Genomic DNA, 57,671 nt, shown 5'->3' with positions numbered 1-57,671 from the left:
CCCGCCCCGGGGAAGGAGGCGGCCGGTCTCGGCCGGGAGTCGGCTCCGTTCGCGGCCCGGTCGGCCGTCCGGTTCCCGCCCCCGCCGTCGTATCCGCAGCCGGCCAGCAGCACGCCCCCGGCCGCGAGCGCGGCGATCAGCCGGGCGCGGGGTCTTCTGCGGGCCGGACGGGACGTTCGGGCCGTTCGGGACGTGCGGTCATCCTGATGGGGCGTCATGCCGTCTCCCTCGAAGCGTCGTCGGTGTTGAATCTGACGCGCTGGACGGGGAGTTGGAGCCTTCGAAGGGATTGCGAACGGGTATCGAAGCGACAACGGCAGGCGGAATGTCAAGGTCGGGTGTCGATCCCGACGACATCCGGTATCGCCCGGCATCGTCGGGGATCAGCCGCCCGCAGCCGCCGGTGCGGCGATGCCGCGGGGCGCCGCTCCGGCTCGGCGCGGACCCGATCGGCCCGCCCGGACAGGGCCTACGGCAGGCGCCAGTCGACGGGCTGGGCTCCCTGGCGGGCCAGGAGGTCGTTGGTCCGGCTGAACGGGCGCGAGCCGAAGAATCCGCGGTCCGCCGACATCGGCGACGGGTGGGCGGACTCGATCGCCGGGAAGTCCTGCAGGAACGGCCGCAGGTTGCGGGCGTCGCGCCCCCACAGCACGGACACCAGCGGCTTGCCGCGGGCGGCGAGCGCGCGGATGGCCTGCTCGGTCACTTCCTCCCAGCCCTTGCCCCGGTGGGCCCCGGGGTTGCGGGGCGCGGTGGTGAGCGCCCTGTTGAGCAGGAGCACGCCCTGCCGGGTCCACGGCGTCAGGTCGCCGTTGGAGGGCCGGGGCAGCCCGAGGTCCGTGTTCAGTTCCCGGAAGATGTTCTCCAGGCTCCCCGGGAGCCGCTGCACGTCGGGGGCGACGGCGAAGCTGTGGCCGATGGCCATGCCCGGGGTCGGGTAGGGGTCCTGCCCCACGATCAGGACGCGCACCTCGTCGAAGGGCTGCTGGAAGGCGCGCAGGACGTTCGCCCCGGCCGGCAGGTACGTACGGCCTGCGGCGATCTCGGCGCGCAGGAAGTCGCCCATGGCTGCGATGCGGCCGGCCACGGGGCTCAGCGCCTCGGCCCAGCCGGGCTCGACGAGTTGGTTCAACGGGAGAGCTGCCACAAAGGATCACTCTACTGGCGCAAGCGCCCCCTCCTCGAACCCGGCCGACGGGATAAAGTACGACCGCTCGGTTTTCGGCCTCGTCGGGCTGACCGTATCTCATATTCCGCGGATAAATACGGACAGATGCCGCCCGAGAAGGCCCTCCCGAACACCTGGTTCCGATAAGCCAGTAGCATGCGGCGCCATGAGCTCCCCCACTGGGCCCGCGAATGGCCTGCCCGTACGAATGCCGCGACCCCGCCAGACCGGACGGCACCGCCGGCCCGAGCCCGCGGCGGCGCCAGAGGGCGCGCCCGCGCTGGTGCTCGCCGTGCCGGGTACGCCGTCGGCCGCCTCGCGGGGGCTGGCGGAAGAGATCATCAGCATCGGCCGTTCCGAGCTGCCGGGCCTGGACGCCCGGATCGGTTTCCTGGACGGTGACGACGAGTCCGAGTTCCCCTCGCTGTCCGGCGTGCTGACCGCCGTCGCGACCGAGCGTGCCGAGCGCGCCGAGTTCGCCCGCGCCGCCGGCCACGAGGTGCCCGCGCCGACCGGCCCGGACGCCGTGGTCGTGCCGCTGCTGGCCGGTCCGGACGGCGGCCTGCTCCGCCGGGTCCGCCAGGCGCTGATGGACTCCTCGGCCGCCGCCGAGCTGGCCGACGTACTCGGCCCGCACCCGCTGCTCGCCGAGGGCCTGCACGTGCGGCTCTCCGAGGCCGGTCTGGCCCGCGCCGACCGCGCGCGGCTCTTCACCGTGACCACCGCCGCCGACGGCATCGTGCTGGCCACCACCGGTGGCGAGGAGGCCGTCCAGGCCGCCGGCATCACCGGCATGCTGCTCGCCGCCCGCCTCGCGGTGCCGGTGAAGGCCGCCGCGCTCGACGAGGAGGGCTCGGTGGCCGCGGTCGCCGAGCAGCTGCGCCGGGAGGGTTCCACCCAGCTCGCACTCGCCCCGTACCTGATCGGCCCGGAGGCGGCCGAGGGGCTGCTGGACACCGCCTGCAAGGAGGCCGACTGCGCCGCCGCCGAGGTGCTCGGTGCCTACGGCGCGCTCGGCAAACTGGCCGTCGCCCAGTACTCCGCGGCCCTCGGGATCACCCTGGGCGCCCCCGCGAACTGACGCGGAACCCGCACCGCGCACGGATGAGGCCCCGCCCCCGACCCGGGGAGCGGGGCTTCCGCACGACAGGCCCTAGCCGAACAGCACGCAGGTGGCGGCCGGGACCGGCAGCGAACCGGCGCGGCGGGGCCGGCCGGTCACCGGGTCCACGTCGAACCAGGTGACGTCCCCCGAGTGCTCGTTCGCCGCGTAGAGCCGGCGGTGCCGGGGATCGAGGGCCAGGTCACGGGGCCAGCGGCCGCCGCAGTCCACCGCGCCCGTGCGGCGGGGCTCCTCGGGGCCGGCGGCCAGGGAGAACGTGACGAGGGTGTCCGTGCCGCGTACGGCGACCCAGACGAAGCGGCCGTCCGGCGCGACCACGATCGCGGACGGGTAGGCCCTGACGTCGCCCGGGGCCGCCGCCGGGACGGGCCCCGAGTCGGGCTCCACGGCGATCGGAACCTCCGCGACCGGTTCCAGGGCCCCCGCCCCCGCGTCCCACCGGCAGACGGTCAGCAGCGGCCTCAGCTCGTTCACCACGTACGCGACCTCCCCGTCCGGGTGGAAGGCGAGGTGGCGCGGGCCGTTTCCGGCGGTCAGCACGGTCTCGGCGTGCGGCCGCAGCGTGCCGGTGCGCCCGTCCAGCGCGCTGACGCGTACGCAGTCGGTGCCCAGGTCCACGCTCAGCACCCAGCGGCCGCTCGGGTCGGCCCGTACGTGGTGGGCGTGCGGGCCCTCCTGGCGCTCGGGGTTCGGGCCGGATCCGTGGTGGTGCAGCACCCGCGGGGGCCCAGCCAGGGATCCGTCGCCGGTGATCGCCAGCGCTCCGAGGCCGCCCGAGGTGTAGTGGGCGGTGAGCAGCCACGGCCCGGCGACGTCGAGGTGGGTGGGGCCCGCGCCGCCCACCGGTACGGGGGCTCCGAGCGCGCGCAGCCCCCGGCCCTCCGCGATGAAGGCGCCGGCCGCCCCCTCGTCGCTCTCGCTCACCGCGTAGAGCACTCCCTCGCGTGCGCCTGCCACGAGGTACGAGGGGTCGGCCAGCGCGCCGGTCGTGGAGAGCTCCGTGAGGGCCCCGGTCGCCGGGTCGAGGGCCGCGGTGGTGATGCCGCGCCCGCCCGACGAGGTGAACGATCCGATGTGGACCAGGTGTTCCGCCCCGGCGGCCGTCCTGTCGCCCATGCCGTTCCCCTCCGTCGATAGGTTCGGAGCCGACCGTAACAGAAGGTCTAGACCAAGTCGCGCCCTTGTGCCCTTTCCTGTGCGCCGGGGTGGTGGACGTACGCGGTGCTGCTCGGGCGGTCCTCGTAGGTGCGGTGGAAGACCGGGGTCGCGGAGCCGGAGATCGGCGGCACGATCCAGGACCAGTCGGCGCCGACCTCGCGCCCCTTGCGCTCCTCACGTTCCATGTGGGACAGGAAGCGCCGGGACTCGGTGTGGTGGTCGGCGATCGTGACCCCGGCGCGGTCGAAGGAGTGCAGCACCGCCCGGTTGAGCTCGACGAGCGCGCGGTCCTTCCAGAGCGAGCGGTCGCTGCCGGTGTCCAGTCCGAGGCGGCGGGCGACGGCCGGCAGGAGGTTGTAGCGGTCGGTGTCGGCCAGGTTGCGGGCGCCGATCTCGGTGCCCATGTACCAGCCGTTGAACGGGGCCGCCGGGTAGTGGATGCCGCCGATCTCCAGGCACATGTTGGAGATGGCGGGTACGGCGTGCCACCGCAGCCCCCAGTCGGCCCAGCCGTCGCCCTCGGGGTGCTCGATCGGCACTTCCAGCACGGCGTCCGCGGGGAGGTCGAACCAGCGGGGTTTGTCGTCGACCCCCTGGACCACGAGCGGGAGCAGGTCGAAGGGGGTGCCGGCGCCGCCGCTCCAGCCGAGCCGCAGCAGGGATTCGGTGAGCGGCGCGTTGCGGGCGTCGCCGACGGTTATCGACGGATGGTCGCCGTAGCCCGCGTACCGGACGAGCTGTTCGCTCCAGATCAGCGGGCCGGGGCTCTGCGGGGTGTCCGGGGCGAAGACGGTGATGGTCGGCCGGACCCGGCCGCCGTTGGTCGCCTCGCGCAGGTGCTCGAAGCACTCGGCGGCGATGTCGTCGGCGTCGGTGAGCCCGCGCCGGTCGCGGACCCGCAGCGAGTTCCAGTAGAGCCGGCCTATGCAGCGGTTGCTGTTGCGCCAGGCGACCCGGGCCCCGTGGACCAGCTCCGCATGGGTGTGCCGGTAGGTGCCGGTGTCCGCGAGCTCGGCCCGCACCTCGGCGAGCCGGGTGCGCGGATCGCCCGCGTCGTGGCTCTCCCTGTGGAAGAGTCGGATGAACTCCTCGGCCGCTTCCCACACCTGAGCGGTGGTGGCGCGCTGTTGAAGGATTTCCATTCCGGGCGGTTACCCCCTGTCCGACCAGATCCACCCTGTACATGCCGGATGAATGTGCAATAAACAATCACCGTTTGTACATGCCGCAGGTCAGCGGAGTGTTCCGGGCGCGCCCGGAACACTCCTCCGTGTGGTCTTCGACGATGCGGCTGCGGGGCGCGGCTGACGGGGCGTAGGATTCGTCAACCGCAGGACCTGGCCATGAAAAGCGCCCGTTCGCCGGCCGAGGGCGTGCCCCCGTAGAGGGTGGTGTCGAGGCCGCACAGAACGAACCCCATGCGCCGATAGGCGTGTACCGCCGGGGCGTTGACGGAGCTCACCTCCAACCAGAGGTGTTCGGCGCCCCGTTCGCGGGCGAATTCCGCCGCACAGTCCATGAGCGCCCGCCCGATGCCGCGCCCCCGGTGGGCCGGCGCGACCTCGATGTCCTCGATGGTCAGGCGGCGGTTCCAGGCCGCGTAGCCGGCCGCGACGAAGCCGCACACCCGCTCGCCGTCGAGGGCCACGTACGTGCGTGCGTCCGCGTCCTCCCCCGAGCCGCGGCCGAGCCCCTGCTCGTCGTGCTCCTCGGGCGGGAACTCCTTGTACACCGGCGGGTCCGCGGGGACCTCGCGGAGCAGGAAGCCGAGCCCTCCGTCGGCGGGGCCGACCTCGAAGACCGTGGCGGTGGTGAAGGAGCCGTCCAGCGCTTCGATGGCACCCGCGTCCTCGGGACGGGCGGGGCGGCAGACGATGCCGTCGGCGGAGCCGTGTGCGATGGTCATGAGATCCACGGTACGCAAAAAATCCCCCGGCCGAATTCGCTGCCGAGGGAGAGGAGAGCGTATATTGACTGATTCACGCCTTGCCTGAAAACAAAAGCGTGAACAACCTTACGAGGACACTGTAGCGCGGTGGGAGTGCAATTGTCAACCGAGGAATTCCGGAAAGAGCAGCAATTCGTCACGGACCTCTATCGGCGCCTCGACGACCTGCGTGACCAGGCGGAACACGCCGTGGCAGGGGCATTGCGGGAGGTCGGGAACGGAGCCCAGGCCCGGCTGGAACGCGATGTCCTCGTCGCCGAGCAGTCCGGTCTGCTGTCCGCCCTGAATGCCGGCGAGAACGGTCTCTGTTTCGGCCGTCTGGAGTTCTCCGACGGCCGCGACCACCACATCGGACGGATCGGAATCCGGGCGGACGACGCGGAGCGCACACCGCTCGTCCTGGACTGGCGCGCCGACGTGGCCCGTCCCTTCTACCTCGCCACCGGCCACACCCCCATGGGGCTGCGCCGCCGTCGGCACATCAGCAGCCGGGGCCGGGTGGTCACCTCCCTGCACGACGAGATCCTGGACCTGACCGACACCGAGCGCACCGGCCACGAGGGCGCCGACGCGGACGCCGTGCTGCTCGCGGCGCTCGACGCCGCGCGGACCGGCCGGATGCACGACATCGTGCGCACCATCCAGGCCGAGCAGGACCGCATCATCCGCTCCACGCACCACGGGGTGCTGGTCGTCGAGGGCGGCCCGGGCACCGGGAAGACGGCGGTCGCGCTGCACCGCGCCGCGTACCTGCTCTACGCCCACCGGGAGTTGCTGGCCAAGCGCGGCGTGCTGATCGTCGGCCCGGGCCCGGCCTTCCTCGGGTACATCGGCGGGGTGCTGCCCGCGCTCGGCGAGACGGGCGTCCTGCTCGCCACTCCCGGCGAGCTGTTCCCCGGGGTGCACGCCACGGGGACCGACCGTCCCGGAGCCGCCGCGGTGAAGGGCCGGGCCGGGATGGCCGAGGTGCTGGCCCGGGTGGTCGCCGACCGGCAGTGCCTGCCGGAGACCGTGCCGGCCGACACCGGCGAGGAGTACGACGCGGTGCCCGAGCCCGCCCTGGAGATCGACCACGACGACTACGGCACCCTGCTGCTGGACCGGACCATGGCCCACGAGGCCCGGGACCGGGCCCGGGCCACCGGGCTGCCGCACAACCAGGCGCGTGCCGCCTTCGCCTTCCCGGTCATCGACGCGCTCACGGCGCAGCTCGCCGACCGGCTGGGCGCCGATCCGTACGGCGGCCCGAACCTGCTCGGCCCGGACGACGTCGCCCAGCTCGGCAAGGAGATCGCGATGAGTCCGGCCGTGCATGCGGCGATCGACTCGCTGTGGCCCTCCCTCACCCCGCACCAGCTGGTCGCCGACTTCCTGGCGGAGCCCACGCACCTGCCCCCGCACGAGGCCGAGCTGATCCGGCGCGCGCCCTCGGCGAGCCCGGACTGGACCCCGGCCGACGTTCCGCTGCTGGACGAGGCGGCCGAGCTGCTCGGCGAGGACGACAGCGCGCGGCGGGCCGAGGAGGAGCGGGCGCGGGCGCGCCGCATCGCGTACGCGCAGGGGGTGCTGGACCTGTCGCAGGGCTCGGAGTCGTACGAGTTCGAGGACCAGGAGAGCGAGTACCTCGCGGCGCACGACATCATCGACGCCGAACGGATGGCGGAGCGGTACGAGGAGGCCGACCACCGCAGTACGGCCGAACGGGCGGCGGCCGACCGCACCTGGGCCTTCGGGCACGTCATCGTGGACGAGGCGCAGGAGCTGTCCGAGATGGCGTGGCGGGTACTGATGCGGCGCTGCCCGACCCGGTCGATGACCCTGGTCGGCGATCCCGCGCAGACCGCGGAGGAGGCGGGCTGCGGTTCGTGGGAGCGGATCCTCTCCCCGTACGTGGGCGAGCGCTGGGAGTTGGTGCGGCTGGGGGTCAACTACCGTACGCCCGCCGAGATCATGGAGGTGGCGGCGGCCGTGCTCCGGGAGCGCGATCCCGGTTTCCGGCCGCCGAGTTCCGTACGGTCCACCGGGGTACGACCCTGGGCGCGGGCCGCGGCGGAGCTGTCCGGGGCGCTCGCCCGGGCCGTGGCGCAGGAGCGGCCCGCGGAGGGCCGGCTCGCGGTGATCGCCCCGCGGCCGCTGCACGCGGAGCTGGCGTCCGTACTGCCGGGGGTACGGGCGGGTGCGGAGCCGGACCTGACCCGGGAGGCGGTCCTGCTGGACCCGCGCCAGGCCAAGGGGCTGGAGTTCGACACGGTGATCGTGGTGGAACCGGACGGGCTCCTGCCGAGCGACCTGTACGTGGCCCTCACCAGGGCCACCCAGTCCCTCGGCGTGCTGCACTCCCCCGGCCGGCTCCCGGCGGGGCTGCGCGGGCTCGGTCCGGGGGACGCGGAGGGCTGATCCCCCGCCCCTCCCTCAGGAGGAGCGGGGGGCCGCTCCCGCCCGGTGCGCGCGGGCCGCGTGGACGTCGAGCACGGCCTGGAACTGCCCGCGCGCCTCGCGGACGCGCCCGGCCGCCGCGTAGGCGCGGCCGAGCCGGCTGCGGATGTCCATCTCCAGCCAGTCGTAGCCGGGTTCGGTGAGCGGCGACAGCGAACGGTGCTGGAGGAGGGCCTGGTGGTGCAGGGCGATGGCGGTGTCGGGGTCTCCCCGGCCCTGGCGGGCCGTGCCCAGCCGGGTCAGGCTGCGCGCGCAGAGGAAGACGTCCCCGCCCTGCGCGACCAGGTCGACCGCCTCGCGGAGCAGTTCCTCGGCTTCCGCGTGGCGGCCGAGGCGGAGGTGGATGTCCGCGGCGCAGCTCAGGACCCGGCCGGTCATGCGCGGCCGGCCGGCCGCCTCGGCGTGGGTGCGGGCCCCGGCGAAGGAGGCCAGCGCCTCCTGGTTCCGCCCCTCGAACTGGTGGGCCAGGCCCTGGATGACGAGTGCCATGGCGGCGACCCAGTCGTTCAGCGGCTGCTGCCGGGGCGCGCCGGTCACCGCGCCGACGTGGGAGAGCGCGGGGCCGGATTCGCCCAGGCTGATGTGGAGGGCCCCGAGCCCGGTCAGGGTCCGCGACTCCTCGTACGGGTCGGGCCGGAGCCGGCCGAGGTCCGCCGCCTCGGCGAACAGGGCCCGAGCCCGGGTGTAGCGGCGCTGGAACAGGGAGGTGTAGGCCAGGCAGTTGCGCAGGGCCACGGCCATGCGCGGGTCGGTGGCCCGGTCCGCGTGGGCGAGGGCGGTCTCGAGCGCGGTCTCGCTCTCGTGGTAGCGGCCCTGCCGCACGAAGTAGTCGCACAGCGCCTCGGCGATCCAGCAGGCGTGGTCGGCTTCGCCGAGGGCCGCGGCGTGGCCTACGACGTCGGCGAGCTCACCGCCGGCCGCGTCCAGCCAGGCCTCCGCCTCCCGCCAGTCCGTGAACGCGGGGCGGGTGGGTGCTGGGCCGGTGGGCTCGGGTCCCGTGGGCTCGGGGCCGGTCGGGAAGGCGCCGGAGCCCCAGTCACTGGCGGCCCGGGCGGCGTGGAGGTAGAGGCCGAGTGCGGCCGTCCGTGCGGTGGCGGCCTGCTCCGGCTCGGCCTGGGCGACGCGTCGCGCGTGGACGCGGACCAGGTCGTGCAGCCGGTAGCGGCCCGGCTGCGGCTGCTGGAGCAGGCTGGTGTCGACCAGACTCTCCAGGACCCGCTCGGCCTCGTGGGGCGGCCGTCCGAGCATGGCCGCCGGGGTCAGTGCGTCGAACTCGACCGTCGGCGCCAGGCCCAGCACGCGGAAGCCGCGCCGCTGGTCGGGCGTGAGCTGGTCGTACGACAGCCGGAAGGCCGCCTCGACGCTGCGGTCGCCGACGCTCAGCTCGCCGAGCAGGCGGTCGTCGTCGGCCATGCGGCCCACCAGGTACCCCACCGTCCAGGTGCCCCGGTTCTGGAGCCGTGACCCGGCGATGCGCAGCGCCAGCGGCAGCCCGTCGCACAGCCCGGCCAGCCGGTCCGTCGCCTCGGGCTCCCTGCTCGCGCGCTCCGCGCCGATGAGGTGCGCGAGCAGGGAAACGGCGTCCCCGCTCGCCAGCGGCTCCAGGGTGACGCGCCGGTCGGCGTCCAGGTCGCCGAGCCTGTGCCGGCCCGCCACCAGCACCCTGCTGTCCGCCCCCGCCGGCAGCAGCGGCCGGACCTGGTCCGCGTCCAGGGCGTCGTCCAGTACGAGGAGCAGCCGCAGCGGGCTGGTCGCGGCGCGCCAGGCGGCGGTGAGGTCCTCGAGGTCGCTCGGCAGCTCGCCGTGGGCCGCACCGAGGGAGCGCAGCAGCCGCTGGAGCGCCCGCTCCGGCGACTGGCGCCGGCCGGTGCTGTGCGCGCGCAGGTCCACGAACAGGCAGCCGTCCGGGTAGTGGGCGCTCAGTTCGCGGGCGGCGCGGACGACGAGCGCCGTCTTGCCGACGCCGGCCGTGCCGTCCACCGTCAGGACCGACACGGATCCGGCGGCGGACGGGGCGGTCAGCCGCGCCAGTTCGGCGTCCCTCCCGATCAGGCGGCCGGCGTCCCCGGGCAGTTCGTTGACGGCGGGGCGGGGGCGGAGCGGATCCGGGGCGGGGGCGGGAGGCGCGGAGGCGGGAGGCGCGGGTGCGGCGGGCCGCACCGCCGCAGGGTGCAGGGCGCGTACGTCCTCGCGGCGGAGCACGGCCTGGTGCGTGCGCTGGAGTTCCGCACCGGGGTCGACGCCCAGTTCCTGCCTCAGGCGCCTGCGCAGCTCCTCGTACACGTGCAGTGCCTCGGCCCGGCGGTCGCAGCCGTGGAGGGCGCGCATGCGGAGCGCGGCGAGGGGTTCGTCGGTCGGATCGGCCGCGGACAGGGCGGCGAGTTCGTCCAGGGTCTCGGTGAAGCGGCCCAGCAGGACGAGGCATTCGAGCCGGTCCCGCCGGACGGCGCGCAGGCGTTCCAGGAGCCGCCGGCGCTCGGCGTCGGCGTACGGTCCGGGCAGCCCGGCGAGGGGTTCGCCGTCGCACAGGGCGAGCGCTGCGGACAGCCGGTCCACCGCGGTGGCCGGATCTCCGGACTCCTTCGCGCGGTGGGCGACGGCGGACAGCTCTGCGAGGTCCTCGACGTCGAGCCGGACCGCACCCGCGGCGAACCGGTATCCGCCCCGTTCCCCCCGGATCACCGAGGCGGTCGGGGCGGTGCCCTGCTCGTCGAGTCTCCTGCGCAGGGCGTAGACGTAGCTGGGCAGCACCTTCAGGCCGGAGCCGGGCGGTCTGTCGCCCCAGACACCGTCGAGCAGCTGTTCACCGCTGACCAGGAGCCCCGGCCTCAGCGCCAGTGCGGCGAGGACGGCCTGCTGCCGGACGGGCCCGAGGGCCAGCCCCGTGCCGTCGCGCCAGGCCCGCACGCTGCCGAGCACCGCGATCCGTAACCGCCGACGAGATCCCGCCCCCACTGCCGAATGCCTCCACCCCGCGCCGCAGATCATCAGAACTTCATCCGCATTGCAGCGCCTTCCGCGACGGTTTCGCAAGCGCGGCGGCCGCCACGAGGGGTGCGGCCGCCGCCACGACCGGGGAAGGAGCACGGACATGACCGTCATCGACGGGTCTCTCACGACGCTGCTGAAGACGCGGGGGCTCTTCCTCACACGGGAGCGGAGCGATGCCGCTGGCATCGTGTACGTCTGCGTGGACGACGGGCTCCCCGGCGGCTATCCGGTCGGCTACGTCGTCCCGTCCCGTGCCGGGACCTGGTTCGCGTACGCCCGGGCCCGCGCCGGCCGGGTCTTCGCCTGCGACCAGGTGGACGCCGGGCTGCCGGGGATCGACGCGGCCGTCCGGTCCGTCCTGGACCACGCGCGCTACGGGGACGTCCTGTACGCCCTGGCACGGGAGAGCGGGTCCGGGGAGACGTACACCGCCGAGCTGCACCGGGAGCACGCCGCCTGGCTCGCCTCGCTGAGCGCGCCGAAGGGGATCAGCCGGCTGGGCGACGGGAGGGTGCGCCTGACCGGCCCGGCCGTCGCGTACCTGCGGGGCCTTCCCGCACGCCTCGGGTGCCATGTGGACGCGGAGGACCGCATCTGGCTGGCGGGAGAGCCGTACCGGCTGGTCCGCGAGACCCGGTAGGGCCCCGGGAACGGCGGAGCGCCGGCCCACGGGGCGGTCCGCGGGCCGGCGCTCAGGCCGGGTGTCGGGCGTCGGGTGCCCGTCAGGCGTCGACGAGGGGGGAGGGCCGGGAGCTGCGCAGGGGGCCGGCGAGCTCGGTGAGCGCCTGCTCGAGGCCGTACAGGTGGGCCAGTGCGGGTTCGGTCTCGGCGGCCCGGGGTGCCGTGCCCGGCTCGGCGGTGTGCCGGTCGCGGTCCCTCTCGCCGGCGGCGGTCAGCGCCTCGACCGCCGCTTCGACCCGCCAGCAGGCCGCGGCGAGGCGGGCGTCGTGGCTCGCGTCCGGGTCGGCGGCGACCGCGGCGAGGCCGCGGACCTCGCGGGCGCAGTCGTCCAGCAGTGCGATGACCTGCCCCGCGCGCTCCTTGCGGCCCCGGAACGGGCTCAGGGGGTGCACGAGCGGTCCGAGCGCCATCCGCACGCGGGCCAGCAGGACCTCCAGTTCGGCCGCGTGCGGCGCGGGGTCTGCGGTGGGGGAACCGGCGAGGCGCGCGGTGGCCTCGGCGGTGGCGGCGTGGACGCAGCGCAGGGCCCGCCGGATCCAGGCGGAGTTCGTGGCGTGGGTGGTGACCGGCAGGATGAGGACCACGGCGAGGGCGGCGCCGAGCGCGCCGATCGCGGTCTCCTGGAACCGCAGGAGCAGCAGACCGGGGTGCAGGACGCCGAGGAGGCCGTAGAGCAGCCCGGCCATGACGGTCACGAAGAACATCATCCACGAGTACGAAGGGGCCGCGGTGTAGAAGATCCCGAAGACGCACGCGGCGACGAGCACGGCGGTCGGCAGGGGCGCTCCGTGCAGCGGTACGGCGATCAGCAGGCCGGCGGCGATGCCGATGACCGTGCCGAGGACCCGGCGGAAGCCCCGTACCAGGGTCTCGCCGCGGGAGGTGGTGTTGACGAAGATCCACCAGGCGGTGCCGACGGCCCAGTACCAGCGGTCCTCGGAGAGGTACTGGCCGATGACGAGCGCGAAGGCGCAGGCGGCGGTGGCCTGGAAGGCCTGCCGGGTGGTGGGCCGGGCGAGCCCGGTCCCGGGCAGCCCGGGCGGGGCGGGCGGCGGCGGGGTGCGCCGCTCGATGGGCCACAGGACGAAGCGCACGGCGCCCGAGGCCAGGAGTGCCAGCCCGACGGCGGCGAACAGCTCGGGCAGCTGTGCGGGCACGGCGTGCAGGAACTGGGTGACGAAGAACATCATGAAGCCGAAGATGCCGAGGGCGTGCCCGCGCGGCCCCCAGCGGCGGGCGTAGACGCCGGCGAGGACGACGGCGAGGAACGCGGCGTCCCGGGCGAGGGGCATGCCGTGCAGGCCGGTGGCCAGGGCCAGGACCGGGAATCCGGCGACGGGCAGCAGGGCGGTGGTGACGCGCTGGGCCGGCACGTTCGGGTCCAGGACGGTGAACAGGGCCAGCAGGGCCGCCAGTCCCCCGGTGATCGAAGCGGTGAGGGAGAGACCGCACAGCTCGGCGAGGGCCACGGCGGCGGCGACGCCGATCACCGCGCGGGCCGAGTTCCGCAGTCTCGTGAGCCCCGGGTCCGGAGCAACGAACATCCTCTTCACGGCGGTGTGCCGCCCCCCTTGCGATGGTGCGCGCCGGTTCCGCGGGCCTCCCGGGGGTGGTGGGAGGCCTGCGGACACGACGAAGGCACCGCGGTCCGGTCCGGCCTCGTTGCCGGTCCGGCGCTGCGCGGCGCCGTAGATACATGGATAGGACACAGATAAGCATGTAGAGGGCAATGGCTCAACCTGGGAGCGCACGAGTGGGCCAATGGCACAGTCCTGAGGGGCGATTCTCGGCCATGGGGAGACCAACGGACGGCAAACGTCTCGGCAGGTGTGTCCGCGCCCCTGTGATCGGCGGGTTTGCGCCGCTACATTGCCCACGGCCCCGCGGGTGCGCAGGCGGGCGGAGGGGTGAGGAGCGGGGGAAATGAGCTCTGGGGTCTTCGCGAAAACGGTCGGGACGATCAGCGGGAAGACCGCGGCCGCGGTCGCCGCGGGGGTCGTGGTGGTCGGCGGCGCCGCGGGGGCCGGCGTCTGGTGGACCACGCAGGGGAAGCCGCACGTGGTGGTCGTGCAGCGCAGTGCGTCGGTACAGGTGCCCTCGGGCGGCGAGCAGTCGGTCGTCGCGGCGTGCGCGAAGCACGAGACCGCGCTCGGCGGCGGATACGCGGTCGCCGGCGGCGGCTTCGCGACGACGAGCGAGTTCGTCGGCGCGGCATGGCTGTCGGCGGCGTACAACCCGGGGGACGCGCCCGTCACCCTCACCTCGTACGCGCTGTGCGTGAACGCCAAGCCGGAGTTCGAACCGCACCAGGAGTTCACCGGCCGGGCGGCGCACGCCTTCAAGGACCACTCGGCGAAGATCGCCAGGACCGACGAGGGCCCCCTGCACGACCTGTCGACCGACGGCCCGTACACCGAGGCCTTCCGCAAGGCGCTGGCGCGGCCCGCGTGCACGGGCGGCTTCACGATGGTCGGAGTCGAGTTCCGGGCGACGCGCTACCTCCAGGGACGGGCCGTGGCGCCCGTACCGATGGACATGCTCACCACGGACGAGGCGCTCGACGGGAAACCCGCGCCCGGACACTGGACGGTGTCGGTCAATCCGGGCACGGAACTGACCCCGGTCTCCTTCCGGATGTGGAACTCCGAAGGGGCGGAGCGCAAGACCCACGTCCTCGACCCGCAGCCCCCGCAGTCGAACTACGCGGTCGACCTGCGGCCGGTCTGCGTCAGGCTCAAGGACGTCTCGATCGCCACCGCCACGGTCGCGGTCGGGGCGGGCGGCACCGCGGACGCCACCGTGAAGTGCCCGAAGGGCCGGCTGGTGCTGGGCGGCGGCTTCCTGTTCCCGGCGGACAACGAGCGGGGGGCAGGCCCCCAGCGCTACTTGGGCGACGGCTGGCTGTACGCGTCGACGGACGCGCCCACGCCGGGGGCATCGGGCCGGCCGGTGAAGGACTGGCACGTCACGGGTCACAACCAGCAGCAGGCGGGCGCCGACTACCACGACACGGTCTGGATCGAGCATTCCGACGCCGAGACCCTGACGGGCAACGTCTACCTCGACAACCACGCCCACGGCGCCGGTGACGACCGGCTGCGCGTCTTCCCCGCCCCCGACAGCCAGCGGATGGTCGCGAGCGCCGTGTGCGGCACCATCGACGCCGAGCCCACCTCTCCGGACAAGGGGGCCGCGCCGCCCACCGTGAACCGGCCGGTGCTGCCGCCCGCCCTGGACCTGGCGCCCTCGAAGTCCGGGCCCGCGGCCTCGCCGAGCGCGCTGCCCGGCGGATCGCCCTCGCCGAGCCCCAGCGGCTCCCCGGGCGCCTCCCCCACGCCGCGTACGCCGACCACTCCCGGCCCCACGACGGGCGGCCCGGACCAGCCGCCGCCCGCCACCCAGCCCGGGCACTCGCCCTCCGCGCAGCCGCAGGCCCCTGCGGTGTCCATCCAGCAGCCGGGCGGTGGCGGCAGGCTCCGGCGCGGCTGCGAGGAGTCGTTCGCCGGTACGGCGCGCACGCGCCCCGGCGACCGGGCCGTCACCGATCCGCAGGCCACCACCTGGCAGATCATCGGCCCGAACGGGCCGGTGACGATCGGCGCCGGAGCGTCCGGCCGGTTCCCGGTACCGCTGCTGGCGGACGGGACCTATCCGCTCGTCTTCTCCGCGACCGACGTGGCCTCCGGGCTGACCGGGAGCGCGAGGATCTCGGTGCAGATCACGGGGTGCCTGCGCTGACCTGCCGGTCCCGGCGGAGACACCGCCGGGCACCTGGCAGCAAACTGCAGCCCCGGCGGCAGTTTGCTGGCGTCGCGGGCCATTGGAGCGGGCTTCGGCTGATGACAGATTTCTACCTGTCACCAGCACGACGACCCACTCGGAGGAAAGTCATGAACGCCCAGCTCACCACCCGTGCCAAGGCCGCCGCCGTCCTCATCGGCCTCTGTACGGCCCTCGCGCTGGGCGTCGTCACCACCGCCGAAGGGCCGGCCGCGCGGGCCGACAACGGCTGGCAGTCGACGCCCGCCACCGTCGTCCTCGCGGAGAACGGCTGGCAGGTCGCCCCGCTGGACAAGCCCGAGAACGGCTGGCAGTGACCGCCCGTCTGGAGCACCGCGCGCCGGTCCGCAGCCGGCAGATCGAGCTGGTGGCCCGCGCCGACTCCGCGGCCGTCGCCGAAGTCGCGCCGCTGAGCGTGGTCCGCTGGCTCGCGCTGCTGCCGTCCGCCTGGCAGGCGGAGTTCCACGGCCTGACGGACGACGGGCTCTCGATCGTCCTGCGGTTCTCGCGGGACGGGGACGTTCCGGTGTCGCGCGCCTGTGCCGAGGCGCGGCGCGCGCTGAGCGACCCCGCGATGGACGGCTGGGAGTTCCTGGCGTGCCGCGAGGTCGGATGAGCGGCGCGGTGCGCAGGTGCGGGGGTACGGAGCAGGGCCTGATCCACTGGGTGCAGTGGTCAGGCCCTTTTTGTCGTGCGCGCTGCCGGTCGGGCGCGCGCTGCCGTACGGAACGGGCGGCTACATCCAGCCGCGGTCCTTGGCGAGCATCGCCGCCTGGAAGCGGTTCGACGCTCCCAGCCGCAGGAGGAGGTCGGCCACGTGCCGCCGGAAGGTGCGGATGGAGATCCCCATCTCGCGGGCCGCGATCTCGTCCTTGTCGAACCGGGAGAGCAGGGTCAGCACCTCGCGGTCGGTCTCGGTGATGCCGTCGGAGTCCTCGCTCGCGTCCTTGCCGGGCAGGGGTTCCGCAGAGGCCCAGACCTTCTCGAAGAGGGCGACCATGTTGGACACGAGTCCGCTCTGGCGGACCAGGAGCGCCCCGCGGGCGCTGTCGGTCGGGTCGAGCGGCACGACGGCCGTGGCCCGGTCGTAGATCACCATCCGGTCCATGACCTTGTCGACCGTTCGGAATTCGGCCCCCATGTCGGCCATCTCGTAGAGGTAGCCGCGGGTGGCGGGGTCTTCCAGCGCTGTGCGCAGGACCACCGTTCTCATGGTGATCCCGCGCCTGATACATCGGAGGTCGAGGGGGCGGGCGGCCTCGATGAAGGCCGGTGTGAGGGGTCCGTCGGGCTGCAGCGCGAACATCTCCTCGCGGGCGAAGAAGGCGAGGTCGTCCAGCCGGGCCCGGATCTCGGCCAGCCCGTCGATCCGCTCGATCCCGCCTGCCGGGCTCTCCTGGCGGTCCGCCGCGCGCGCCGCCTCCACCAGTTCGGGGATGAGCTGTCGGGCCGAGGAGACCAGCCGCAGCTGTTCGTTGAGCTCCCCCAGCCGCTGCTCGATCAGACGCTCGATCCCGAGGGCGGGGTCGATCGCGACCCATCGTCCGCCACCGGCGTCCCGGACCAGTTTGTGCCGGCACAGGCTCCGCAGTGCGGAGTCCGCTTCGTCCCGGCTCATCCCTAGTTTTTCACCGGCCGCTTCGGGGCCGGAATCCGGTGTGCGAAGAAAGTGCCGGTACACGCTCTCCTCGCCCCGGCTCAGCCCCAGACTCGTCAGACTCACGACGCATTCCCCCCTGCAGGTCTGAGAATTCCACGGCGAACGCTACCGCAGGGGGGTTGAATTTGGAAATATTATTCCACATTGTGGAAGACTATGCAGCCTGCCGGCCGAGGGGATCAGGCCGTGAGCCTGAGCCGATGCAGCGGGGCCAGCGCCTCGTCCAGAAGCTCCACCACCCGCTCCCCGATGCGGAGTTGGGCCTCCCGGGTCAGCGCCCCGATGTGCGGGGTCAGCACCACGTTGTCCAGCGACGCCAGTTCGGTGGGCGCGCCCTCGCGGGCCAGTACGTCGGTCGCCGCTCCCGCGAGCGCCCCGGACCGCAGCGCCTCCAGCAGGGCCTCCTCGTCGACCGTCCCTCCGCGGGCCACGTTCACCAGGTACGAGCCCGGCTTCATCAGGGCCAGTTCGGCGCGGCCGATCAGCCCCCGGGTGTCCGCCGTCAGCGGCACGGACAGGCACACCACGTCCGCCGCGGGCAGCAGTTCGTCCAGGGCCACCAGCCGGATCCCGCGTCCGGCCAGCTGCCGTGCCCGGTCGGGCCCCGGGCGGGCGACCGCCACGGCCACCTCCATGCCGAACCCCTGGGCCAGCGATGCGATCCGCGACCCGATGCCGCCGAAGCCGATCAGCCCGAGGGTCTTGCCGCGGAGTTCGCTGCCCATCAGTCCCTGCTTGTGCCACACCGTGGACCGGGTGTGCCGGTCTCCCACCACGATCCGGCGGCACACCGCGAGCATCAGGCCGAGCGCCAGCTCGGCCACCGCGTCACTGGAGCCTCCGGGCACGTTGCGCACCTGCACGCCGGCCCGGGCGGCCGCCTCGAGGTCGATGTTGTCCAGCCCCACGCCGGCCCGGATCACCGTCCGCAGGCGGGGCGCTGCGGCGATCACCTCCTGCGTGACGCGCACGCCGGCCCGCAGGACCAGGGCGTCCGCGGTCCGGGCCAGCTCGATGAGCTGCCCCGGGGCGGGCTTGGGGTGCAGGGCCACCTGGTAGCGGCGGCGCAGGTCGTCCAGCGCGTCGGGGTGGATCGGGTCCACCATCAGTACCTGTGCCATCAGGCGGCCGTCACCAGGACGCGGCCCGGGGCCGGGGCGCCGACGTGCAGGGCGAAGTCGGCCAGCGTGTCGGTGTCGAACAGCTCGTGGACGGAGGGCCGGGTGCCGGTGACCCGCTCCACCCCGGCGCAGATCCGGGTGGCGAGCATCGACGTGCCGCCCAGCTCGAAGAAGTTGTCGTCCCGCCCGACCGGGCGGACCTGGAGCGCCTCTTCCCAGAGCCGGACCAGCGCGGCCTCGGTCTCGTTGGCGGCGGGCACGGCGGGAGCGTCGGTGAACAGTCGGCGGTCGTCCATGGGGTTCCTCCTGGGAAGTCGTACGGGCGAGCAGTGGGCGGGCAACGGTGAACGGGACGAACAGGGGGCGGCGGCCCGGGGTTCAGGCCTGTGCGGCCGGCCAGGCCAGGCTGCGTACGGCCGGGACCAGTGCCGTCGCCGCGCTGACCACCAGCGCGACCGCCGCGGCGGAGACCAGTACGGTCGCCGGGGCCCCGTACGTGAGCAGGTGCGGCACGGCCACCAGGGCGAGCGGGGAGACGCCCAGCGAGATCAGCCAGTCGACGCTGGAGACCCGGCCGATCAGCTCGCCGGGCACCCTGCTCTGCAGGGTGGCCGCCCAGGCGACGGTGGCGGCCGACAGGACGGCTCCCACCACGGTGGCGACGGCGACGGAGGCGATCAGCGAGGGGGACAGGCCGAGCACCACGAAGCCCCCGCAGACGACGGCCATTCCGCCGAAGATCAGCAGGCCCGGCGGGATCCGCCGCAGCCGGCCCACCAGCAGCCCGCCGAGCAGTGCACCGGCGGCCTGGCTGCCGACCAGCAGGCTGTAGGTGCTCGCGCCGCCGCCGAGCACGTCGGCGGAGGCGAGCGGCAGCAGGGCCTTGGCCGGGGCGACGACGAGCGCCACGCTCACACCGAAGCTGCCGATGGACACCCACAGCCAGGCGTTCGAGAAGACGTACCGGATCCCGCCGGTGGCCTCCTTGAACAGGCCGTCGCCCGAGGCGGGCCGGTCGGGCACCGGCCAGCGTCCCGCGAGCAGCACCAGGGCCAGGGCCAGGGCGAACCCGGCAGTGCCCAGTCCCAGCGAGACGGTGGCACCGGCCGCTGCCAGCAGTACCCCGCCGAGCGCCGCTCCCGCGATGCCCGCGGTGCGCAGGGCGATCGCCTGGAGCGAGTTGGCGGCCAGCAACTCGGCCTTCGGCAGCAGTTCGGTGAAGGCCAGGGTGAACGCGGGCTCGAACGCTCCGTCGCCCAGGCCCAGCAGCAGCCCGCACGCGGCGATCGCCCACACGCTCCGGCCGCCCGCCGCGACCTGGGCGGCCACCCCGGCGGTGGCCAGGACGCGCGCCAGGTCGGCCCAGAGCATCACCTTGCGCGCACCGAACCGGTCCGCGAGGGCCCCGCCGGCCAGCAGCATGAGCACGGTGCCGGTGGCCTGCCCGAACAGGGTGTAGGCCAGCAGCGCCGGGCTGCCCGTGGTGACGGCGTACCCGGCGAGCGACACCTGGAAGACGAAGTCGCCCGTGCGGGAGAGGCACTGCCCCGTGTACAGCAGCCGGAAGCGGCGCCGGCGCAGCGGTGCCCGCAGTCCGGTCCGCGCGCCGTCGGCACCGGCCTCGGGCTCCCGGGTGTCCACGGTGGTGCCGTCCCCGGCGGCGGCGCTCATCGGTGGGCCGCCAGTTCGGCGTCGATCAGGCCGCACAGCGTCTCCAGCGGTCCGCCGGCGTCCATCATCGTGAAGTGCGTGCCGGGCGTGTCCCGGACCGTGAGGCGGCCGCCGCACCGTGCGTCCCAGCCGAGGTCGTACGGCTCCTCGGTGACGTCCGCGCTGCGGTCCTCGGCGCGGAACAGGACCACGTCCGCGTCGAGCGGCTCGATGACGTGCCGCTCCAGGGCGCTGCCGTTGTGCCGGTAGGCCTCCAGCATCCGCCGCAGCCGGTCCTCGTCGTAGTCCGCCGGCAGCGAGCCCGCGGCGATGCCCTGGTCGAGCAGCAGCCGGATCCGCTCCTCCTCGGGCAGTCCGCCGAGTGCGGCCAGGTCGAGGTCGAGCTTGAGCGCCATGGTGACGAGGATCCGGGTGGCGTAGTCCTCGGTGGGGTCCAGGTCCATCCGGGGGTTGGTGTCCAGCAGGGCGACCAGTCCGATCTCCTCGCCGGCCGCCTTCAGCTGCCGGGCCGCCTCGAAGGCGATCACGCCGCCCATGGAGTACCCGCCCACGTGCCAGGGGCCTCCCGGGTGGGCCTTGCGCATCTGCTCGATGTAGACGCGGGCCATGTCCGCGATGGTGGAGCAGGCCTCCTCGCCGGGCTGGAGGCCCGGGGACTGCAGGCCGTAGACGGTCAGTCCCTCGCCGAGCGCGCGGGCGACCGGCGCGTAGCGCACCACCGTGCCCGCGAGCGGCGGGAAGAGGTACAGCGGCGCCGTCCCTTCGGCACCCGCCCGCAGCCGGACCAGCGGGCCGGCGGGCTCGGCCTCCGCACCGTCGCGCACCCGGCGCGCCAGGGCGGCGACGGTGGGCGCGCGGAACAGCTCGTTGAGCTCGAGCCCGGTTCCGAAGTGGGCGCGGACCGATCCCATCAGCCGGACCGCAGTGAGCGAGTCACCGCCCAGGTCGAAGAAGTCCTCGTCGATGCCGACGGAGGCCCGGCCCAGGGCCTTGGCCCACAGGTCGCACATCTCGAACTCGACGGCGTCGCGGGCCGCGGCCGCGCCGCCCCCGGGGGCCGTGCCGGGCAGCGGCCGGGCGGCGAGCGCCTTGCGGTCGACCTTGCCGCTGGGGGTCAGCGGGAAGCTGTCGACCGTCACGTAGGCGGACGGCAGCATGTAGTCCGGCAGGACTCCGCGCAGGGCGCGGCGCAGTCGCTGCGGGGCCAGTTCCGCGCCGGCGGCGGGCAGGCAGTGCGCGATGAGCCGCTTGCCCCGGGTGGGCGAGTCGTCGACGACGACCACCGCGTCGGCCACCCCCTCCTGGCGGCGGACCTGCGCCTCGATCTCCCCCAGCTCCATGCGGTAGCCGCGGACCTTGACCTGGCCGTCGCGGCGGCCCAGGCACTGGATCCGCCCGTCGGGCAGGGTCCGGCCGAAGTCGCCGGTGCGGTAGAGGCGGCGGCCGTCGCGGACCACGAACCGCTCCGCCGTCATCTCGGGCTTGCCCCGGTAGCCGTCCGCGAGCGCCGCTCCGGAGACGCAGATCTCGCCGGGCACGCCGGCCGGCAGCGGCTGCCGGCGGTCGTCGAGGATCTCCACCCGGGTGTGCTGCACGGCCAGGCCGATGGCGGGCAGGTCCGGCCAGGTGTCCGGCGTGCCCGTGAGCCGCTCCGCCGTCACGACGTGGGTCTCCGAGGGGCCGTACTGGTTCTCCAGGAAGGCGGGCACGCGGGTGAAGAAGGTGCGCAGCGCGTCGGTCACCTGGAGCTGCTCGCCGGCGGTGACGACCTCGCGGAGCGCCTGCGGGTAGGTACCGGTCTCGGCGGCCGCGTCGGCCAGCTGCTGGAGCGCGACGAAGGGGGCGAACACCCGGTGCACCTCCTGGGTTTCCAGATAGCCGAGGAGCCGGGCCGGGTCGCGGCGCACCTCCTCGTCGACCAGGATCAGCGTGCCGCCGCTCGCCCAGGTCGAGAAGTGTTCCTGGAAGGCCACGTCGAAGCTGAACGCCGCGAACTGCAGGGTGTTCCAGCCTTCTGCGGACGCGGAGCGGCCGAGCTGCCAGTCGATGAGGTTGGCGAGCGGCCCGTGCGGCATCTCGACGCCCTTGGGCAGTCCGGTGGAGCCGGAGGTGTAGATGACGTAGCCGAGGCCGTCCGCCGCCGGGGCGGCTCCCTCCTGCCGCGCGGGTGCGGTGTCCGGCGCCTCCGGTTCGTCGAGTCCTTCGAGTACGTCGTCCAGCAGCAGCACCCGTACGCCCTCGGGCACCGTGATGGTGCCGGCCACGTCGGAGTGCACGAGGAGGAGTTCGGCCTTGCTGTCCTCCAGCATGTAGTCCAGGCGCTCGCGCGGGTAGGCCGGGTCGAGCGGCACGTAGCCGGCGCCGCTCTTGAGCACCGCCAGCAGGGCGACGGCCAGTTCCGGGGAGCGGTGCGCGCACAGGGCCACGGCGCGGTTGGCCCCGAGGCGGCGCGCCAGCCGGTCCGCGGCGAGCCGCAGCCGGGCGTAGTCGAGCTCGCCGCCGTCCCAGCGCAGGGCCGGGGCTCCCGGGATGCGGTCCGCGGTCCGGTCGAACAGTTCGTGGGCGGCCGGCCGCGCCGGGCCGTGCCCGTCGGCCGGTTCGCCGTCCGTGAGGGCGTCCGCCGCCTGCGCGGTCAGCGGGAGGGTGCCCACCGGGGTGAGCGGGTCCGCCGCGGCTCCGCCGAGCAGGCTCAGCAGGGCACGGGTGAACTCCTGGGCGGCCGCGGGGGTGTAGACGTCGGTGGCGTACTCCAGGGTGCCCCGGTAGCCGTCCGCCGCATCGGGGACCAGGGTCAGGGTGAGGTCGAACTTCGCGGTCCCCGAGTGCAGCGGGACGGCGCGTCCGGTCGCCGCGCCCAGGCGCAGCTCCGCCTCGGGCGCGTCCTCCACGACCAGCATCACCTGGAAGAAGGGCGAACGGTCCGGGCTCCGCCCCGGAGCCAGCGCCTTGACCAGGGCCGGGAAGGGCAGGGCCGACCGCCCCAGGTCGGCGCGCAGTTCCTTGCCGGTACGGGCGACCAGGCCGGCGAAGGACTCCTCCGGTGAGATCCGGCGGCGCAGCACGACCGTGTTGGCCAGGTAGCCGATCAGCTGCTCGGCCGCGGCGTGCTCGCGCCGGGCCACCGGGGTGCCGATCGCGACGTCGATGGTGCCGTCGTGGGCGGCGGGCTCCTGCGAGACCCTGGCCAGCAGCAGCTGGACGGCGGCCGTGAACAGGGCGAAGGGGGTGGTGCGCTGCCTGCGGGCCAGGGCGCGCAGTCCGGCGGCGAGTTCACCGGGGATGTCGAAGCCCGCGGTCGCGCCCTGCTGGGTCGCCGCCTCGGGCCGCGACAGGTCGTGCGGCCAGGTGCTCTCGGCGGGGGCACCGGCGAGCCGCTCGGTCCAGTACGCCAGTTCCTCCTCGTGGCCCGCGGCCGCCTCGGCCAGCGCGATCCGGTGCTGTTCGGCGTAGGCCGGCAGTTCCCCTGCGGGCAGCGGGGTGCCGGCCAGGGCCGCCTCGTAGCCGGCGGCGAGCTCCCCGCGCAGTACCTCGATGGACCAGCTGTCGAAGCACCCGTGGTGGACGACCAGGACGAGCAGCGCCTGCAGGTCGCCGGTGCGGAGCAGCAGGGCGCGCAGCAGCGGCAGCGCGGACAGCGAGAGCGGCACCGCGGCGAACTCCCTTGCCGCGCTCTCTGCTTCGGCGGCCGGGCGGCCCCGCAGGTCCCGTACCTCCAGCGGCACCTCGCCGGGGGCGGCGGTGACCAGCGACGGCTGCCCGTCGGTCACGTGGACGCTGCTGCGCAGCGCCGGGTGGCGTGCCAGGAGCGAGGTCAGGGCCTGGGCCAGGGCATCGGTGTCGAGGGCGCCGCGGATCTCGTAGGCGACGGGGACGTTGTAGACGGCGGACTCGCCGCGCAGCGATTCGTCGAGCCACAGCGACTGCTGGCCGGAGGAGAGCGGGGCGGCGGCGGATGCGGGGTTCATCGGATCGTTCCTCGAAACGGGGTGGGGGCGCGGCCGGACCGCGCGGGAGAGGCTGGTGGGGATGCGGGCGTACGTTCTTCACGGACCGGCGGCGGCGGTCCGCGACGGCTCCCCGGGCGTCGCGGGGCGGGCGGGACCGGGACGGCAGGCCTAGGCGGCAGCCGCGTCGGCCCGCCCGCGCAGCCATGCGCGGGCCCGCTCGGTCACCCGGTGGGTCAGGCGGACGGATTCGCCCAGGTACTGCGCGGGGTCGAAGAGCACGTCCAGCTCCTGGGCGGTGAGCACGGCACCCAGCTCCTCGTCGGCCTCGATCAGTTCGCGCAGGGACCGCTGCTCGCTGATGCCCTGCTGGATCAGCTGGTAGATCCGCTCGTGGGCGCTCTGCTTGCCCACGTGGCCGGCGAAGGCGAGCATCAGGCTCTCGGTGGCGACCTGGTCCCGGACGGACAGCACGTTGGCGAGCGCGCGCTCGGACCGCACGGAGAGCCCCTTGAGGACCCGGGTCGTGATCTCGCAGGCCGTCAGGGTGTAGTGGGAGACGTCCGGGACGCACACCCACTCCATGCGCAGCGTCCGGCCGTCCCGTTCGTGGTCGCCGCCCATCGCGGTGAGCGCCGTGCCGACCTGGGCGGCGGCGAGGCGGGCCATGACCACGATCTGCTCGCAGCCCTCGGGGTTGCGCTTGTGCGGCATCGTGGAGCTGCCGACCTTGCCCAGGTACCAGGCCTCCTGCACCTCGCCGATCTCCGGCCGGCCGAGGGTGCGGATCTCGTCGGCGATCCGGCCCAGGGTGCCGGAGACCATCGCGAGGGTGGAGACGTACTCGACCATGCGGTCGCGGGCCGCGTGCCAGCCGGTGTCGGGCACGCTCAGGCCGAGGCGCTCGGCGAGCCGCTCCAGCAGCTCCGGGCCGCGGCCGTCGAACCCGGCCATGGAGCCGGCGCCGCCGAAGAGCTGGAGCACGAGGACGCGCGGCCGCATCGCCTCGACGCGCTCGGCGTGGCGGAGCAGTTCGTCGATCCAGCCGGAGGCCTTCAGACCGAAGCCGATCGGCAGGGCGGGCTGGGCGTGGGTGCGGCCGAGCACGACGGTGGCGGCGTGCTCCTCGGAGATCTCGACGAGGCGTGCGACCAGTCCGGTGATCAGCTGCTGCAGGTTGTCCAGCACCCGCTTCATGGCCAGGACCTGGCCGGTGTCCTGGATGTCCTGGGTGGTGGTCCCGAAGTGGATGAACTCGCCCGCCTCGGGGCCGCACACCGTCTGGAAGGCCCGCAGGACCCCGACCAGCGAGTGTGCGGTGCGGCGGATCTCGGCCCGGACGCCGTCCAGGTCGAGGAGGTGGACCCGGGCGCTGTCCGCGATGCGGTCGGCGGCCCACTGGGGGATCATGCCGAGTTCGGCCTGCGCGAGGGCGAGCTGGGCCTCGACGTCCAGCCAGCTCTGGAAGCGGCAGACGTCGCAGAAGATCTCGCGGCTGGTCTCGGTGGCGTAGATGTGGCCGTAGAAGCGGGAGTCCGTGATGTGGCCCCGCTCGTGGGTACAGGACCCGGCGTCGGCTTCGGTGTGCATGGTGCCCGTCGTGTCCGGAGTGGGTGGGGTGGCGGTGGCCCGGGCTGCGGGCAGGGTGAGGGTGCTCAACGGTTCTCTCCGGAGGCGGCGCCGATGACGGTGCGGCGGGTACGGGCGGCCCGGCGCAGCGCGCTCTGGGAGTAGGGGCCGGTGCCGTAGGGGCGGTCGCCGCGCTTGTCGATCGCCACCGAGGCGAAGTCGAGGGCGGCCTGGCGGGGGGTGGTGCGCAGGTTGCGCGCCCGGCTGAGCAGGTCGTCCAGGAGGTCGTCCATCATCGCGGCGACGCTGTCGAGGACTTCCTGGGGCGTGGGGGTGGCGGCCGGGCCGAACAGCGCGTCGATCGAGGCGGAGCCGCCGATCCCGCCGATGAAGTCCGGTACCACCAGCACCCCGTGGTCGGCGAGCGTCTGCTCGACGGGGGCGCTGAGGCCGTGGTTGGAGCCGACGACGACCACCGGGCACGGCAGCACCCGGGCCTGCTCCTCGCCGATGGCGTTCTCGCCGGCAGCGAGGACGAGTACGTCCGCGGGCAGGTCCAGCAGGCTTTCGCGGGGCTGCCGCAGGGCGCCCGGGGCGAGGGAGTCGACGGCGCTGGTCTGGTCGCTGTCCAGCATGCGGGCGATGTCGAGCCCGCGCGGGTCCACGACGCAGGCGTGGGCGTCGGCGACGGCGGTGATGCGGACGCCGTGCTCGAGCAGCGAGTAGGCGGCGGCCCGGCCCATGTTGCCGAAGCCCTGGAGGGAGCAGGTCAGTTCGGAGGGCTCGCGTCCCTGGCGGCGAGCGGTCGCCAGGGCTGCGTGGGCCAGTGCGTGGCCGGCCCGGCGCTGTCCGAGGGTGAGTGCGCCGACCGGGGCGTCCAGGGCGCGCAGCCGGTCGAAGAAGTCCTGGTCGCCGATGCCCTGGGCCTTCTTCACCACGTACTTGATGGAGGGGATGCCCTCGAGGACGGCCAGCTCCTCCAGTTCGTGCCAGCGGGTGCCCATGTCGCAGCCCATGCTGAAGCGTTCCGAGAGCTCCTCGCGGAGGAAGCCGAGGAAGCGGCGGACCGCGGCGGCCTTGCCCGGGGAGGCCGGGTCGTAGTCGATGCCGGCCTTGGCGCCGTCGACCCCGAGACCGAGCACGCGCTGCTTGAGCGTCATCCGGGAGGCCAGGGACGCCACGAGTTCCTCGGTGACGCCGGGCTGGACGCGGAATCCGCCGGCGGCGATGTCCGCGGTGTGGCCGTCGTAGACGAGCCAGCCGCTGAAGCCTTCGACGGGGTCGGTGTACTGAATGGTGGTGGACACGGCTTCCCTCTTTCCTCCGCACCGGATGTGACTGCCGGCCGAGCCGACGGAAGAAATCTCGCACCGGGAATTCGACGGGACCAGATCCGGCCGGATCAGGAAGCTGCACCGGCCCCGGCAGTTTCCTGTCAGCCGACGCCCGGCCCTGCCTGCGGTGCGCTGGTAGAAAGAAACGGCCGGGCCTGTTCAGGCCGACTCCACTGGAAGAAAAAGCTCTTGAGGGGGATCTGTCGTGCAGACAGCCGTACGGATGCGGGAACCGGGGACACCGGAGCGGGCAGGTGGTGTCCGCACCGTGGTGAAGGTGGGTTCCTCCTCCCTGACGAGCGCGGCCGGGGGCCTGGACGCCGAACGGCTGGACGCTCTGGTCGACGCGCTGGCCGCTGCCCGGGGCCGGGGCGGGCAGCTGGTGCTGGTGTCCTCGGGGGCCATCGCCGCGGGCCTGGCTCCGCTGGGCCTCACCGCCCGGCCCGCCGACCTCGCCCACCAGCAGGCCGCCGCCAGCGTGGGGCAGGGCCTGCTGATCGCCCGTTACACCGCCTCCTTCGCCCGCTACGGGATCCGTGTCGGCCAGGTGCTTCTCACGAACGACGACGTCACCCGCGACGGGCAGTTCGGCAATGCCCGCCGCACGCTGGACGCCCTGCTGGCGATGGGGGTGCTGCCGGTGGTCAACGAGAACGACACCGTGGCCACGGACGAGATCCGCTTCGGGGACAACGACCGGCTCGCCGGCCTGGTCGCCGGGCTGGTCCGGGCCGACCGGCTGGTGCTGCTCTCCGACGTGGACGGGGTGTACGACGCCGATCCGCGGCTGCCCGGCAGCCGGCTCATCCCCGAGGTGCGCTCCGGCGCCGAACTCGACGGGCTGGACCTCTCCTCGCCCGGGTCGGGTCTCGGCACCGGGGGCATGGCGAGCAAGCTCGCCGCCGCCGAGAGCGCCACCGAGGCGGGGATCACGGTCCTGCTGACCTCCGCCTCGCGGGCGGCCGAGGCACTGGCCGGGCGTCCGTGCGGCACCCTCTTCCACGCGCGCGGGCCGGAGGGCTCCGACGTCCTCGACGGGCTCATGGACGTGGTCCGGGAGGTGACCGGGCGGCCGGAAATCACCCCCGACATGCAATTCCACGATATCGGCGGAACTTCGCTCCAGGCCATGCGCATCTGCGCCCGCCTGCGCACCCTGACGGGAATTCCCTTCGCCCCCCAGGACGCTTTCGAAAGCGCTTCCCTGAGGGAATTCCTCGCGCCCGGCACGGAGATACGCAATGCCGCGTGAAAACGCGGCCGCCTCGGGTCCCGGCAGCCGGCTCGTCCACGCCGCCGTCACCCGGCAGGCCCGTCTGCGTCCCGGGGCCACGGCCCTCGTCGAGGGCTCCGCCCGGATCCCGTACCGGACCCTCGACCACGCCGCCGACGCCTACGCCGCCGAGCTCCAGGAGCTCGGTGTCCGGCCCGGCCACCTGGTTCCCGTCGGCCTGCCCCGCGGGGCCCGGCTGATCGCGGTACTGCTCGCGGTCCTCAAGTGCGGTGCCGGGTACGCCGTCCTCGACCCCGCCCAGCCGTCCTTCCGGCGCCGCGAGACCGTCAGCCGGCTCGGGTCCCCCGTCATGGTCGCGTCCGGCCCGCAGTCCGACGAGGGGCCGGCCGCGGGCCGCCGCACGCGGGTCTGGACCCCGCCGGCCGGGACCCTGGAGGAAGCCGCCGCCCACCGGGGCCGGGCCGTCGGCCTCGAGGTCGACGACTCCTCCACCGCGGCGGTCTTCTTCACCTCCGGCACCAGCGGCCCGCCCAAGGCCGTGCTCTCCCCGCACGCCGCCACCACCCGGCTCTTCGCCGACCGGCCCCTCGCCGGGCTGGGCCCCGGCCGGACCATGGCTCAGGCGGCGCCCGGGTCCTGGGACGCCTTCTCCCTGGAGGTGTGGGGCCCCCTCACCACCGGGGGCACCTGCGCCCTCGCCGCCCCCGATCAGCTGCTCCCCGACGACCTGCGCCGACTGCGCGAGGAGAGCGGGGTGGACACCCTCTGGCTCACCTCGGCGGTCTTCAACCTGTTCGTGGACGAGGACATCGAGGCCTTCAGCGGACTGCGCACCGTCCTGACCGGCGGCGAGACGCTCTCCCCGCCGCACGTGCGGTCCTTCCTGGCCCGGCACCCCGGCATCACCCTGGTCAACGGCTACGGCCCGGTGGAGAGCTGTGTCTTCGCCACCACCCGCACCATCCGCCCCGGGGACTGCGACCTGCCGAACGGCATCCCGATCGGCACACCCGTGCCCGGCACGGACGTGCACCTGGTGAACGGCGAGATCTGGGTGACGGGCGAGGGCCTGGCCCACGGATACCTGGCCGACCCGGCCGCCACCCGGGCCGCGTTCACCACGCTCACCCTGGAGGGGCGGCCGCAGCGCGCCTACCGCACCGGCGACCGGGGCGAGTTCGACCGGCACGGCGTGCTCCACTTCCTCGGCCGCGCCGACCGCCAGGTCAAGATCGCCGGGCATCGTCTGGAGCCCGCCGGGATCGAGTCCGTGGCCCGGACCGTCCCCGGCATCCGGCACTGCCACGTGCTGCCGGTCCCCGCCCGGGAGACCGGCCCGGGCGCCGCCGGCGCGGCCCCCGACCACCTGGCGCTCTTCTACACCTCGTGGTCCAGCGATCTGACCGCCGCCGTCATCCGGCGCTCCCTCGCCGACCGGCTGCCCCGCTACAGCGTCCCCGCCGCCGTCTACCGGGTCCCCTACCTGCCCGTCACCGCCAACGGCAAGGTCGATCCCGCAGCCCTGCTGTCCACCCTCACCGCCGCACGGAGCCCGTCATGACCACCGCCTCCTCGTCCGCCTCGTACCCCATGACGTACGAGCAGGAGTCGATCTGGCTCAACGACCAGCTCCACGACGGGGCCTCGCGCTACGTCGAATCCTGGAACCACCGGCTCCGCGGCCCCCTCGACGAGCGGGCCGTCGAGGCCGCACTCACGGGGATCGTGGAGCGGCACGCCACCCTCCGCTCGCGTCTCGCCCTCGAGGAGGGCCGGGCCGTGCAGTACGCCGAGGCGCCCCGCCCCGTGACCGTGGACGAGCGCACCGTGTTGCCCGGCGAGCTGGACCGGGCGCTGCGCGAGGCGGTCGGCGGATCCCTCGACCTGACCCGGCCGCCGCTGCTCAGGGCCACCCTGCTCCACATGGGCCCGCAGGACGCCGTCCTGGCCGTCGCCCTGCACCACGCCCTGGTCGACGGCTGGTGCTTCCGCCTGCTGGACCTGGAGTTCAGCGCCCGCTACCGGGCGGCGCTGGCGGGGCGGCCCGCCGAGCTGCCGCCGCTGGAGAAGACCTTCGCCGACTACGCGCGGGAGCAGCGCTCCCGGCCCGCCGCCCATCACGGGGAACTGCTCGCCCATTGGGGACGGGTCCTGGCCGGTGCGCCCGCGCAGTCCACCGTGCCCTCGGTGCGCACCCGCCCGGACGTGCCCGACCACCGCGGCGGGCAGGTCCGCTTCCGCATCGGGGCCGGCACCGGCCGCCGGATCCGGGAACTGGCCCGCCGCCACCGCACCAGCACCTTCTGCGTCCTGGCCGCCGCGCTCACCGCGCTGGTGGCCCGCTCCGCCGACCAGGACGACGTGGTCATCGGCACCCCGGTCTCCCGCCGTGACGAACCGGAGCTCGAACCGCTCCTCGCCTGCCTCACCGACGTCCTGCCGCTGCGTCAGACCGCGGACCCCGGCCGCACCTTCACCGAGCTCCTGAAGTCCACCGCGGACACCGTGTGGGACGCGGTCGCCCATCGCGACATCCCCTTCGGGCACCTCGTGAAGGCCCTGGACGGCGACCGCAGCCCGGCCCGGTTCCCGTTCTTCCAGGTGGTCCTGACCGTCGACGACGCCGCCGCGCCCGGCCTCGACCTCCCCGGGATCACGGCCCGGCAGGTCCGGGTCGACCACGGCACCGCCAAGTTCGACCTCTTCTTCCACCTGGTGCCGGAGGAAGGCGGCTACCTGGGCCTGCTGACCTACGCCGGCGCCCTGTACGACGCTCCGCACGCGCAGCGCGTCGCCGAGTGGTTCACCACCCTGCTCGACGGTGCGCTGGACCGGCCGGACACGGCGATCGGCGAGCTGCCGATGCTGTCCGGCGCCGAGTACGCCCGGGTCGCCGGGGAGTTCACCGAGGGGCCCACGACCTCGGCCGTACCGCCTCCGGCCCATGAGGCGTTCCGCCGCCAGGCGCGGCTCACCCCGGACCGGCCGGCCGTCGTCGACGGCTCCCTCGAGATCGGGTACGCGGCGCTGGACGCCGCCGCCGACCGGCTCGCCCGACGGCTCACCGCCCTCGGCGCGGGCCCCGGCCGGCGCGTCGCCGTCCGCCTGGACCGCGGCGCCGACGTCCCGGCGGCGGTACTCGCGGTGCTCAAGAGCGGTGCCTGCTGCGTTCCGCTCGACCCCGCGCTGCCGGCCGGGCGCACCGCCCTGCTGCTCGCGGACAGCGGCGCCTCGATCCTGCTCACCCGCACGGACACGACGGGGCCGCATCCGGCCGCCGCGGATCTGCGGGTGCTCCACCTGGACGAACCGGAGCCCGCCCCCGGGCCGGCCGCGGCGTCCCCGGCCCCGGCCGGCCCGGACGATCCGGCCTACGCCGTCTACACCTCCGGGTCCACCGGTGCCCCCAAGGGCGTCGCCATGCCGCACCGGAGCCTCGCCAATCTGACGGACTGGCAGCGCCGCCGTTCCGCTCCGGCGCCCCGCACCCTCCAGTTCGCCCCCATGGGCTTCGACGTCTTCTTCCAGGAGCTCTTCGCCACCTGGGCCGCCGGCGGCACCCTGGTGCTGGCCGGGGACGACGTGCGCAGGGACCCGGCCAGGCTCCTCGCCCTCGCCGCCGGACAGCGCGTCGACCGGCTCTTCCTGCCGTTCGTGGCCCTCCAGCAGCTCGCCGACCACGCGGCGGCGGCCGGCCTGGGCTGTCCCGTCGCCGAGGTGATCACCTCCGGCGAGCAGCTCCACGTCACCCCCGCCGTCCGCGCCTTCTTCGCCGGAACGGGGGCGTCGCTGGACAACCAGTACGGCCCCTCGGAGACCCATGTGGTCACCGCGCACCGGCTGACCGGCGACCCCGCGGACTGGCCCGCCCGGCCGCCCGTCGGCCGCCCCGTGCAGAACGCCCGCGTCGAGATCCTGGACCGGGCCGGGCGGCCCGTGCCGCAGGGTGCGCCGGGCGAGATCTGGGTCGGCGGCACCCCGGTGGCACTCGGCTATCCGGGGAACCCGGAGCAGACCGGGCTCCGCTTCCGCCCGGACCCCCGCGTGCGGGGCGGGCTGCGGTACCGGACCGGCGACCTGGGCCGGTTCGGCCGGGACGGCCTCATCGAGTTCCTCGGGCGCGACGACGACCAGGTCAAGATCCGCGGCCACCGGGTGGAGCCCGGCGAGGTGGAATCCGCGCTGCGCGCGCTGCCCGGTATCGCACAGGCCGCGGTCACCGTGGTCCCCGGGCCCGCCGGGCCCCGGCTCCACGCCCACTTCGTACCCGGCCCCGGCGCGTCCGGCCCCGGTCCGCGCGAGGTCCGTACCGCGCTGGCCGAAGTGCTGCCCGGGTACTGCGTGCCCTCGCGGGTCCTGGCCCACACCGCGTTCCCGCGTACCGCGACCGGCAAGCTCGACCGGCTGGCGCTGGACCGCACCCTGCCGCCCGCTGCGCCGGCCGCCCCCGCCGCGCCCCCGGCCTCCGCCGCCGGGCGCATCGTCGCCCGCGCCTGGCAGGAGGTGCTCGGCCGGCCGCCCGCGGGGCCGGACGAGAACTTCTTCGAGACCGGCGGCGACTCCCTGCTGGCCGTCCGCCTCGTCCTCGCGCTGCGTGCCGCGACCGGCGAGGCCCTCCCCGCCCACACCGTCTTCGGCTCGCCCACGCCGGGGGCCCTCGCGGCCCGGCTGGACGGAGCGGGCGCGCCCGACGGGGAGGCCCCCGGCCTGTCCGCCGATGCGGTACTGCCCGCCGACATCCGGCCCGCCGGCACCGTCGAGGCCTGGACCGCCGACCCCCGGCTGCTGCTGCTCACCGGAGCCACCGGGTTCCTCGGCTCCCACCTCCTGTACGAACTCCTCACCCGGACCGCGGCCCGGGTGCACTGCCTGGTCCGCGCCGCCGACCCGGAATCGGCCCGCGCCCGGGTCCTCGGCTCGCTGACCGCCCACCGGCTGTGGCGGCCCGCCTTCGCCGGCCGCGTGCACGCGGTCCCGGCCGATCTGGCCGCACCGGGCCTGGGCCTGGAACCGGAGCTCTTCGACGAGCTGGCCCGTACCGCCGACGCGGTCTACCACTGCGGCGCCTCCGTCAACCTCGCCCATTCCTACGCCCGGTTGAAGGCCGCGAACGTCGACGGCACCGCCGAGCTGCTCCGTCTCGCCGCACGGCACCGGACGGTTCCCCTGCACCACATCTCCACCGTCGGCGTCCTGGCCCCGGAGCCCGGTTCGGGTCCGGTCGTCCACCCGGACGACCCGCTGCCCGGCCCCGGGCTGCTCCGGCACGGCTACGCGCAGAGCAAGTGGGCGGCCGAGAAACTGGTGGCGCAGGCCGCCGGTCGCGGCCTGCCGGTCACCGTCCACCGCCCGACCCGGATCGCGGCGGACACGGCGACCGGCATCTGCCAGCCCGCCGACTACTTCTGGCTGCTGCTCAAGGCCTGTGCCGAGGCGGGCCTCGCCCCCACCGAGGGCCCCGGCGGGGAGCTCGCCTTCGACCTGGTCCCGGTCGACCACGTCCGGGCCGTCGTGGTCGCCCTCACCCGCCGCCCGGACACCGTCGGCCGCACCTTCCACATCGCCGCCGACCACCGGCTGCGGCTGGACACGGCCGTGGGCTGGCTGCGCGGGCTGGGCCACGACATCACCGGCACCACCGCCGCCGCCTGGGCCGCACGCATCGAGGACCGCGGGCTCCCCACGGGGCTGGCCCTGCTCGCCACCGTCCGCGACGGCGCCGGCGAGACCGCCCTGCGCTACGAGGTCTCCCCGACCCGGGCCCTGCTGCCCGGCCATGTGCCGGCCCCGCCGAGCGCCGAGGGGTTCGCCGCGACGGTGGCCCGCTTCACGGAGTCGGGCTTCTTCCCGCCCCCGGCCCGGGGAACCGTTCGCCAGTAGGGGGAAGCCGCGGACATGGCACCCGGGGGTAGGCGGCCCGGTTCGCGGCGCGCCGCCGGTCCGCGGGGAACCGGAGCCTGTAGGGGAAGGGGGTGCAGACGCGGCGGCGAGGCTCTCTGGAGGACGGATGACGTCGGTGGACCCGTCGACGGAAGCGGCACCGCCCGGCGGTCCCGACCGGGCCGAGGAGCTGCGGACCGAACGGCGGGCCGGCCAGGGGTCTGCCGTCCTGAGGTGGCTGTCGACCACCGATCACAAGGTGATCGGCAACCTCTACCTGGTGACGGCCTTCGGCTTCTTCCTCTTCGCCGGCCTGCTGGCCCTGGCCATGCGGGCCGAACTCGCCCGCCCCGGGCTGCAGCTGCTCTCGAACCAGCAGTACAACGAGGCGTTCACCATCCACGCCACGATCATGATGCTGCTGTTCGCGACGCCGACCTTCACCGGTTTCGCCAACGCGATCATGCCGTTGCAGATCGGGGCGCCCGACGTGGCCTTCCCCCGTCTGAACGCCTTCACGTACTGGGTGTACCTGTTCGGCGGCCTCCTCGTCGTGTCCGGATTCCTGACCGCCCACGGGGCAGCGGACTTCGGGTGGTTCGCGTACGCGCCCCTGAACGGCATGCCCTACTCCCCCGGGACGGGCGCCGATCTGTGGGCCATGGGGCTGGCGGTGTCCGGGCTGAGCACGATCCTGGGAGCGGTCAACTTCATCACCACGATCGTCTGCCTGCGCGCCCCGGGCATGACCTTGTTCCGCATGCCGATCTTCACGTGGAACGTGCTCTTCACCTCGGTCCTGGCGCTGCTGGCGTTTCCGGTGCTCACCGCCACCCTCCTGGTCCTGGAAGCGGACCGGAAGTTCGGCGCGCACGTCTTCGACCCGGCGAACGGGGGCGCGCTGCTGTGGCAGCACCTGTTCTGGTTCTTCGGGCACCCGGAGGTCTACATCGTGGCCCTGCCGTTCTTCGGCGTGGTGAGCGAGATCCTGCCGGTCTTCAGCCGCAAGCCCATGTTCGGCTACGTGTCCCTGATCGGGGCCACGATCGCGATCACCGGCCTGTCCGCGACGGTGTGGGCGCACCACATGTTCGCGACGGGGGCCGTGCTGCTGCCCTTCTTCTCACTGCTGTCGTTCCTGATCGCCGTGCCCACGGGCGTGAAGTTCTTCAACTGGATCGGGACGATGTGGAAGGGGTCGCTCTCCTTCGAGACGCCGATGCTGTGGTGCATCGGCTTCCTCGTCACCTTCCTCCTGGGAGGTCTGACGGGGGTGCTGGTGGCGTCACCGCCGCTCGACTTCCACCTGACGGACAGCTATTTCGTCGTGGCCCACCTCCACTACGTCCTCTTCGGCACCATCGTCTTCGCCACCTTCGGAGGCTTCTACTTCTGGTGGCCCAAGATCACCGGGCGGATGCTGGACGAGCGGCTCGGCAAGGTCCACTTCTGGACCCTCTTCGCGGGCTTCCAGACCACGTTCCTGGTGCAGCACTGGCTGGGTGAGGCCGGCATGCCGCGCCGGTACGCGAACTACCTGGCGGGCGACGGTTTCACGCTGCTCAACACCGTCTCCACCATCGGCTCGTTCCTCCTCGGCCTCTCGACGCTGCCCTTCCTCTACAACGTCTGGCGGACCTCCCGCCACGGGGCCCGGGTCACCGTGGACGACCCCTGGGGGTGGGGCCGCTCGCTGGAGTGGGCGACGAGCTGTCCGCCGCCCCGGCACAACTTCCGCTCCCTGCCGCGGATCCGCTCGGAGTCCCCGGCCTTCGACCTGCACCACCCGGAGGTGTCCCGTGAAGGGTGAGGCCTGGCTCTTCACCGGTACGGCCCTGTTCTTCGGGGTCACCGCCGTCGTCTACGGCTGGCTGTCCCGGGAGCCCGCGGGGACCGCGGCGCTCTGCGTCTCCTTCGTCATGGCGGGCCTGGTCTCCGCCTTCCTCTGGCGCCAGTACCGGCGGGGCGGGGAGCGGCCGGAGGACCGCGGGGAGGCCGAGGTGAGCGAGGCGGGCGGCCGCCGGCTCTACTTCCCCGCGCGCAGCTACTTCCCGGTCCTGGCGGCCGCGGGCAGCGCGCTGATCGGGCTGGGCGTGGTCCAGGGCCTGTGGCTGTGCCTGATCGGGTTCGGCGTGCTGCTGCCGGGGGTCGTGGGCTTCGCCTTCCAGAACCTCGGCCACCCGGAGCCCTCGTAGGTCAGCGGTCCTCGGAGCGGCGGTCCCGGTCCGGGCCCGCGATGGTCCCGGCGGCCCGGCGGCGCTGCTTCGCGGTCGCCGGGTAGCGGACCCGGTCCTGGTAGTACCAGGCGGCGAGGGCCGACCGGAGCCGGTCGCGCCGACGCGGACGGCCGCGGACGGCGGGCGCCGGCGGCAGGGGCCGCTCCCTTGCGAGCACGGCGTACCGCTCGGTGGGTGTGAGGGCGCGGTGCTGCGGCTCGAAGCCGCCTTCGGCGCTCTGGAGTACGAGGCCGGACTCCTCACCGTCCGTCAGCAGCCGCTGCTCTCGCCACTGGAGGGCCAGGCACAGCCGCCTGGTCAGCCAGAAGACGGCCACCGGTACGAGGAAGAGGGCGATGCGCAGCGCCCGGGTCAGACCGGGCAGCGGTACGTCGAAGACGAACGCCAGGATGTCCTGGGCCCCGGCGAGCAGCAGGACGGCGTAGCAGGAGACGGCCGCCGCGCCGAGGCCCGTGCGCACGGGCCGGTCGCGCGGACGGTCGCAGAGGTGCCGCTCGCCCGTCGGGCCGGTGATCCAGCGCTCGACGTACGGGTAGGCGTACAGGACGGTGAAGAGCAGGCCGGGCAGCAGGATGGCCGTCACCAGCGGGTTCCACGCGATCGTGTGACCCCACAGCCGGGTTTCCAGGCCGGGCATCAGCCGTAGGGCCCCTTCCAGGAATCCGACGTACCAGTCGGGCTGGGAGCCGATGGAGACCACGTCCGCCCGGTAGGGGCCGTAGGTCCAGATGGGGTTGATCTGCGCGACGGCGCCGAGGGCCGCGAGCACCCCGGAGAGCGCGAAGAACAGCCCTGCGGACTTGGCCGTGTACTGGGGGAAGAAGGGCAGGCCGACGACGTTGCGGCCGGTCCTGCCCGGGCCCGGCCAGTGGGTGTGCTTCAGCGTGACGACGAGCAGGAGGTGCACGGTGATCAGGCCCGTGAGCAGGCCGGGGACCAGCAGGATGTGCACGGGGTAGAGGCGGGGCACGATGTCCTCGCCGGGGTACTGGCCGCCGAAGGCGAAGAAGCTCAGGTACGTCCCGACGACCGGGACCGACAGCATGATCCCCTGGGCGATCCGCAGCCCGGTGCCCGACAGCAGGTCGTCGGGGAGCGAGTAGCCGGCGAACCCTTCCAGCAGCGCCAGCAGGAACAGCGTCACGCCGATCGTCCAGTTGAGCTCGCGCGGGCGCCGGAACGCCCCGGTGAGGAACACCCGGAGCATGTGCACCCCGATCGCGGCCACGAAGAGCAGGGCGGCCCAGTGGTGGATCTGACGGATCAGCAGTCCGCCCCGGACCTCGAAGCTGATCCGCAGGGTGGACAGGTAGGCCTGCGACATGGGCACGCCCTGCAGCGGACGGTAGGGGCCCCGGTAGACCGACTCCTGCATCGACGGGTCGAAGAAGAAGGTGAGGAACACGCCGGTCAGCAGCAGGACCACGAAGCTGTACAGGGCCAGTTCGCCGAGCAGGAACGACCAGTGGTCGGGGAACACCTTGCGCACCCCGGTCCGGGCCAGTTCCGAGAGCGGCAGCCGCGCGTCCAGCCCCTCGACCCCGCGCGCCGCCGCGCGCCGCGCCTTCCGCGTCGAACCGAGCACCGGCACGCACCTCCCGCCCGGGCTCCCGCTGCTGGGTCAGTCGGGTCGCCCGGAATGCATGCAAAACTACCGAAACCCGCTCTCTGTCATCAATTCAGACACGGGGCGGCCGCCCGGCGTCCCGCCGGGGCTCAGTTCTCGGTGGGCACGCACAGCACCGGCACCGGGGACAGGTGCAGGAGCTTGTGCGGGGTGGAGCCGAGGAGCGCGCCACGGATCGGGCTGTCGCCCCAGGTGCCGACGATGATGACGCGCGCCGCGTGGCGCTCGGCGGCGTCGAGCAGGGCCTGGGCCGGCTTTTCGTCGACCACCTCGACGGACGAGGGGACCCCGGCCTCGTCGGCGGCCTCGACGGCGTGCGCGAGAGCGCTGCGGCCCGCCTGGCGCAGGGCCTCCAGATGGGCCCGGTACTCCTCGCCCGCAGCGCCGGGGGCGGCCGCCCCGTAGACGAGGACGAGGGGCTCTCCGAAGGCGGCGGCCACCTCGAGCGCCACGCGCAGGGCGCGCTCCGCGCCGGGCGACTCGTCGTACCCCAGGACGACGGACATGGGGGCCTCCTCCTCAGTTCTTCCGGCCGCGGACGAGGGCCGGGTCCACCACGCCCCGGCGCTCCTGCCAGAACCTGCCGTCGTGGATCCGCCACCAGCACATGACGAGGACGCCGACGACGGCGATGCCGATCCCGATGACCAGGGGCGGCCCGAGGCCGAACCAGGAGGCCCCGCTGGCGGAGTTCTCGGGGTTCGACATGTCGCCCACCGACTCCACGAGCAGCCAGAACAGCAGTCCGGCGCCGATCAGCGGGCCCGCGCCGATGAGCAGGAAGTTGCCCGGTGACTCCAGGAGGTGGCGGCGGTAGTAGACGGCGCACGCGACTCCGGTGAGCGCGTAGTAGAAGGCGATGAGCAGGGAGAGCGCGGTCAGCGAGTCCAGGAGGGCGTTCTCGCTGATCTGGTTGACCACCAGGTACCAGCCGATGGCGATGGCGGCCACCCACCAGGTGCTGACGCTCGGGGTCCGGAACCGCGGGTGGATGTGCGCGAGATGGTGCGGCAGCGCGTGCCGGCGGGCCATGGACAGCGCGGTGCGGGAGGCCGGGATGATCGTGGTCTGGGTGGAGGCGAGCGCGGAGGTGCAGACGGCGGCGAGCACCATCCAGTCCCAGCCGCCCATGACCTCGTGGGCGAGCACGGCGAACACGGCCTCCTCCTCGCCCGCGTTCTCGGCGAGGAACTCGGTGCCGGCGTAGGCGACGACGGCGAAGCCCACGGACAGGTAGGTCACCAGCAGGATGACGGTCGACCAGATGCCGGCCCGGCCGGGCGCGGTGGCGGAGTTCTCGACCTCCTCGGTGAGGTTGACCGCGGACTCCCACCCCCAGTAGATGAACACGCCCAGCAGCAGCCCGGCGGTGAGGGCTGCGCCGCCCGCGCCGAAGGGGTTGAGCCATTCGATGGACGGATCGATCGCGTGGAGGGTGCTGGTGTCCGCGTAGACCCGGTAGACGGCGACGACGGCGAAGACCAGGAGGAAGAAGACCTGGGCGAGGATGAGGATGTCCTGCAGGTGGGCGGAGAGCTCGGTGCCGATGACGCAGATGAGGGTCATCACCAGGATCACGGCGACGGCCAGCCCCTGCCGGACGGCCTCGTTGGAGGCCCAGCTGTCCAGGCCGACGGTGAGCAGACCGAACCGGACGGCCACGTCGGCCAGCGACCCGATGACGAGCACGCCGGTCATCGCGATGGCCCAGCCGCCGAACCAGCCCGCCCAGGGGCCCATGGCCCGGGTGACCCACGAGAAGGTCGTGCCGCAGTCCTGGTCGACCCTGTTGAGGTAGTAGAAGGCGGCGGCGATGAGCAGCATCGGCACGAAGGACGCCAGCATCACGCCCGGCGCGTAGATGCCGACCAGGGCGACGATCGGCCCGAGGACCGCCGCCAGGGAGTAGGCGGGCGAGGTCGAGTTCAGGCCGATGACGAGGGCGTCGAGGAAACCGATCGCGTTCGCCTTGAGCCCCGGTTCGAGGTCTCCGTCCCCCGCACCGCCACCGTTCTCCACGTCTTGGGCCATGTACGCATCGTCACGCACGCGGCGGCGCCCCGCGAGGCGGGTTCCGCCGGTCAGGGCCGGGTGTTCCAGCCCGCGACCACCGGGAGGCCGTGTTCCGTGGAGAGCATGCTGACGGTGCCGGTGCGCAGCAGGAACAGCCGTCCGTCGGCGGGGTCCAGGCGCAGGTAGCGGGCGGTCAGCACGCGCAGGAAGTGCCCGTGGGCGACGACCACCACGTTGCCCTCGTCCGCGGCCAGCACGGGGGCGACACGGGCCAGCGCGCGGTCCGCGCGGGCGCCCACCTGGGTGGCGTTCTCCCCCGGGTGCGCGGCGTCGCCGGGCGGGACGCCGTGGGTCCACAGGGACCAGTCCGGGGTGGTCCGCCGGATCTCCGCCGTGGTGACGCCCTCGTAGCCGCCGTAGTCCCACTCGTGCAGGTCGGGGTCGGGGATGCCGCCGGTGAGGCCTGCGAGCTCGGCCGTGGCGACGGCCCGGCGCAGCGGGCTGGTCAGCACCAGGGCCGGGTGGCGGTCCCGGAAGAAGGGGGCCAGCGAGATGGCCTCCTCCACGCCGCGCGCGGTCAGCGGAACGTCGGTGAGTCCGGTGTGCCGCCCGTCGGCGCTCCAGGCCGTCTCTCCGTGCCTCACCAGCAACAGGTCGCTCATTCTCGGGACCCTATGTCCTCCGGCATGTCGGCACGGCGGGGCGGGGCGGGCGTGTCACTGTCGGGCCTCATGAACGAGGGGCGGCGGCTGCCCGCGCTGATGATCGTGCTGACGCTGGCGACCGGGATGGTGGAGGCGGTGAGCCTGCTCGCGCTCGGGCCGGTGTTCACCGCGATGCAGACGGGCAACGTGCTGTTCCTTGCCTTCGGAGCCGTCCGGGCGGGCGATCTGCCGGCGCTGCCTGCTGCGGTCTCGCTGGCGGCCTTCGTCCTCGGTGTGATCTGCGGCGCGCGGCTGGAATCGGCGACCGAGGCGCGGGGGCGGCGCTGGTTCATCATCGGGCTCACCGTCGAGGCGGCGCTCGTCCTGGTTGCCGCGGGCCTCGGCTGGGGGCTGGAGCCGCGCTACGGCGCGCCGAGCACGCGGCACCTGGTCGTCACGGCCGTCCTGGCGTTCGCGCTGGGCGTCCGCAACCTGACGATCATGCGGGCGCACCTGGCGGGGGTGCCGACGACGCTGATCACCCGGTCCATGACCGCCTTCTTCGCGGGGCCGGCCATGGGCCAGGAAGGCGCCCTCGCGTACTGGACCCCCGCCTGGCGGCTGCGCGGGCTGTCGGTCCTGGCGATGTTCGCGGGCGGCCTGGCCGGGGCGCTGCTGGTCCGGGCCGGATGGACGGTGGGTCTGCTGCTGCTCCCGGTCGCGGCGCTCGTGCTGGCGTCGGCGGCGGCCGAGCTCGGACAGCCCCGGCTGCTCTCCGGACAGTTCCCCGGCCGCGGGCGGTCCGGCTGAACCGGGCCGATGGTGTGCCATTGGTACAGTCACGGCATGGCGGTGGACGAGCTCGACACGAGGATCCTGCGCCTGCTGATCGAGCAGCCGCGCACCAGTGTCCGTGAATACGCCCGGATCCTCGGTGTCGCGCGCGGCACCCTCCAGGCCCGCCTGGACCGGCTGGAACGCACCGGGGTGATCACCGGGACGGGTCCGGTGCTGTCCCCCGCCGCATTGGGCCACCCGGTACTGGCCTTCGTGCACATCGAGGTCACGCAGGGGCACCTGGACGACGTCGGTGACGCGCTCGCGGCCGTTCCGGAGATCATCGAGGCTTTTTCGATCACGGGCGGCGGGGACCTGCTGACCCGGGTCACGGCCCGGGACAACGAGCATCTGGAGGACGTGATCCAGCGGCTGATCCGGCTCCCGGGCGTGGTCCGCACCCGGACCGAGGTGGCGCTGCGCGAGCGGGTGCCGCACCGGCTGCTGCCGCTGGTCGAATCGATGGGACGGACTTCCCGCAAGACCTGACAGAATGGTCTAGACAGGACATGACCGGCAGGACGGGCGCAGCGGATGATTTCCGTCATATTCGATCTCGACGGCACCCTCGTGGACAGCGAGCCGAACTACTACGAGTCCGGGCGCCGCACCCTGGAGCGGCACGGGGTCCCCGACTTCACGTGGGAGGAGCACTCCCGCTTCATCGGGATCGGCACCCTGGAGACGCTGGAGATCCTGAAGGCGCGCCACGGGATCCAGGCGCCGGTCGCGCAGCTGCTGGCCGAACAGAACGCCGCCTACCTGGAACTGGCCCGCACCCGCACCGAGACCTTCCCGGAGATGCGCGCGTTCGTGGAGCGGCTGCACTCCGAGGGCGTGCCGATGGCGGTGGCCTCCGGTTCCTCGCGCGAGGCGATCGACGCCGTGCTGGCGGGAACCGGCCTGGACGCGGTGCTGCGCCTCGCGGTCTCCGCCGAGGAGGTCGCCGAGGGCAAGCCCGCCCCGGACGTGTTCCTGGAGGCGGCCCGGCGACTGGGTGCGCAGCCGGCCGACTGCGTGGTCGTCGAGGACGCGGCGCCCGGTGCGCGGGCCGCGCACGCGGCCGGGATGCACTGCGTGGCGGTTCCGTACGTGGCGCAGACCGCGGACGACCCTGCCTTCGCGGCCACCGGCCTCCTCTTCCCGGGCGGGCAGGGCGAGTTCAGCGCGGACGCGGCACACGACTGGCTGACGGCACTGCGGGCCGCCCGGTCCGGAGCCTGACCGTCGGGCCGGTCCCCCACCGGCTCCCCGGCCCGGGCCGCCCGGCCGCGCGCGCCCCGGGCCCGCCCGGCCGCTCACCCGGCCTCTACCCGGCCGCCCGCCCCGGTCACCCGCACGGTCGGCACTCTGGCGCTCTGCCGGAGCTGCTGTCACCATGCCCGCGTGACCTCGACCCAGTCCCCGGACACCCAGCACCCCGGCGCCCGGAGCGACGGCATGCGGAGCGGCGGCGGGCCGCGCGGCTGGCCCCTGCTGGGGAACCTCCCGGCCTTCGCCCGCGATCCGCTGGCCTTCTTCGAGTCCCTGCGCGACGAGCACGGGGACTGGGTCCCCTGGTCCCTCGGCCCGCAGCGCAACGTGCTGGTCTCCCGTCCGGAGCACGCCGGTGAGCTGCTCGGCGCCGTGGAGTCCACCTTCGAGCCGACGGAACTCGGCTGGGCCTTCCGCCAGTTGCTGGGCAACGGGGTGGTCGTCGCCCGGGGGGACGACTGGCGGCGCAAGCGGGCCCTGGTACAGCCCGCCGTGCGCCCGCGCCAAGTGCGCTCGTACGCCGCCACGATGGTGGAGTGCGCGGACGCGCTGGCCGGGAGCTGGCAGGAGGGCGACGTCGTCGACGTGCACCGGGAGATGGCCGGGCTCACCCAGCGGATCGCGGTGCGCACCCTGTTCGGGAGCGACTCCGCCGGCCGGGAGGCTCCGATCAGCGCGGCGATGGCCACGGCGCAGCGCGAGCTGGGCGCCGAGTTCCGGGGGCTGACGCTGTTCCTGCCGCCCTGGGTCCGCACGCCCGGCAGGCAGCGGATGCGGCGGGCGGTGGCGGTCCTCGACCGGGAGATCGAGCACGTCATCCGGGAGCACGAGGCGGCCTCGCGGGAGGGCGCGGAGCGGGACGACCTGCTGAGCCGGCTGCTGGCCGCCCGTGACGAGCAGGGCGGCCCCCTGTCCCGCAAGGAGCTGCGGGACGAGTCGATCACCCTGTACATCGGCGGCCACGAGACCACCTCGACGACGCTGACCTGGGCCTGGCAGCTGCTGTCGGGGGCGCCCGGGGCGCGGGCCCGGCTGACGGAGGAGCTGGACCGGGTGCTCGGCGGGCGCCTGCCCGGCTACGACGACTACGCGCGGCTGCCGTGGACGCAGCAGGTGGTCAAGGAGGCGCTGCGGATCTATCCGCCGATCTGGCTGATCTCGGCCCTGGCCAGGGAGGGCGCGAGCATCGGCGGCCGGCCGGTGCCCGCGGGGACCGCCGTGTGGACCAGCCCCTGGTCGGTCCACCGGGATCCGCGCTGGTTCCCGGACCCGGAGGCCTTCCGCCCCGAGCGGTGGGACGCGGACGCCCCGCATCCGGTCCCGGAGCACGCCTGGTTCCCCTTCGGCGGCGGCCCCCGGGCCTGTCTGGGGGCCCGGTTCGCACTGGTGGAGGCGGCCCTCGTACTGGCCGTACTGGCGCAGCGGTTCCACCTGGACAGCGGCACCGGGCGGGCCGCCGTGTTCCCGGGGCTCACGCTCCAGCCGAAGACACCGGTGACGGCGACGCTGGTGGCGCCCTGACCCGACCGGCAGCCGCGGGAAGATCCCGCGGACCCCGCGAGTTGGTAGAACCGTGAACGAAATCTCGCGGGACGTGGACGTGGTGGTCATCGGTGCCGGGCAGGCGGGCCTCTCCAGTGCCTACCACCTGGCCCGGACGGGGATCGGGCACGTGGTCCTTGACCACGCTCCCCGGCCCGGCGGGGCCTGGCAGTTCCGCTGGCCCTCGCTCACCTACGGCAAGGTCCACGGGATGCACGCCCTGCCCGGCATGGAGCTGACGGGCGCGGACGCGCTGCGGCCGTCGTCGGAGGTGATCGGGGAGTACTTCGCCGCCTACGAGGACCGCTTCGACCTGCACGTACGGCGTCCCGTGGACGTCTCGGCCGTACGCGAGGGCGAGGGCGGGCGGCTGCGGGTGGAGTCCTCGGACGGCATCTGGTCGGCCCGGGCCCTGATCAACGCCACCGGGACCTGGGACCGGCCGTTCTGGCCGCGCTACCCGGGCCAGGAGGACTTCCGCGGCCGGCAGCTGCACACGGCGCACTACCCGGGCCCGCAGGAGTTCGCGGGGGCGCGGGTGATCGTCGTGGGCGGCGGCACCTCCGCGGTGCAGCACCTGCTGGAGGTCTCGGAGGTGGCGGCGGAGACCACCTGGGTGACGCGGCGGCCCCCGGTCTTCCGCGACGGGGGCTTCGGCGAGTCCGAGGGCCGGGCGGCGGTGGCACTGGTGGACGAGCGGGTACGCCAGGGCCTGCCGCCGCAGAGCGTGGTGAGCGTGACGGGACTCCCGCTGAACGAGGCCGTCCGGGCCGGGCTGGCGTCGGGGGTGCTGGAGCGGCGCCCGATGTTCGAGCGCCTCACCGCCACGGGCGCCGTCTGGGCGGACGGGAGCCGGGTGGACGCGGACGTCGTCCTGTGGGCCACGGGGTTCCGTGCGGCCGTCGACCACCTGGCGCCGCTGCGCCTGCGCGAGCCGGGCGGCGGCATCCGCGTCGAGGGGACGCGTGCCGTCCGCGACGAGCGGGTCCACCTGGTCGGCTACGGCCCCTCGGCGTCCACCATCGGCGCCAACCGCGCGGGCGGGGCCGCCGTCCGCGAGATCCGCCGCCTGCTGGCCCGCGAGCGGGCCGGCGAGCCGGTCGCCGCACCCGTGGGCTGAGCCGGCCGCCGCGCGCTCAGCCGGCTTCCGGTTCGTCGAGGGGCTCGTCTAGCGGCTCGCCGAGGAGTTCGTCGAGGAGTTCGTCGAGGAGTTCGTCGAGGGGAAAGACCCGGTCCGGGGTGGCGCCGGCCGCGCGGTCCTCACGGGTCGGGTACACCCGGCCCATGCCGTCGTCCACGTCCAGAACGGGATCGGTCCAGCTCTCTCCGGCCTCCGGAACGAGGATGCGCGTGGTGCCCCGTACCGCGTCGTGGATCAGGAGCGAGACGATGTTGTGGAGCTGGTGGCCCATCGGCGCGAGTCCCTGCTCGGGGTGGTCCTCCGGGCCCCCGATCCGGATGGTGAAGTAGCGGTCGTCCTCCCAGAACCCGCCGTTGTCCAGCCAGTGGCCCTCCCCCACGCGCACGCCGTCCACCCAGAGCAGGGCCTTGCCCGGATGGTCGCGGAAGAAGAGCACCGACCGGTGCTCGTCGCCGTCGGCGAAGGTCACGTCGATCTGGTGCTTCGTATGGCAGTCGATGAAGCTGCTGCACGCGCCGGGGACCTCCCCGTGCCGGTAGCTCGCGCGCTTCTCGCCCGGCGCGGGATCCTGGCTGCAGACCCCGGCGAATCGGCAGGCCCGGTCGACGCGCCGGGTGCAGCCGAGCCCCATCGCCGCGACGTCGCGCGCCTCGGCCCGCGACAGCAGCTCCCCCAGCCGTTCCAGGTACCGCTCCTCGCCGACCAGGGCGGTCAGTTCGGCCTCGTCGGACCACCAGTGGAGCAGGTCCACCCCGACCGGGGAACGGGACAGCCAGCCCTGCCAGTCGACCACGCGTTCGCCCCACCGCTCGACCATCCGCTGGTGTCCCGCCCGTTCGGCGGCCGCGGCGGCCTTGGCCTCCGCCTCGATGCGCTCCTCGATGAGCTTCCCGATCGAGTCCGCGTCGGATGCGAGCCCGTCTGCTTCAGCCCTCGTCTTCGCTCTCCATGGCCATTTCACGGTTCGCCCCCTCGGTCCACGTACTCGGCAGGCCGCCGATCGTAGAGCCGCGGCGAGCCCGCCGCCCCTCATTTCCCGGCGGCCGGACCCGCCTTCGCGCGCAGGCGGTTGAACTCCGCCACGTGCTTCTTGTGTTCGTCGTACGTCGCGGAGAAGCGGGTGTCCCCCGGCTTCACGGTGACGAAGAACAGCCAGTCGCCGGGTGTCGGGGCGACCGCGGCCGCCATGGCCGCGAGGCCCGGGCTGTCGATCGGGGTGGGCGGCAGCCCCTGGCGTTCGTACGTGTTGAACGGGCTGTTGATGCGGGTCTCGCTCAGCTTGGTGTCGACGGTGCTGCGGTTCAGCGCGTAGTTGATGGTGGAGTCCATCTGGAGCGGCATCGACTTCGCCAGCCGGTTGTGCACCACGCGGGCGACCTTGCCCATGTCGGCGCGGCCGTCGGCCTCGGCCTCGATGATGCTGGCCATGGTGGCCGTCTGGTACGGGGTCATGCCATGGGCCTTGGCGCCGTCCGCGACGGCCCGGGTGGCGAGCTTCTCGTTCGCCGTCCGCACCATGTGCGCGAGGAGCGTGGCCGGGGTCGTCTTAGAGGTCACCGGATAGGTCGCCGGGAAGAGGTACCCCTCCGGGTTCCCCTTGGCCTCCGCAGGCAGGGGCAGGGCGGCCGTGGCCACCGCGGCCTTGGCCGAGCCCGCGGGAAGGCGCAGCTCGCGGTCGACCGCCGCGTACACCTGGGGGGCCCGCCAACCCTCGGGGATCACCAGCCGCCGCGGGGCTTCCGGCGCCGGTCCGCCCCGGAAGACCGGGATCAGGACCACCGCGCCGATCGTGACGAGTGCGGTGAGGAAGAGCGCCAGCCGACCCCGGCGGGTGAGCCGGGAACCGGGCTGAGGCGGCAGATGCTCATGACGCATACGGGAACGCTAACGGGCGAAGCGTGACATTCCCGGCACCCCACCGGTGCGCCGGTCATACGATCACACGTTGACCGGGGCCAAATGGGTGGCGTCCCGGTCCCGGCGGACCAGGGCCGCGTACCGGCCGTCCGCCTTGAGCAGCTCCTCGTGCGTGCCCCGCTCCGCGATCCGGCCCTTGTCGAGGACCACGATCTGGTCGGCGTCGCGCACGGTGGACAGCCGGTGGGCGATGGTGATGGTGGTGCGGCCCGCGGACAGGTTGTCGATGGCCTGCTGGACGGCGTGCTCGGTGCGGGTGTCCAGGGCGCTGGTCGCCTCGTCGAGGATCAGGACCGGCGGGTCCCGCAGGATGGTGCGGGCGATGGCGAGGCGCTGCTTCTCGCCGCCGGAGAACCGGTAGCCGCGCTCGCCGACCAGGGTCTCGTAGCCGTCGGGCAGGGACTCGATGTGGTCGTGGATCTGGGCCGCGCGGGCCGCCTCCTCGATCTCCTCGTCCGTGGCGTCCGGCTTGGCGAAGCGCAGGTTGTCCGCGACCGAGGCGTGGAAGAGGTAGGTCTCCTGCGAGACCACGCCGATGGAGCGGGCCAGCGAGTCGAAGTCGAGGTCCCGCACGTCCACCCCGTCGAGGGCGACCCGGCCGCCCGTGACGTCGTAGAGACGGGGCACCAGGTAGCTGAGCGTGCTCTTGCCGGAACCGGTCGGGCCGACCACGGCCAGGGAGCCGCCGGCCGGGACGGTGATGTCGATGCCGGAGAGGGTGGGGCCGCTCTTGGCGTCGTACTCGAAGTGCACGTCCTCCAGGGTGACCTCGCCCTTGGCCCGGTCGATGCGCACGGCCCCCTCGCGCTCGGTGATGTCCACCGGCAGGTCGAGGTACTCGAAGATGCGGGCGAAGAGGGCGAGCGAGGTCTGTATCTGCACGCCGGTCGACAGCAGGCTCACGGCGGGGCGGAAGAGGCCCTGCTGGAGGGTGACGAAGGCGACCAGGGTGCCGACGGAGAGCGAGGGGGCGCCCGTCTGGAGGGCGATGCCGGCGGCCCAGTAGATGAGTGCGGGCATCGCGGCCATGACGATGCCGATGGTGGACATCCGCCAGCGCCCGGCCATGCTGGAGCGCACCTCGAGGCCGACGAGCCGCTCGGACTCCTCGGCGAAGGCGGCCGTCAGGGATTCGGAGCGGCCCATGGTGCGGCCCAGCAGGATGCCGCTCACCGACAGGGACTCGGTGACGGTCGCCGCCATGGCGGCCATCTGCCGCTGCCGCTGCGTGGTGATCTTCTTGCGCTCGCGGCCGACGCGCCGGCTGATCCACACGAAGACGGGCAGCAGGAGCAGCGAGACGAGGGTGAGCCGCCAGTCGAGGGCGAGCATGGCGACCACGGTGGCTATGACGGCCGTCAGGTTCGAGACGAGCGAGGTCGCGGTGGAGGTGACGGTCGCCTGCATGCCGCCGATGTCGTTGGCGATGCGGGACTGCACCTCGCCGGTGCGCGTCCGGGTGAAGAAGGCCAGCGGCATCCGCTGGAGCTGCGCGTAGACGGCGGTGCGCAGGTCGTGCATGACCCGCTGGCCCACCGTGGTGGATATCAGGGTCTGGAGCACGCCGAAGACGCTCGTGACGACGGCGGTCAGGATCATGCCGAGGGCGAGCAGGCTGAGCAGCCCCGTCCGGCCCTGCGGGATCGCGACGTCGAGGATCGCCTTCAGCATGAACGGCGAGGCGACCCCGACCAGCGAGGAGGCGCCGACGAGCAGCCCCACGACGGCGAGCCGGCCGCGGTAGGGGCGGAAGAGCCCCACGATGCGGCGCAGCTCCCGCGGCTGTTCGGCCGGGGCGGGGCGGCTCGGGTCGAGGGGATCCTTCGACGGGATCCATTTGGGTTCGTCGTGCGGCATGGGCACCCTCCCGGGGGTCGGCTGTATTCATTGGAGCATAGGTCATTGTTACCTATGTTCACAATGAGCGGGGTCCTGATATTCTTCCCGGCATGAGCTCCGCCTCCGACACCGACCGCCTCCTCGCCGAGCAGCTCCTCCGCCTCACGCGAAGGCTCCACCGGATCCAGAAGCGCCACATGGAGCCGCTCGGGATCACTCCCGCCCAGAGTCGGCTGCTGCGCCTCGTCTCGCACTACGAGGGCGAGCAGCCGCCCCGGATGGCGGACCTCGCGGCGCGCCTGGAGGTGGTCCCCCGCGCGGTCACCACGCTCGTGGACGGCCTTGAGGCGGCCGAGTGCGTGCGCCGCGCGCCCGACCCCGCCAACCGGCGCGTCGTCCGGATCGAGCTCACCGACACCGGCCGCGCCACGCTGCGCCGTCTGCGCAACGCGCGGACCGACGCGGCGGAGGAGATCCTTGCTCCACTGACCGCCGATCAGCGCGAGGTCCTCGGCGGTCTGCTCAACGCGCTGTCGGACGCCCCGGCGGAGCGCCGCTGCTGAGCAAGGCGAGGGGTCGCACATGCCGCTGCTGGAACCGAAGCCGGGGGCCGTGCGCCCCCGCAGCCTCAGCGGCCCCTCCCCCGATCGGGTGCCCGATCACCGGGCGGGCGGCACCCCGGAGCCGCTGCGCTCCGAGCTGATCGGGCTGCTGGGCGCCGAGAAGGTGCTGTGGAAGGTCTCGGACCTGGTCCGCTACGCCTCCGACGCCTCCCCCTACCGGTTCGTCCCCCAGGTCGTGGTGATCGCCGAGGACCTCGACGACGTCTCCGCGGTCCTCTCGTACGCCCACGGCCGGCAGCGCGAGGTGGTCTTCCGCGCCGCCGGGACGTCCCTCAACGGGCAGGCCCAGGGCGAAGACATCCTGGTGGACGTACGCCGCCACTGGGCCGGGATCGAGGTGCTGGACGGGGGCCGCCTGGCCCGGATCCGGCCCGGCACGACCGTCATGCGGGCCAATGCCGCCCTCGCCCGGCACGGCCGGATCCTCGGCCCGGACCCGGCCAGCGCCATCGCATGCACCCTCGGCGGGGTCGTCGCGAACAACGCGTCCGGCATGACGGCGGGCACCACGCGGAACGCCTACCGCACGCTGTCCTCCCTGACCCTCGTGCTGCCCGGCGGCACCGTCGTGGACACGGCCGACCCGCTGGCCGACGAGGAGTTGGCGCGGGCGGAACCCGCCCTGTGCCGCGGCCTGATGGAGATCAAGAAGGAGATCGAGGCCGACCCCGCGCTCGTCGCCCGGATCCGGGCCAAGTACGAGATCAAGAACACCACCGGCTACCGGCTCGACGCGTACCTCGACGGCAACACCCCCGTGGAGATCCTGCGCGGTCTGACGGTCGGATCGGAGGGCACCCTGGGATTCATCTCCGAGGTGGTCTTCGACACCCTCCCGCTCGACCGCGAGCTCTGCTCCGCCCTGCTGTTCTTCCCCTCGCTGCCCGCGGCGGCCGCGGCCGTGCCGCTCTTCAACGAGGCGGGGGCCATCGCCGTCGAGCTGATGGACGGCAACGCCCTGCGCGCCTCGGTCAGCGTCGAGGGCGTGCCCGCCGACTGGGCCGCGCTGCCCAAGGACACCACCGCCCTGCTCGTGGAGTTCCGCGCACCGGACGAGGAGGGCCGCGCCGCGTACGAGCGGCGTGCGGCGGAGGTCGTGGCCGGACTCGGCCTGGTGGCACCGGTGGCTTCGGTCACCAACGCCTTCACCCGGGACCCGCACACGATCAACGGCTACTGGAAGGCCCGCAAGGCCTTCGTCTCCGCCGTCGGCGGGGCCCGCCCCTCCGGCACCACCCTGATCACCGAGGACTTCGCGGTGCCGCCGTCCCGGCTCGCCGAGGCGTGCGAGGTGCTGCTGGAACTCCAGGCGGAGCACGGCTTCGACGCCGCCGTCGCCGGCCACGCCGCCCACGGCAACCTCCACTTCCTGCTCGCCTTCGACGCCTCCGATCCGGCGGACGTCGAGCGGTACGCGGCCTTCATGAACGCCTTCTGCCGGCTCACGGTGGAGCGGTTCGACGGCTCCCTGAAGGCCGAGCACTCCACCGGCCGCAACATGGCGCCCTTCCTGGAACTGGAATGGGGCCCCCGGGCCACCGAGCTGATGTGGCGCACCAAGCAGGTCGTCGACCCGGACGGGGTGCTCGCCCCCCGCATCCTCCTCGACCGCGACCCGGGCGCCCATCTGCGCGGCCTGAAGACCATCCCGCACGTGGAGGCGGTCGCCGACCCGTGCATCGAGTGCGGATTCTGCGAACCGGCCTGCCCCAGCGGGGACCTGACGACCACTCCCCGCCAGCGGATCGTGCTGCGCCGCGAGATGACGCGCCAGCAGCCCGGCTCCCGCGTACTGGACGGGCTGCTGGACTCCTACGGCTACGACGCCGTGGACACCTGTGCCGGGGACTCCACCTGCAGGCTCGCCTGCCCGGTCGGCATCGACACCGGCGCGCTGATGAAGGACTTCCGCCACCGCCGGCACGGCCCGCGCGAGGAGGCCGCGGCTGCGCTCGCGGCACGCCGGTTCAAGGCCGTCGAGGCTGCTGCCCGGCTGGCCGTGGCGGCCGCGGACAGGATCCCCGACCGGGTCGGGGACGGCCTCCTCTCGGCGGTGACCGGGGCCGCGCGCAAGGCCGTACGCCCGGACCTGGTACCGCAGTGGCTGCCGCAGATCCCGGGGGCCGCCGCCCGCAGGCTGCCCCCGACCCGGCGGGTGGGCGCCTGCGCCGTGTACTACCCGGCCTGCGTCAACCGGATCTTCGGCGGGCCGGAGGGCCGGCCCGGGCCCTCGCTGCCGGAGGCCGTGGTGGCGGTCTCGGAGCGGGCCGGGAAGCCGGTGTGGATCCCCGGCGACGTCCGCGGCACCTGCTGCGCGACCATCTGGCACTCCAAGGGCTACGCATCGGGCAACAGGGTGATGGCCAACCGGATCGTGGAGGCCGCCTGGGGGTGGACGGCCGGGGGCCGGCTGCCCCTGGTCGTCGACGCCTCCTCCTGCACCCTGGGCATCGCGCACGAGGTGGTCCCCTTCCTGACCGGGGACAACCGGGAGCTGCACGCCGCGCTGCGGATCGTCGACTCGGTGGTGTGGGCGGCGGAAGAGCTGCTGCCGCACCTGGAGATCCGGCGCACGGTGGGCTCGGCGGTACTGCACCCCACCTGCTCGATGCGGCACTTGGGTGACGAGGCGCAGCTGCGGGCGGTGGCCGGGGCGTGCGCGGACGAGGTGGTGGTCCCGCAGGACGCGGGCTGCTGCGCCTTCGCGGGCGACCGGGGCATGCTGCACCCCGAGCTGACGGCCTCGGCGACGGCGCGCGAGGCCGCGGAGGTGACGGCGCGGGACTTCGACGCGCACCTGTCGGCGAACCGGATGTGCGAGGTGGGCATGGACCGGGCCACGGGCCGCGGATACTACTCGGCCCTGCTCGAACTGGAGCGCGCGACCCGGCCGTGAGCGCCGGTGTGCGCGACCCGTATGACCAGGCGCTACGCGGCCACCCATGCCCGCAAACCTCTTCGCGGGAGGACGCGGTCCACGGAAAATCGATTGCCCGGCGCGGATCCGGAGGGCGAACCTTGCACGGCTTCGACCCTTCGACCAGCCATGGGGCGTCATGCAGATCAGCGATCTTCCGTATCCGGATCCCGGGGTACCCGACGCTCGCTCCGGCCCCCGTTTCCTGCTGTGGCTGGGCCGAGGTCAGCTCGGTGGCCAGTTCAAGAGCCTGGCCTGGGGCATGCTCCACTTCTCGGGCGTCGCCGGGCTGCCGTACGCGGTGGGCCTGGGCGTCGACGCGGTCGTGGAGCGCGACTCGGGGCGGCTCCTGCTCGTCGGCGGCCTCCTCGTCCTGATCGGCATCGCCATCGCACTGGGCGACGCCATGCTCCACCGCGCGGCCGTCACCAACTGGATCACCGCCGCCGCCCGCGTGCAGCAGCTGCTCGCGCGCAAGACCGCCGAGCTCGGCTCCGCCCTGACCCGGCGGGTCGCGGCGGGCGAGGTGGTCGCGGTCTCCACCGGTGACGTGGAGAAGATCGGCTGGTTCGTCGAGGCGGTGTCCCGTTTCCTGGCGGCCGTCTTCTCCATCGTCCTGGTCTGCGTCGGCCTGCTGTTCTACGCACCCGATCTGGGCGTGGTCGTCGCGATCGGCATTCCCCTGGTCGCCCTGGCCGCGCTCCCGCTGCTGCCGCGCGCCACCCAACGCGCCGACATCCAGCGGGAGAAGGCGGGCAAGGCCACCGAGCTGGCCTCCGACACGGTCGCGGGTCTGCGCGTGCTGCGCGGCATCGGCGGTGAGGAACTCTTCCTCGGCCGCTACCGCGAGGCCTCGCAGGAGGTCCGCAAGGCCGCCGTGCGCAGTGCCCGGATGTGGGCGCTGATCTCCGCGATCCAGGTGCTGCTGCCGGGGGCGCTGCTGATCACGGTGGTCTGGTACGGCTCCGCGCTCGTCCTGGAGGGACGCATCGCGGTCGGTGAACTCGTCGCGGCGTTCAGCGCGGTGGCGACGATGCTGTACCCGCTGCGGCACTTCGAGGAGATCGCCATGGCGTACTCCTTCTCGCGTCCCTCCGCCAAACGGGCCGCCCGGGTGCTCTCGCTGACCCGGCACGACGAAGCCGAGCGCCCCCCGGGCGCCGCGACGCCGCAGCCGCCGGCTCCGGGCGGGGCCTTGTACGACCCGCAGACGGGGCTGCTGGCCCCCGCGGGCTGCTTCACCGCCGTGGTGTGCGGGGACCCGGACCTGGCGGGCCGGCTCGCCGAACGCCTCGGCGGCCATGCGGCGGCCGAGGGGGCCGAGGCTGCCGCCGCGCCGTCGGTGCTGCTGGGCGGGGTCGCGCTGGACGAGCTCGCACTGGACGACGCGCGGCGGCTGGTCCTCGTCCAGGACAAGGATCCGGTGCTGCTGTCCGGGACGCTGCGGGAGCTGTTCGACGTACCGGCTTCCGGGACGGTGGACTCCGGCGAAGCGCTGGCGGCCGCCCAGTGCGCGGACGTCCTGGACGCGCTGCTGCAGTCCGCGCCGGACGGGGTCGACGACCCGATGGACGCGCGGATCACCGAGCGCGGCCGGTCGCTGTCCGGCGGCCAGCGCCAGCGCCTCGCGCTGGCCCGGTCCCTGGTGACCGACCCGGAGGTGCTGGTCCTCGACGAGCCGACCTCGGCGGTGGACTCGCACACCGAGGCACGGATCGCGGACGGGATCGCCGCCCTGCGGGACGGGCGGACCACGGTGGTACTGGCGTCCTCGCCGCTGCTGCTGGACCGCGCCGACCAGGTGGTCCTGATCGACGGAGGCAAGGTGGCGGGGGTCGGCAGCCATCGCGGACTGCTGGCCGTCGAACCGCGCTACCGGGCGGTCGTCACCCGAGAGACGGAGGAGGAGCAGCGGCTCGCCGGGCTCCACCTGACGGATCTGGAAGAAGCACTCACGGAAATCGAGGAATCTGCATGATCGGCGTGGCGCCGCCGGAGTACGATCCGGCGGCCCCCGAGACGGCCGCGACGCTGCCCGTGGGCACGCCGGCGACCGTACGGGGCTATGTGCGCGGCCTGTTCCGGCGCCACCGGCGGGCCTTCCTGGCGCTGGTCGGCGTCAACGCGGTCGCGGTGATCGCCTCCATGGCCGGCCCGTACCTGCTGGGCCGCGTCGTGGACGATCTCGCGGCGGGGGCACGGGAGCTCCATCTGGGCCGCGTGGCACTGCTGTTCGCGCTGGCGCTCGCCGTGCAGACGTTCTTCGTCCGGCTGGTACGGCTGCGCGGGGCGATGCTCGGCGAGGAGATGCTGGCCGATCTGCGCGAGGACTTCCTGGTGCGGTCGGTGGGGCTGCCGCCGGGCGTGCTGGAGCGGGCCGGTACCGGTGACCTGCTGTCGCGGATCACCACGGACATCGACCGGCTGGCCAATGCGATGCGGGAGGCCGTGCCGCAGCTGGCCATCGGCGTGGTGTGGGTGTCGCTGCTGTTCGGGGCGCTCACGGTGACCGCGCCGCCGCTGGCCCTGGCCGCGCTCGTGGCGCTGCCGGTGCTGGTGATCGGCTGCCGCTGGTACTTCAGGCGGGCGCCTTCGGCGTACCGCTCCGAGGCGGCCGGGTACGCGGCGGTGGCCGCGGCGCTGACGGAGACCGTGGACGCCGGCCGTACGGTCGAGGCGCACCGGCTCGGGCCGGCGCGGATCGCCCGGTCGGAGCGGCGGATCTCGCAGTGGGTCGCGTGGGAGCGGTACACGCTGTTCCTGCGGACGGTGCTGTTCCCCGTCGTCAACGTCACCTTCGTGACGATCCTCGGCTCGGTGCTGATGATCGGCGGCTACTGCGTGCTGCGGGGCTGGATGTCGGTGGGGCAGCTGACCACGGGGGCGCTGCTGGCGCAGATGATGGTCGACCCCATCGGTCTCATCCTGCGCTGGTACGACGAACTCCAGGTGGCGCAGGTGTCGCTGGGCCGCCTGGTGGGCGTGCGGGAGATCGAGCCGGACGCGGGGGACGCGAAGGTGGCGCCCGAGGGCCGGGACGTACGGGCGGACGCGGTCCGCTTCGGCTACCGGGAGGGCGTGGACGTCCTGCACCAGGTGTCGATGACCGTGCCGCCGGGCACCCGGATGGCACTCGTCGGGCCCTCGGGCGCGGGCAAGTCCACCCTGGGGCGGCTGCTGGCGGGCATCTACGCGCCGCGGACCGGCGAGGTCACGCTCGGCGGGGCACGGCTGGCCCGGATGCCTGCGGAGCGGGTGCGCGAGCACGTGGCACTGGTCAACCAGGAGCACCACGTGTTCGTCGGCTCGCTGCGCGACAACCTGCGCCTGGCACGGGCGGGGGCCGGGGACGCCGAGTTGTGGGCGGCGCTGGGCGCGGTCGACGCGGACGGCTGGGCGCGGGCTCTCGAGGCCGGTCTGGACACCGAGGTCGGCTCGGGCGGCACTGCGCTGACTCCGGCCCAGGCCCAGCAGATCGCGCTGGCCCGGCTGGTGCTGGCGGACCCGCACACGCTGGTGCTGGACGAGGCGACCTCACTGCTGGATCCGCGTGCGGCACGGCACTTGGAGCGGTCGCTGGCCCGGGTGCTGGACGGCCGTACGGTCATCGCCATCGCCCACCGGCTGCACACGGCCCACGATGCGGACGTGATCGCGGTGGTGGAGGGCGGCCGGATCAGCGAACTCGGCTCCCACGAGGAGCTGGTTGCGGCCGACGGCGCGTATGCGGCGCTCTGGCGGTCCTGGCACGGGTGACCCGCTGCGCAGCAGCTGATGAGGGAGGTGGGGAGGGGGAGTTCGGGACGTGCCGACTCCTCGCCACTCTCAACTTATAGCGCAGTGGGGGGCTTGCGGCAAGGCCCTGATCATGACGCAGAATCGGCGGCTCAGACCAGATCCTGCGAAAAACGGGGGACCCACCCAGTGCGAGTTTCGACCTCGGCCACCAGCGCGTTCGACCTTCCCGACCACCTCTCCCCCAAGGCCGACCCGATGCTGACCGACGGCGACGAGCAGCACTTCGCGGCCATCGCCGAGAGCCTGGAGCAGTCGATGTCCGAGGTGTCCGAGCGGCTCGATGCGGCGCGCAGGGCTCCCGGCGGCGCCGGCCGGGAGGCGATGGACCGCGACACGGAGATCCACCGGCTGACCGGCCGCCTGCGGACCCTGCGCCGGTTCGGGCTGGACCTGTGCCTCGGGCGCATCGTCGGCGCGGACGGCGGCGAGCCCGTTTACATCGGACGGCTCGGCCTGACCGACAGCACGGGCCGGCGGCTGCTGCTGGACTGGCGCTCGCCGGCGGCCGAGCCGTTCTTCGCCGCGACCCATGCCGACCCGATGGGCCTGGCGAGCCGTCGCAGGTACCGCTGGACCCGCAGCCGGATCACCGACTACTGGGACGAGGTGTTCACCGCCGAGGGACTCGAGGGGCACGCCGCCCTCGACGACCAGTCCGCCTTCATCGCCAGCCTGGGCGGCAACCGCTCGTCCCGGATGCGCGACGTGCTCGGCACCATCCAGGCCGACCAGGACGCCATCATCCGGGCGGGATCCCGCGGCGCCCTGGTGGTGGACGGCGGCCCGGGCACGGGCAAGACGGTCGTGGCGCTGCACCGCACCGCGCACCTCCTCTACTCCGACCCCCGGCTCGGACACCGCCGGGGCGGCGTGCTGTTCGTCGGTCCGCACCGCCCCTACCTGGACTACGTCGCCGACGTGCTGCCCAGCCTCGGCGAGGAGGGCGTGCAGACCTGCCTGGTGCGGGACCTCGTCGACGAGGGAGCCGCGGCCACGGTCGAGAGCGACCCGGAGGTGGCCCGGCTGAAGTCGTCCGCTGACATGGTGCGGGCGATCGAGCCGGCCGTCGGCATCTACGAGGAGCCGCCCGCCAAGGGGATGACGGTCGAGACCCACTGGGCCGACGTCTGGCTGAGCGCCGACGACTGGGCCGCCGCGTTCGACGCGCCGGAACCGGGCACCCCGCACAACGAGGCCCGCGACGCGATCTTCGAGGAGCTGGTCGCGATCCTGCTGGACAAGCACGACGCCGAGGACGACATCTCGCCCCAGTTGTTCCGGAGGTCCCTGCGGCAGAACCGGGAGCTGGTCGCCGCCCTCGACAAGGCGTGGCCGATGCTGGAGGCCGCCGACCTCGTCGGGGACCTGTGGTCCGTACCCGCCTACCTGCGCAAGTGCGCCCCCTGGCTCGGCCCCGACGAGGTGACGAAGCTCCAGCGCGCCGACCCCCAGGCCTGGACGGTGTCCGACCTGCCGCTCCTGGACACGGCCCGGCAGCGGCTGGGCGACCCGGAGGCGTCGAAGCGCAGGCGCCGCCAGGAAGCCGCTGTCGCCGCCGAACGCGCGCGCATGGCCGACGTCATC

42 protein-coding genes (2 of these 42 only partly in view) are annotated in these 57,671 nt (G+C 73.8%); 21 read left to right on the top strand and 21 right to left on the bottom strand.

Annotation, left to right across the window (positions count from 1 at the left end):
• Together ACIGFK_RS15185 and ACIGFK_RS15180 are read right to left on the bottom strand one after the other, a co-directional pair.
• A protein-coding gene (locus tag ACIGFK_RS15185) for a von Willebrand factor type A domain-containing protein (RefSeq protein ID WP_400052054.1) crosses the window boundary here: on the bottom strand, positions 1-218 show its 5' end (the start). 1,390 nt of this gene lie to the left of the window's left edge; 218 of the gene's 1,608 nt are visible here — the first part of the coding sequence; it begins with the start codon at positions 216-218; its stop codon lies off the left edge, out of view.
• 251 nt (positions 219-469) lie between these two features.
• The gene (locus ACIGFK_RS15180) at positions 470-1,147 is read right to left on the bottom strand and encodes a uracil-DNA glycosylase (RefSeq protein ID WP_376655045.1); all 678 of its coding nucleotides are present in this window, start codon (positions 1,145-1,147) and stop codon (positions 470-472) included.
• A gap of 187 nt (positions 1,148-1,334) precedes the next feature.
• On the opposite strand from ACIGFK_RS15180, the gene ACIGFK_RS15175 reads away from it, so the two are divergent.
• Positions 1,335-2,249, top strand: a complete 915-nt coding sequence (locus ACIGFK_RS15175) for a sirohydrochlorin chelatase (protein ID WP_376655044.1) — start codon at positions 1,335-1,337, stop codon at positions 2,247-2,249.
• 72 nt (positions 2,250-2,321) lie between these two features.
• On the opposite strand, the gene ACIGFK_RS15170 is transcribed toward ACIGFK_RS15175, so the two are convergent.
• From ACIGFK_RS15170 to ACIGFK_RS15160, 3 genes are all read right to left on the bottom strand, one after another.
• Positions 2,322-3,407: a lactonase family protein gene (locus tag ACIGFK_RS15170; protein WP_400052052.1), complete on the bottom strand. Its 1,086-nt coding sequence runs from the start codon at positions 3,405-3,407 to the stop codon at positions 2,322-2,324.
• A 47-nt stretch (positions 3,408-3,454) separates the two neighbouring features.
• A complete protein-coding gene (locus tag ACIGFK_RS15165; RefSeq protein ID WP_376655042.1) occupies positions 3,455-4,591 on the bottom strand; it encodes a nitric oxide synthase oxygenase in 1,137 nt (378 codons plus the stop codon).
• A 182-nt stretch (positions 4,592-4,773) separates the two neighbouring features.
• Positions 4,774-5,355: a GNAT family N-acetyltransferase gene (locus ACIGFK_RS15160; RefSeq protein WP_376655041.1), complete on the bottom strand. Its 582-nt coding sequence runs from the start codon at positions 5,353-5,355 to the stop codon at positions 4,774-4,776.
• A 141-nt stretch (positions 5,356-5,496) separates the two neighbouring features.
• Here ACIGFK_RS15160 and ACIGFK_RS15155 point away from each other — a divergent pair, with 141 nt between their 5' ends.
• A complete protein-coding gene (locus ACIGFK_RS15155) occupies positions 5,497-7,794 on the top strand; it encodes a HelD family protein (protein WP_376655040.1) in 2,298 nt (765 codons plus the stop codon).
• Between the two features lie 15 nt (positions 7,795-7,809).
• On the opposite strand, the gene ACIGFK_RS15150 is transcribed toward ACIGFK_RS15155, so the two are convergent.
• Positions 7,810-10,752, bottom strand: a complete 2,943-nt coding sequence (locus ACIGFK_RS15150; RefSeq protein WP_400052049.1) for an AfsR/SARP family transcriptional regulator — start codon at positions 10,750-10,752, stop codon at positions 7,810-7,812.
• A 172-nt stretch (positions 10,753-10,924) separates the two neighbouring features.
• Here ACIGFK_RS15150 and ACIGFK_RS15145 point away from each other — a divergent pair, with 172 nt between their 5' ends.
• Positions 10,925-11,464 (top strand): hypothetical protein, encoded by a 540-nt coding sequence (locus tag ACIGFK_RS15145; RefSeq protein ID WP_376655038.1) that lies wholly within the window; start codon positions 10,925-10,927, stop codon positions 11,462-11,464.
• Positions 11,465-11,546: 82 nt separating this feature from the next.
• Here ACIGFK_RS15145 and ACIGFK_RS15140 read toward each other — a convergent pair whose 3' ends face one another.
• On the bottom strand, positions 11,547-13,049 hold the full coding sequence (locus ACIGFK_RS15140; RefSeq protein WP_376655037.1) for an FUSC family protein: 1,503 nt from the start codon (positions 13,047-13,049) through the stop codon (positions 11,547-11,549).
• A gap of 379 nt (positions 13,050-13,428) precedes the next feature.
• On the opposite strand from ACIGFK_RS15140, the gene ACIGFK_RS15135 reads away from it, so the two are divergent.
• From ACIGFK_RS15135 to ACIGFK_RS15125, 3 genes are all read left to right on the top strand, one after another.
• Positions 13,429-15,243 carry a hypothetical protein gene (locus ACIGFK_RS15135; RefSeq protein ID WP_386467067.1) on the top strand — a complete coding sequence of 605 codons (1,815 nt, stop codon included), beginning with the start codon at positions 13,429-13,431 and terminating at the stop codon, positions 15,241-15,243.
• 152 nt (positions 15,244-15,395) lie between these two features.
• On the top strand, positions 15,396-15,602 hold the full coding sequence (locus ACIGFK_RS15130; protein WP_376655035.1) for a hypothetical protein: 207 nt from the start codon (positions 15,396-15,398) through the stop codon (positions 15,600-15,602).
• Entirely contained in the window at positions 15,599-15,901 is a 303-nt protein-coding gene (locus ACIGFK_RS15125; RefSeq protein ID WP_376655034.1) for a hypothetical protein, read from the top strand. The genes ACIGFK_RS15130 and ACIGFK_RS15125 overlap by 4 nt, the downstream gene beginning before the upstream one ends.
• A 120-nt stretch (positions 15,902-16,021) precedes the next feature.
• Here the strand turns inward: ACIGFK_RS15125 and ACIGFK_RS15120 are convergent, their stop codons facing one another.
• The 7 genes from ACIGFK_RS15120 to ACIGFK_RS15090 form a co-directional block, all read right to left on the bottom strand.
• Positions 16,022-16,903 carry a helix-turn-helix transcriptional regulator gene (locus ACIGFK_RS15120; RefSeq protein ID WP_376655033.1) on the bottom strand — a complete coding sequence of 294 codons (882 nt, stop codon included), beginning with the start codon at positions 16,901-16,903 and terminating at the stop codon, positions 16,022-16,024.
• A 221-nt stretch (positions 16,904-17,124) separates the two neighbouring features.
• Positions 17,125-18,066 carry an NAD(P)-dependent oxidoreductase gene (locus ACIGFK_RS15115; RefSeq protein ID WP_376655032.1) on the bottom strand — a complete coding sequence of 314 codons (942 nt, stop codon included), beginning with the start codon at positions 18,064-18,066 and terminating at the stop codon, positions 17,125-17,127.
• Positions 18,066-18,362: a phosphopantetheine-binding protein gene (locus ACIGFK_RS15110; RefSeq protein ID WP_376655031.1), complete on the bottom strand. Its 297-nt coding sequence runs from the start codon at positions 18,360-18,362 to the stop codon at positions 18,066-18,068. Before ACIGFK_RS15110 ends, ACIGFK_RS15115 begins: the two co-directional genes overlap by 1 nt.
• 82 nt (positions 18,363-18,444) lie before the next feature.
• Complete coding sequence (locus ACIGFK_RS15105) at positions 18,445-19,737, bottom strand: MFS transporter (RefSeq protein ID WP_386467063.1); 1,293 nt, start codon at positions 19,735-19,737, stop codon at positions 18,445-18,447.
• Positions 19,734-23,702: an amino acid adenylation domain-containing protein gene (locus tag ACIGFK_RS15100; protein ID WP_400052044.1), complete on the bottom strand. Its 3,969-nt coding sequence runs from the start codon at positions 23,700-23,702 to the stop codon at positions 19,734-19,736. The genes ACIGFK_RS15105 and ACIGFK_RS15100 overlap by 4 nt, the downstream gene beginning before the upstream one ends.
• A 150-nt stretch (positions 23,703-23,852) precedes the next feature.
• The gene (locus ACIGFK_RS15095; RefSeq protein WP_376655028.1) at positions 23,853-25,340 is read right to left on the bottom strand and encodes an adenylosuccinate lyase family protein; all 1,488 of its coding nucleotides are present in this window, start codon (positions 25,338-25,340) and stop codon (positions 23,853-23,855) included.
• Positions 25,337-26,557 (bottom strand): Glu/Leu/Phe/Val dehydrogenase dimerization domain-containing protein, encoded by a 1,221-nt coding sequence (locus ACIGFK_RS15090; protein ID WP_400052042.1) that lies wholly within the window; start codon positions 26,555-26,557, stop codon positions 25,337-25,339. The genes ACIGFK_RS15095 and ACIGFK_RS15090 overlap by 4 nt, the downstream gene beginning before the upstream one ends.
• Positions 26,558-26,807: 250 nt before the next feature.
• Here ACIGFK_RS15090 and proB point away from each other — a divergent pair, with 250 nt between their 5' ends.
• The 5 genes from proB (at position 26,808) to ACIGFK_RS15065 (ending at position 35,893) form a co-directional block, all read left to right on the top strand.
• Positions 26,808-27,836 carry a glutamate 5-kinase gene (gene proB / locus ACIGFK_RS15085; protein ID WP_376655096.1) on the top strand — a complete coding sequence of 343 codons (1,029 nt, stop codon included), beginning with the start codon at positions 26,808-26,810 and terminating at the stop codon, positions 27,834-27,836.
• Positions 27,826-29,379, top strand: a complete 1,554-nt coding sequence (locus tag ACIGFK_RS15080; protein WP_400052040.1) for an AMP-binding protein — start codon at positions 27,826-27,828, stop codon at positions 29,377-29,379. The genes proB and ACIGFK_RS15080 overlap by 11 nt, the downstream gene beginning before the upstream one ends.
• A complete protein-coding gene (locus tag ACIGFK_RS15075; protein ID WP_400052038.1) occupies positions 29,376-33,698 on the top strand; it encodes an amino acid adenylation domain-containing protein in 4,323 nt (1,440 codons plus the stop codon). Before ACIGFK_RS15080 ends, ACIGFK_RS15075 begins: the two co-directional genes overlap by 4 nt.
• Before the next feature lie 127 nt (positions 33,699-33,825).
• A complete protein-coding gene (gene ctaD / locus ACIGFK_RS15070) occupies positions 33,826-35,508 on the top strand; it encodes a cytochrome c oxidase subunit I (protein WP_400052036.1) in 1,683 nt (560 codons plus the stop codon).
• A complete protein-coding gene (locus ACIGFK_RS15065; protein WP_376655023.1) occupies positions 35,498-35,893 on the top strand; it encodes a cytochrome c oxidase subunit 4 in 396 nt (131 codons plus the stop codon). Before ctaD ends, ACIGFK_RS15065 begins: the two co-directional genes overlap by 11 nt.
• Position 35,894: 1 nt before the next feature.
• On the opposite strand, the gene ACIGFK_RS15060 is transcribed toward ACIGFK_RS15065, so the two are convergent.
• The 4 genes from ACIGFK_RS15060 to ACIGFK_RS15045 form a co-directional block, all read right to left on the bottom strand.
• A complete protein-coding gene (locus ACIGFK_RS15060) occupies positions 35,895-37,520 on the bottom strand; it encodes a cytochrome bc complex cytochrome b subunit (protein ID WP_400052033.1) in 1,626 nt (541 codons plus the stop codon).
• Positions 37,521-37,651: 131 nt separating this feature from the next.
• The gene (locus ACIGFK_RS15055; protein WP_376655021.1) at positions 37,652-38,068 is read right to left on the bottom strand and encodes a universal stress protein; all 417 of its coding nucleotides are present in this window, start codon (positions 38,066-38,068) and stop codon (positions 37,652-37,654) included.
• A 13-nt stretch (positions 38,069-38,081) separates the two neighbouring features.
• Entirely contained in the window at positions 38,082-39,593 is a 1,512-nt protein-coding gene (locus ACIGFK_RS15050; RefSeq protein ID WP_400052031.1) for an APC family permease, read from the bottom strand.
• A gap of 50 nt (positions 39,594-39,643) precedes the next feature.
• Positions 39,644-40,237, bottom strand: coding sequence for a histidine phosphatase family protein (locus tag ACIGFK_RS15045; RefSeq protein WP_376655019.1), 594 nt, complete (start codon positions 40,235-40,237; stop codon positions 39,644-39,646).
• Between the two features lie 24 nt (positions 40,238-40,261).
• On the opposite strand from ACIGFK_RS15045, the gene ACIGFK_RS15040 reads away from it, so the two are divergent.
• The 5 genes from ACIGFK_RS15040 (at position 40,262) to ACIGFK_RS15020 (ending at position 44,972) form a co-directional block, all read left to right on the top strand.
• Positions 40,262-41,029, top strand: coding sequence for a YoaK family protein (locus tag ACIGFK_RS15040; RefSeq protein ID WP_376655018.1), 768 nt, complete (start codon positions 40,262-40,264; stop codon positions 41,027-41,029).
• A 36-nt stretch (positions 41,030-41,065) separates the two neighbouring features.
• Positions 41,066-41,545, top strand: a complete 480-nt coding sequence (locus ACIGFK_RS15035; RefSeq protein ID WP_400052028.1) for an Lrp/AsnC family transcriptional regulator — start codon at positions 41,066-41,068, stop codon at positions 41,543-41,545.
• A gap of 45 nt (positions 41,546-41,590) precedes the next feature.
• On the top strand, positions 41,591-42,280 hold the full coding sequence (locus tag ACIGFK_RS15030) for an HAD family hydrolase (protein WP_376655016.1): 690 nt from the start codon (positions 41,591-41,593) through the stop codon (positions 42,278-42,280).
• Between the two features lie 216 nt (positions 42,281-42,496).
• Positions 42,497-43,831, top strand: coding sequence for a cytochrome P450 (locus tag ACIGFK_RS15025; RefSeq protein WP_376655095.1), 1,335 nt, complete (start codon positions 42,497-42,499; stop codon positions 43,829-43,831).
• Between the two features lie 52 nt (positions 43,832-43,883).
• Complete coding sequence (locus ACIGFK_RS15020) at positions 43,884-44,972, top strand: FAD-dependent oxidoreductase (RefSeq protein WP_400052026.1); 1,089 nt, start codon at positions 43,884-43,886, stop codon at positions 44,970-44,972.
• 16 nt (positions 44,973-44,988) lie between these two features.
• On the opposite strand, the gene ACIGFK_RS15015 is transcribed toward ACIGFK_RS15020, so the two are convergent.
• The 3 genes from ACIGFK_RS15015 to ACIGFK_RS15005 all read right to left on the bottom strand — a co-directional run bounded on the left by ACIGFK_RS15015 (position 44,989) and on the right by ACIGFK_RS15005 (position 48,767).
• Positions 44,989-45,954 carry a hypothetical protein gene (locus tag ACIGFK_RS15015; RefSeq protein WP_400052024.1) on the bottom strand — a complete coding sequence of 322 codons (966 nt, stop codon included), beginning with the start codon at positions 45,952-45,954 and terminating at the stop codon, positions 44,989-44,991.
• A 68-nt stretch (positions 45,955-46,022) separates the two neighbouring features.
• On the bottom strand, positions 46,023-46,868 hold the full coding sequence (gene mltG, locus ACIGFK_RS15010) for an endolytic transglycosylase MltG (RefSeq protein WP_400052022.1): 846 nt from the start codon (positions 46,866-46,868) through the stop codon (positions 46,023-46,025).
• A gap of 63 nt (positions 46,869-46,931) precedes the next feature.
• On the bottom strand, positions 46,932-48,767 hold the full coding sequence (locus tag ACIGFK_RS15005; RefSeq protein WP_376655013.1) for an ABC transporter ATP-binding protein: 1,836 nt from the start codon (positions 48,765-48,767) through the stop codon (positions 46,932-46,934).
• A gap of 92 nt (positions 48,768-48,859) precedes the next feature.
• Here ACIGFK_RS15005 and ACIGFK_RS15000 point away from each other — a divergent pair, with 92 nt between their 5' ends.
• The 5 genes from ACIGFK_RS15000 to helR all read left to right on the top strand — a co-directional run.
• Positions 48,860-49,312: a MarR family winged helix-turn-helix transcriptional regulator gene (locus tag ACIGFK_RS15000; RefSeq protein WP_376655012.1), complete on the top strand. Its 453-nt coding sequence runs from the start codon at positions 48,860-48,862 to the stop codon at positions 49,310-49,312.
• A 19-nt stretch (positions 49,313-49,331) separates the two neighbouring features.
• Complete coding sequence (locus ACIGFK_RS14995; RefSeq protein ID WP_386467046.1) at positions 49,332-52,268, top strand: FAD-binding and (Fe-S)-binding domain-containing protein; 2,937 nt, start codon at positions 49,332-49,334, stop codon at positions 52,266-52,268.
• Between the two features lie 160 nt (positions 52,269-52,428).
• A complete protein-coding gene (locus ACIGFK_RS14990; RefSeq protein ID WP_376655010.1) occupies positions 52,429-54,267 on the top strand; it encodes an ABC transporter transmembrane domain-containing protein in 1,839 nt (612 codons plus the stop codon).
• Complete coding sequence (locus tag ACIGFK_RS14985) at positions 54,264-56,045, top strand: ABC transporter ATP-binding protein (protein ID WP_376655009.1); 1,782 nt, start codon at positions 54,264-54,266, stop codon at positions 56,043-56,045. The genes ACIGFK_RS14990 and ACIGFK_RS14985 overlap by 4 nt, the downstream gene beginning before the upstream one ends.
• Positions 56,046-56,213: 168 nt before the next feature.
• Positions 56,214-57,671, top strand: partial view of an RNA polymerase recycling motor ATPase HelR gene (gene helR, locus ACIGFK_RS14980; RefSeq protein ID WP_400052019.1) — the 5' portion only. 702 nt of this gene lie beyond the right edge of the window; 1,458 of the gene's 2,160 nt are visible here — the first part of the coding sequence; the start codon lies at positions 56,214-56,216; the stop codon falls past the right edge of the window.

Source organism: Streptomyces sp. NPDC085524 (genome assembly GCF_044541755.1).
GTDB lineage: Bacteria > Actinomycetota > Actinomycetes > Streptomycetales > Streptomycetaceae > Streptomyces.
The sequence above is the reverse complement of the archived record's forward strand: the minus strand, read 5'-3'. Positions and strand labels throughout refer to the sequence as shown.

Excerpts from the sequence above, each read along its gene's own strand:
- ACIGFK_RS15175 (WP_376655044.1), top strand. The coding sequence starts at position 1,335 with ATGAGCTCCCCCACTGGGCCCGCGAATGGCCTGCCCGTACGAATGCCG.
- ACIGFK_RS15170 (WP_400052052.1), bottom strand. The coding sequence starts at position 3,407 with ATGGGCGACAGGACGGCCGCCGGGGCGGAACACCTGGTCCACATCGGA.
- ACIGFK_RS15165 (WP_376655042.1), bottom strand. The coding sequence starts at position 4,591 with ATGGAAATCCTTCAACAGCGCGCCACCACCGCTCAGGTGTGGGAAGCG.
- ACIGFK_RS15160 (WP_376655041.1), bottom strand. The coding sequence starts at position 5,355 with ATGACCATCGCACACGGCTCCGCCGACGGCATCGTCTGCCGCCCCGCC.
- ACIGFK_RS15145 (WP_376655038.1), top strand. The coding sequence starts at position 10,925 with ATGACCGTCATCGACGGGTCTCTCACGACGCTGCTGAAGACGCGGGGG.
- ACIGFK_RS15140 (WP_376655037.1), bottom strand. The coding sequence starts at position 13,049 with ATGTTCGTTGCTCCGGACCCGGGGCTCACGAGACTGCGGAACTCGGCC.
- ACIGFK_RS15135 (WP_386467067.1), top strand. The coding sequence starts at position 13,429 with ATGAGCTCTGGGGTCTTCGCGAAAACGGTCGGGACGATCAGCGGGAAG.
- ACIGFK_RS15130 (WP_376655035.1), top strand. The coding sequence starts at position 15,396 with ATGAACGCCCAGCTCACCACCCGTGCCAAGGCCGCCGCCGTCCTCATC.
- ACIGFK_RS15120 (WP_376655033.1), bottom strand. The coding sequence starts at position 16,903 with ATGAGCCGGGACGAAGCGGACTCCGCACTGCGGAGCCTGTGCCGGCAC.
- ACIGFK_RS15115 (WP_376655032.1), bottom strand. The coding sequence starts at position 18,066 with ATGGCACAGGTACTGATGGTGGACCCGATCCACCCCGACGCGCTGGAC.
- ACIGFK_RS15110 (WP_376655031.1), bottom strand. The coding sequence starts at position 18,362 with ATGGACGACCGCCGACTGTTCACCGACGCTCCCGCCGTGCCCGCCGCC.
- ACIGFK_RS15105 (WP_386467063.1), bottom strand. The coding sequence starts at position 19,737 with ATGAGCGCCGCCGCCGGGGACGGCACCACCGTGGACACCCGGGAGCCC.
- ACIGFK_RS15100 (WP_400052044.1), bottom strand. The coding sequence starts at position 23,702 with ATGAACCCCGCATCCGCCGCCGCCCCGCTCTCCTCCGGCCAGCAGTCG.
- proB (WP_376655096.1), top strand. The coding sequence starts at position 26,808 with ATGCGGGAACCGGGGACACCGGAGCGGGCAGGTGGTGTCCGCACCGTG.
- ACIGFK_RS15080 (WP_400052040.1), top strand. The coding sequence starts at position 27,826 with ATGCCGCGTGAAAACGCGGCCGCCTCGGGTCCCGGCAGCCGGCTCGTC.
- ACIGFK_RS15075 (WP_400052038.1), top strand. The coding sequence starts at position 29,376 with ATGACCACCGCCTCCTCGTCCGCCTCGTACCCCATGACGTACGAGCAG.
- ctaD (WP_400052036.1), top strand. The coding sequence starts at position 33,826 with ATGACGTCGGTGGACCCGTCGACGGAAGCGGCACCGCCCGGCGGTCCC.
- ACIGFK_RS15055 (WP_376655021.1), bottom strand. The coding sequence starts at position 38,068 with ATGTCCGTCGTCCTGGGGTACGACGAGTCGCCCGGCGCGGAGCGCGCC.
- ACIGFK_RS15050 (WP_400052031.1), bottom strand. The coding sequence starts at position 39,593 with ATGGCCCAAGACGTGGAGAACGGTGGCGGTGCGGGGGACGGAGACCTC.
- ACIGFK_RS15045 (WP_376655019.1), bottom strand. The coding sequence starts at position 40,237 with ATGAGCGACCTGTTGCTGGTGAGGCACGGAGAGACGGCCTGGAGCGCC.
- ACIGFK_RS15040 (WP_376655018.1), top strand. The coding sequence starts at position 40,262 with ATGTCGGCACGGCGGGGCGGGGCGGGCGTGTCACTGTCGGGCCTCATG.
- ACIGFK_RS15035 (WP_400052028.1), top strand. The coding sequence starts at position 41,066 with ATGGCGGTGGACGAGCTCGACACGAGGATCCTGCGCCTGCTGATCGAG.
- ACIGFK_RS15030 (WP_376655016.1), top strand. The coding sequence starts at position 41,591 with ATGATTTCCGTCATATTCGATCTCGACGGCACCCTCGTGGACAGCGAG.
- ACIGFK_RS15025 (WP_376655095.1), top strand. The coding sequence starts at position 42,497 with ATGCGGAGCGGCGGCGGGCCGCGCGGCTGGCCCCTGCTGGGGAACCTC.
- mltG (WP_400052022.1), bottom strand. The coding sequence starts at position 46,868 with ATGCGTCATGAGCATCTGCCGCCTCAGCCCGGTTCCCGGCTCACCCGC.
- ACIGFK_RS15005 (WP_376655013.1), bottom strand. The coding sequence starts at position 48,767 with ATGCCGCACGACGAACCCAAATGGATCCCGTCGAAGGATCCCCTCGAC.
- ACIGFK_RS15000 (WP_376655012.1), top strand. The coding sequence starts at position 48,860 with ATGAGCTCCGCCTCCGACACCGACCGCCTCCTCGCCGAGCAGCTCCTC.
- ACIGFK_RS14995 (WP_386467046.1), top strand. The coding sequence starts at position 49,332 with ATGCCGCTGCTGGAACCGAAGCCGGGGGCCGTGCGCCCCCGCAGCCTC.
- ACIGFK_RS14990 (WP_376655010.1), top strand. The coding sequence starts at position 52,429 with ATGCAGATCAGCGATCTTCCGTATCCGGATCCCGGGGTACCCGACGCT.
- ACIGFK_RS14985 (WP_376655009.1), top strand. The coding sequence starts at position 54,264 with ATGATCGGCGTGGCGCCGCCGGAGTACGATCCGGCGGCCCCCGAGACG.